Origin of the sequence: Spongiactinospora rosea, assembly GCF_003315795.1 — a bacterium.
GTDB classification, from domain to species: Bacteria; Actinomycetota; Actinomycetes; order Streptosporangiales; family Streptosporangiaceae; genus Spongiactinospora; species Spongiactinospora rosea.
Genome location: NZ_QMEY01000001.1, coordinates 394,882 through 448,938 on the forward strand (window position 1 = coordinate 394,882; position 54,057 = coordinate 448,938).

A 54,057-nucleotide genomic window follows, 5' to 3' on the forward strand; every position below is an offset into this window, starting at 1 on the left:
CCGTACGCCCGGCCGTGTAGTCCTCGCCCGGCCTGGCGCACTCGACCTGGACCCCCTGGTAACGGGCGACGAACGGGGTCGCCGGGCACGCCTGGTTGACGCTGACCACCCGGCCCGGGAAGACCTTGAGCACCGCGCCCACCCCGTCGCCGGTGCAGTACGGCCGCCCGCCGGAGACGCCCTCCAGCTCGCCCGCCGCCTTGGACCGCGCGCAGACCTGCGTGAGCAGCGACTGACGTCCCTCATCGCCCGGCGTGGGCAGGGTGTCCACGACGTCTTCGGGACCGAGGTTGCTCGCCGACGTGGACAGCATGTCGTAGCCGTCGCCCGCCGCCGACGGACGGCTCTGGAAGTACTTCCCGGCCGGGTCGCCCCCGGCGTCGGTGAAGCGCTGCCCGGCGAGCGCGCTGCCCACCGTCTTGCCGTCCTTGTCGACCAGCGAGCCGTTGGCCTTGTGGCCGAACACCGCCTGTGCCACCCCCGTCACGACCAGCGGATAGGCCGCGCCGAGCAGCAGCGTGAGCACGAGCAGCGCGCGCAGCGCCGCGAGGTGCCCGCGGATCCATGCCGGTAGTCGTTGCATGATTCACATCCCCGGAAGAAACCGAATGATCAGGTCGATCAGCTTGATGCCGATGAACGGCGCGACGACCCCGCCCAGGCCGTACAGGCAGAGGTTGCGCGACAGCAGCTTGGCGGCGCCGGCCGGGCGGTAGCGCACGCCGCGCAGGGCGAGCGGGATCAGCGCGATGATGATCAGCGCGTTGAAGATCACCGCGGACAGGATCGCCGACTGCGGGCTGGACAGCCGCATGATGTTGAGCGCGTCGAGGCCCGGGTAGACCGCGGCGAACATCGCCGGGATGATCGCGAAGTACTTCGCGACGTCGTTGGCGATGGAGAACGTGGTCAGCGCGCCCCTGGTGATCAGGAGCTGCTTGCCGATCTCGACGATCTCGATGAGCTTGGTCGGGTTGGAGTCCAGATCGACCATGTTCCCGGCCTCCTTGGCGGCCGAGGTGCCGGTGTTCATGGCCACCCCGACGTCGGACTGCGCCAGGGCGGGGGCGTCGTTGGTGCCGTCCCCGGTCATGGCGACCAGCCGGCCGCCCTCCTGCTCCTTCTTGATCAGCGCGAGCTTGTCCTCGGGGGTGGCCTCGGCCAGGAAGTCATCGACCCCGGCCTCGTCGGCGATGGCCTTGGCGGTCAGCGGGTTGTCCCCGGTGATCATCACGGTCCTGATGCCCATCCGGCGCATCTCGGCGAACCGCTCGGCCATGCCCGCCTTGACCACGTCCTTGAGGTGGATCACCCCCAGCACCCGGGCCCGCTCGCCGTTGATCTCGCCGACCACCAGCGGGGTGCCGCCGGAGGCGGAGATGCCGTCCACCAGGTGGCCGATCTGGTCGGTGGGGTGGCCGCCGTGGTCGCGCACCCACTTCATCACGGCGGTGGCCGCGCCCTTGCGCACCTGCCGGCCGTCCATGTTCACCCCCGACATCCGGGTCTGGGCGGTGAACGGCACCCACTCGGCGGTGGCCAGTTCGCCGGGTTCGCGTTCGCGCAGGCCGTACGCGCGCTTGGCGAACACCACGATGGACCGCCCCTCGGGCGTCTCGTCGGCCAGGCTGGACAGTTGCGCCGCCAGCGCCAGTTCCTCCTCGCCGACCTCCGCCACCGGGACGAACTCCGCCGCCTGCCGGTCGCCCAGCGTGATCGTGCCGGTCTTGTCCAGCAGCAGCGTGTTGACGTCGCCCGCGGCCTCCACCGCACGGCCGGACATCGCCAGCACGTTGCGCTGCACCAGCCGGTCCATGCCCGCGATGCCGATGGCCGACAGCAGCGCCCCGATGGTGGTCGGGATCAGGCAGACCAGCAGCGCGGCCAGCACGATCCCGGTCACGCCGTCGCCGGTCAGCGCCAGGGAGTCCGGGATGCCGGGGTTGACGGCCTTGGCGTGGATCGCCATCGGCTGCATGGTCACCGTCGCGGCCAGGAAGATGATCGTGAGCGCGGCCAGCAGGATGTTCAGCGCGATCTCGTTGGGGGTCTTCTGCCGGTTCGCGCCCTCGACCAGGGAGATCATCCGGTCGATGAAGCTCTCGCCGGGCTTCTGGGTGATCTCGACGACGATCCGGTCCGACAGCACCTTGGTGCCGCCGGTCACCGCCGAACGGTCGCCGCCCGACTCCCGGATGACCGGGGCCGACTCGCCGGTGATGGCCGACTCGTCCACCGAGGCGATGCCCTCCACCACGTCGCCGTCGCCGGGGATGATCTCGCCCGCCTCGACCACCACGCGGTCACCGGGACGCAACTCCGGCGCGCCGACCGTCTGGACGGAGCCGCCCACCAGCTTGCGGGCGGTGGTGTCGCGTTTGGCGGCGCGCAGCGTGGCCGCCTGGGCCTTGCCGCGCCCCTCCGCGACCGCCTCGGCCAGGTTGGCGAACAGCACGGTCAGCCACAGCCAGACCGTGATCGCCCAGCCGAAGAACGTCGGGTCGAGTATCGCCAGGACGGTGGTGAACACCGCGCCGATCTCCACGATCAGCATCACCGGGTTGCGCCACAGCGTGCGGGGGTTCAGCTTGGCAAGCGCGTCGGGCAGCGAGCGGACCAACTGCCCGGGGTCCAGCAGCCCGCCCCCGATCCTGCGCTCTGACGTGCTCATTCACGAAAGCCCTTCTGCGAGCGGCCCGAGCGCGAGCGCGGGGAGGAAGGTCAGCGCGATCAGGATGATCGTGACGCCGACGACCATGCCGACGAACTGCGGCCGGTGGGTGGGCAGCGTGCCCGCCGACTCCGGCACCGGCGCCTGCCCGGCCAGCGACCCGGCCAGGGCCAGCACGAAGATGATCGGCAGGAACCGGCCGAGCGCCATGCACAGGCCGAGCGCCGTGTCGTACCACGGCGTGTTCACGGTCAGGCCGCCGAAGGCCGACCCGTTGTTGTTGGAGGCGCTGGTGAACGCGTACAGGACCTCAGAAAACCCGTGCGGGCCCGAGTTCAGTATCCCGGCCAGGCCGTCCGCGTTGCCCATCGCCAGAGCCGTGCCGGTCAGCACCAGGACCGGGGTGACCAGGAAGTACAGCGAGGCCAGCTTGATCTCGCGGGCCCCGATCCGCTTGCCCAGGTACTCCGGCGTGCGGCCGACCATCAGCCCCGCCACGAAGACGGTGATCACCGCCAGCACCAGCATGCCGTACAGGCCCGCGCCGACCCCGCCGGGCGCGACCTCGCCCAGCATCATGTTGAACATCGTCATCATGCCGCCGAACGGGGTGTATGAGTCGTGGAAGGAGTCCACCGCGCCGGTCGAGGTGAGCGTGGTCGCCGCGCCGAAGGTGGCGGAGTTCGCCACCCCGAACCGCACCTCCTTGCCCTCCATCGCCGCGCCCACGGCCTGCGGCACGGTCGCGCCGCCGGCCAGCTCGAAGACGTTGGTGAGGGCGACGCTGACCAGGGCGAGCACGGCCATCACGGCGAGGATGGCGTTGCCCTGGCGCCGCTGGCCGACCATCCGGCCGAACGTGCGCGGCAGCGAGAACGGGATGACCAGGATCAGGAAGATCTCGAACCAGTTGGTCCAGCCCGTGGCGTTCTCGAAGGGGTGGGCGGAGTTGACGTTGTAGAAGCCGCCGCCGTTGGTGCCCAGCTCCTTGATGACCTCCTGGGAGGCCACCGGGCCGCCGGTCACGCTCTGGGTGCCGCCGGTCAGCGTGGCGATCTCCTGCGGGGCCGCGAAGTTCTGTACCAGCCCGCCCGCGACCAGCACCAGCGCGCCCACGAACGCGATCGGCAGCAGGATCCGCACCGTGCCGCGGACCAGGTCCACCCAGAAGTTGCCGAGGGTGTCGGTGCGGTTCCTGGCGAAGCCGCGCACCAGCGCCATCGCCACCGCCATGCCGACCGCGGCCGACACGAAGTTCTGTACGGCCAGGCCCGCCATCTGGGTCAGGTGGCCCATGGTGGACTCGCCGGAGTACGCCTGCCAGTTGGTGTTGGTCACGAAGCTGATGGCGGTGTTCCAGGCGACGTGGTCGGGCACCGGGTCCATGCCGAGGCTCAGGAAGAGCCGGTCCTGGAGGCGTTGCAGGCCGTACAGGAACAGGATGGAGACGACGGAGAACGCGAGCACGCCGCGCGCGTACGCGCTCCAGCGCTGCTCGGCGTCGGCGTTGACGCCGAGCAGCCGGTAGATCAGGCGCTCGGCGGCGAGGTGCCGGGTCGTGGTGTAGACGCGGTACATGTGGTCGCCGAGCGGCCGGTGCACCAGGGCCAGGGCGAGGATCAGGGACGCGACGAACAGCGCGCCCGCGGTCGCGGTGCCCATCAGAAACGCTCCGGGAACAGCAGGGCGGCGACCATGAAGGCCACCAGCAGCGCCACCACGGCGAGGCCGATGGCGTTGACGAGGCTCACAGCCGTTCCACCGCCCGTACGACAAGGCCCAGGACCGCGAACACCGCGACCGTCAGGGCCACGAAGATGACGTCGGCCATCCCCACTCCTCGAAATCAGCGTTTGCCGGAGAACTTCACCGGCACTCAATGAATGAAAGAGCGGATTGAGTGGGTTTTGTGGGTTCTTGATGGGTCGTATACGGCTATGCGGTGAATATTGACGCTGTTCATACGGGGTCTGTGCGGGGCGTCAGGATGGCGTCAATATCGGCGGCGGTGGCGTAGTGAACGCGTCAAGAGCCCTCCAGGCTCCGTTTTATAAGCGTTTTCTGAGATATGTGCGAGTCCATCGGGAACCCATGATCAACGTGCCGGGTGGCCGGCTCCGGGTGTATCTCGGGGCGGCCCCCGGGGTCGGCAAGACCTACGCGATGTTGTGCGAGGGGCGGCGGGCGCTGGGCCGGGGCCGGGACGTGGTCGTCGGGCTGGTGGAGACCCACGGCCGCGCGCCGATCGCCGCGCTGCTGGAGGGGCTGGAGGTCCTGCCCCGCCGTGAGGTGATCCATCGTGGGGCGTCGTTCACCGAGCTGGACGTGGCGGCGGTGCTGGCCCGGCGTCCGCGGGTGGTGCTGGTGGATGAGCTGGCCCACACCAACGTGCCGGGCTCGGGCAACGCCAAGCGGTGGCAGGACGTGCTGGAGATCATCGCGGCCGGGATCGATGTGATCACCACGGTGAACGTGCAGCATCTGGAGTCGGTCAACGACGTGGTGGAGCGGATCACCGGGGTGGTGCAGCGCGAGACGGTGCCGGATGAGGTGGTGCGGCGGGCCGATCAGGTGGAGCTGGTGGACATGTCGCCGGAGGCGTTGCGGCGGCGGCTGGCGCACGGGAACGTTTATGCGCCGGAGAAGGTGGACGCGGCGCTGGCGAACTATTTCCGGGTGGGGAATCTGACGGCGTTGCGGGAGCTGGCGCTGTTGTGGGTGGCGGGGAAGGTGGATGAGCAGCTCGACCGGTATCGGGCCGAGCATGGGATCGCGGTGACGTGGGAGGCGCGGGAGCGGGTGGTGGTGGCGTTGACGGGGGGTCCGGAGGGGGACACGCTGGTTCGGCGGGCGGCGCGGATCGCGGCGCGGACCAAGGGGGCGGATCTGCTGGCCGTCCACGTCACCCGCCCGGACGGGCTGGGCGGCGCGGACCCCACGGGCCTGACCCGGCAGCGGACCCTGGTGGAGGATCTGGGCGGGAGCTATCACCAGGTGGTCGGGGACGACATCCCGGGCGCGCTGCTTGACTTCGCCCGTGGGGTGAACGCCACGCAGCTCGTGCTGGGGGCGTCCCGGCGTGGCCGGTTCGCCCAGTTGTGGGCGCGTGGGGTGGGGGTGGAGACCACCGCGCGGTCCGGCTCGATCGACGTCCACATGGTCACCCACGCGGAGGCCCGGCGCGGACGGCGGATGCCGCCCCGCACGGACGCCGGACTGCCCAAGGCCAGAAGGCTCACCGGCTGGGCCGCCGCGGTCGCCGGAGTGCCCGCGCTGACCGTCGCCCTGCTGCCCTTCCGCGACGTGCTCGCGCTGCCCAGCGAGATCCTGATCTTCCTGCTGCTGGTCGTGGCGGTCGCGCTGGCCGGTGGGATGTGGCCCGCGATCACCGCGGCGGTGGGCGGGTCGCTGCTGCTGAACTACTTCTTCACCGCGCCGGTGGGGGAGTTCACCATCGCGGAGGCGGAAAACCTTTTCGCGCTGGTGGTGTTCGTGGTCGTCGCGATGGCCGTCAGCGCGATCGTGGACCTCGCCGCCCGGCGTACCCGCGAAGCCGCCCGCGCCGGAGCCGACGCCGAAGTCCTCTCCACCCTCGCCGGACACGTCCTGCGCGGCGACGCCGCCCTCCCCTCCCTCCTCGCCCGCCTCCGCGAGACCTTCGCCCTGGAATCGGTCACCCTCCTCGAACGCACCGACCCCACCACCCCCTGGCACATCGCCGCCACCGCGGGCGGACCCCCCGCCACCACCCCCGGCGACGCCGGCACCGACGTCCGCATCGACGACCACCTCATCCTCGCCGCCCGCGGCCGCCTCCTGCACGCCGCCGACCGCCGCGTCCTGGAAGCCTTCGCCGCCGAAGCCGCCGTCGCCCTCCGCCAGGAACGCCTCCGCGCCGAAGCCGAAAAAGCCCGCCCCCTCGCCGAAGCCGACCGCATGCGCACCGCCCTGCTCGCCGCCGTCAGCCACGACCTGCGCACCCCCCTCGCCTCCGCCACCGCCGCCGTCGACGGCCTGCGCGCCACCGACGTCCACTGGACCCCCGCCGACCGCGCCGAACTCCTCGACACCGCCCACCAATCCCTCACCCGCCTGGACCGCCTCGTCGCCAACCTCCTGGACATGAGCCGGCTCCAGGCGGGCGTGCTGGGCGCGTCACCGCAGCGGCTCGCCCTGGACGAGGTGGTGCCCCGCGCGATCGACGACCTCGGGACCGTACGCGGCCGGGTGGTCTGCGACATCCCGGCCGACCTGCCGGAGATCACCGCCGACCCGGTGCTGCTGGAACGGGTGCTGGTGAACGTGATCGCCAACGCCGTCCGCTACAGCCCCGACGGACGGCCGGTGCTGGTCCGCGCGAGCGGGCACGGCTCCGGAGTGGAGATCCGGATCATCGACCGCGGCCCCGGCATCCCGCAGGAGGACCACGAGCGGGTGTTCATGCCGTTCCAGCGGCTCGGCGACCGCGACAACCACACCGGCGTCGGGCTCGGCCTGGCCCTGTCCCGTGGCCTGGCCGAGGCGATGGGCGGCACACTGACCCCGGAGGACACACCTGGAGGCGGGCTGACGATGATCCTCACGCTGCCGGTCACCGGCCGTACCGGGGCGGCGGCGTGACCCGCGTCCTCGTCGTGGACGACGAGCCCCAGATCCTGCGGGCGCTGCGGATCAACCTGGCCGCCCGCCACTACGAGGTCGCGGTGGCCGCCGACGGCGGCTCGGCGCTGCGCCAGGCCGCGTCCTTCCACCCCGACCTGGTGCTGCTCGACCTCGGGCTGCCCGACCTCGACGGCATCGACGTGATCCACGGCCTGCGCGGCTGGACCAGCGTGCCGATCATCGTGCTGTCCGGCCGGGCCGCCAACCGGGACAAGGTCGAGGCCCTGGACGCGGGCGCCGACGACTACGTGACCAAGCCGTTCGGGATCGACGAACTGCTCGCCCGCGTCCGGGCGGTCTCCCGGCGCTCGGCGGTGACCGAGTCGGAGACCGCGCTGATCCGCGTCGGCGACCACGTCGTGGACCTGGTCGGCAAGTCGGTCTCCGGCGACGTGCGGCTGACCCCCACCGAGTGGCACATCCTGGAGATCCTGCTGCGCAACCCCGGCAAGCTGATCTCTCACCGGCACCTGCTGACCGAGGTGTGGGGCGCGAAGTTCGTCAAGGAGTCGCACTACCTGCGGCAGTACATGGCGCAGCTGCGCCGCAAGCTGGAGGCCGACCCGGGCCACCCCGCCCACCTGATCACCGAGCCGGGGATGGGCTACCGGTTCGTACCGTGAAGCGGCCTTTGTCAGTGGTCCAGTGGCCGGTACGCGCGACCGGCCGCCTGGATGTGGGCCAGCGCGGCCTCCCCGGCGGCCTGCGGGTCGCCCGCGCGGATGCCCGCGATGATCGCGCGGTGCTGCTCGGTGATCGCGTCGGCCCAGTGCGGGTCGTCGAGGTTGGCCACCGTGGTGACCGCGATGCGGTCCCACACCCGGTGCAGGGCGTCTTCGAGGAACGGGTTGCCCGCCGCCGCGCCGATGGCGCGGTGCAGCGCCAGGTTGGCCTGCGCGGAGGCGCGCGCGTCGTGCGCGCGCACCGCGGCCTCCACCCGATCGACCGCCTCGTCCAGCGCGTCGATCTCGGCGGGGGCCAGCCGCCCTTCCTTCTGCCGGGTGGCGGCCAGCTCGGCCGCCAGGGCTTCGAGCCGGCCGCGCAGCACGAACAGGTGCCCGGCCTCGGCGCCGGTGAGCGCCGCGACGGCGACGCCCCTGGCGGCCGGGACCACCAGGCCGTCGGTCAGCAGCCTGCCCAGCGCCTGACGGACCGGGGTGCGGCTGACGCTCAGCTCGGCGGCCAGCACGGCCTCGGTGAGCCGCTGACCGGGCGCGTATTCACCGGCCGCGAATCGGCGGCGCAGCTCCGCGTACACCGCCTGGGCACTGCCCGGACGGGGGTCGGGAGAGCTGGGCACGCGGTCAGTATACGCCGTCTGCAAAAAGCTTGATCCTTACGGGAGGTCCGGCGAGGGACGGGTTTCAGGGGTCAGTTCCCAGGTGAGGCGGCACGATACCAGTCGAGGATCTGCTCGCCGGTCCAGAACTCCACGTCCCGGCGCGCCCGGATGTGGTGCAGGGCCTGCTCGAAGTACCTCAGCCGGTGCGGGGCGCCCATGATGTACGGGTGCACGACCAGTGCCATGACCCTCGCGGAGTCCGCCGAATCCGCGTACAACTGGTCGAACTGGTCGATCGCCCGCTGGTAGTACTCGCGGGCCGGGTGATGCTGGATCAGCATCATCGCGACGTCGTTGCACTCCTGCGTGTACGGGACGTTCACGATGGGCGTGGTACGCGTGGCCAGCTCCATCGGCTGGTCGTCCAGCACCCAGTCGCAGACGTACTCGTAACCCTCCTCGGCGAGGATGTCCGGGGTCTCCCAGGTCTCGGTGAGCCCCGGGCCCAGCCAGCCGCGCGGCCGTGCCCCGGTGGCGGACTCGATCGCCTCGGTGGTGGCCCGGATGTCGGCCCGCTCGTCGGCGACCTTCTGCATGTTCTTCTGGGTGAACCCGTGGCCGACGAACTCCCAGCCGCGTTCCAGCGCGGCCTTGGTGATCTGCGGGTAGTGCTCCACCGCCTGGCCGTTGACCGCCAGCGCGGCACGCACCCCCTGACGGTCCAGCGCGTGCAGCATGCGCCAGAAGCCGACCCGGTTGCCGTACTCGTGCCAGGCCCAGTTCGGCACGTCGGGGGCCGGGATGCCGCCCGCGGGCGGGGTGAGCACGGTACGCGGCATCGGGTCGGTGTCGGACCAGGTCTCCACGTTGACGATGACCCACACCACCATCCGGCCGCCGCCGGGCAGCGTGAGCGCCGGGCGGCCTTCGATGGGGTCGTACGCGAGCCGTTCGCTGGGACGCATGGGGTGTCTCCTATCGGATGGTCACGGTGAGGACGGGCAGGCCGGTGATCTCGACGCGGATCACGTCGCCTGGATGCACCGCGGCGACTCCCGCCGGGGTGCCGGTGTAGATGAGGTCGCCCGGCATCAGCCGGTACGAGCGGGACAGGTGGCCGATGATCTCGGGGACCTTCCACACCATCAGGTCCAGGCCGGTGTGCTGGCGGAGTTCGCCGTTGACGGTCAGCCGCAGCTCGCCGTCCAGTGTTCCCGCGGCCTCGGCGGCGGGCAGGATGGGCCCGCACGGCGCGGAGTGGTCGAAGGACTTGCCCGCCTCCCACGGGTGGGCCATGGCCCGGCAGTCGCGCTGCCGGTCGCGCCGGGTCAGGTCGATCCCGGCGGCGTACCCGAAGACGTGGCCGAGCGCGCCGGAGACGGGGACGTCCGTGCCCTCGGTGCCGATCGCGACCACGAGTTCGCCCTCGAACTGCAGGTCGCCGGTGTGCGGCGGATACGGTACGGCCGAGCCGTCCGTCACCACGGCGTCGGTGGGCTTCTGGAAGAAGAACGGGTCGTCGCGCTCGTCGCCCTCGCCCATCTCCCTGATGTGATCGACGTAGTTGCGCCCGACGCAGTAGACGCGCCGGACCGGGAACGCCTCCGGGCGGCCGGTGACGGGCACGGCGGCCTGGGGGAGCCGCCAGAGCAGGGAAGTGGTCATGAGTGAACCCCTCCGGTGTCGGTCGTGCTGAACAGACGCGGGCGCAGGGCGAGCGCGAGGGCCGCGCCCACCACCGAGAAGCCGACGATCTGGATCATGGCCGCGGCGGTCCATCCGGCCGCGGAGGTGAGGCTGCTGAACAGCAGCCCGGCGACGCTGGCCGCCACGTAGACGCAGGTCACGAACACGCCGGCGGCCCGGCTGACGCCCTTGGCGTCCACCGCCTTGACCAGGTAGCCGGCCGCCGCGACGTACACGCCGCTGCTGGCGAACAGCCCGAACAGGAACGAGAAGACCGACTGCCAGGCCATGCCCGGCGACCCGAGGAACAGCGCGCAGCCGCACGCCGCGACGGCCAGGTTGAGCAGTGTGAGCACGATCCGCGGGCTCCACCGGTCGACCAGGTGACCGCCGAGCGGCGAGGCGAAGGCCGCCAGCCCGGACAGCCCGACCACGAAACCGGCCGCGCCGGAACCGAAGCCCAGCTCCTCGCGCAGGTAGCTGGCGTACATGCCGATGAAGCCGAAGTCGGCCAGCCCGAACAGCACGATGATCGCGGCCAGCACCAGCGGGTTGCGGGCCAGCAGCGTGGCCGCGCCGCCGATGTGGCGGACCACCCCGGCCGCCGCCCTGGCCTCGGTGAGCCGCGGCGACACCAGCAGGAGGGTGGCCAGCGCGAGCGCGACGCCGATCGCCGCGTACGCGACCATCGGGGCCCGCCAGGTCCCGTAGCTCTCCATCAGACCGGTACCGAAGGACGGGCCGATCACCGAGCCCGCGGCGAAGGCCATGTTGATGCTGCCGATCGCCACCCCGCGCCGGGCCGGGAACGCGCTGGAGGCCACCGTGATGATCGCGGCGAGTTGCAGCGCCTCGCCGACGCCGGACAGGACGCGCCACAGCAGCATGTCCACGAAGCCGGTGGAGGCGGCGGTCAGGGCGGTCGCCACGGAGAACAGCAGGGTGCCCGCGACGATCGTCCGCCGCCGGCCGAACGTCCGCTCCAGCCGTCCGGCGGGCAGCCCCGCCAGGCCCATGCCGAGGGCGAAGACGGTGGCCTGGAGTCCGGCCGCCTCCAGGCTGAAGCCGTACTCGCTGCGGACCTCGACCAGCAGCACGGGGAAGACCATGCGGTCCATGGCGTTGACCGCGTAGGCGAGCAGCAGCAGGCCGAACATCGCGACCGCGACACGCGGGGTGAGGGTTTCGTGCCGGGACGACGCCCGGGCGATGGGGGTGGCGCTCATGGCAGGCTTCTTTCGGGCGTGGAGCCGCTTTCTGGGGTGGAGCCGTTTTCTGGGGTGGAGAGCCGGTCGCCCGCCGCCGTGGCCCTTTGGAGCAGGGCGTCCCTGCGGGCCTCGGCCATGGCGACGGGGTCGGGACCGCCCTCGGCGAGCACCGGCCTGCCGTGCCGCTTGAGCACGCGGCCGTCGGCGATGACGGTGTCGATGTTGTCGATCTGACCGGTGTAGACGAGCCCCTCGGCCGGGTCGCCCGAGGGGAGCAGGTTGACGTCGGACAGGCGCAGGATCACGATGTCCGCGCGCTTGCCGTTCGTGATGGAGCCGGTGATGTCGCCGATGCCGAGGTCTTCGGCGCCGTCGAGCGTCGCCAGCCTGAGTAGCCGGCGCGGCGTCACCGCGGGCGAGCCGGTGCGGGCCGCCTCGATGGAGACGATGGCGCGCAGGTGCCCGAGGATGTCGGCGCTGGTCGGCATGGCGAGGGTGTCCAGGGACAGCGAGAGCCGCACGCCGGCCTCGATGAATTCGCTGATCAGCGGGAAGCCCATGGTGCGCAGCTCGGTCATCGGGCTCACCGACACCCGCGTACGGGTGCGGGCCAGCGCCCCGATGTCGTCCTCGCTCGCGTGCACGGCGTGGATGATCTGCACGTCCTCGCCGAGCAGGCCGAGGTCGGCGAGGCGGGTCAGGCCGCAGGAGCGGCAGCCCTCCTCGCGCAGGCAGCGGTCGCAGTGCATGGTGATCGGCAGGCCGAGCGAGCGGGCCGCCGCCCACTCCCGCTCGTAGACGGCGGGCGGGGTCCGGTACGGCCCGCGCAGCGCGACGCCGAAGTCCAGCCTGCCGTCCAGCAGCGCGGCGGGCCAGCGGGTACGCAGCGCGGCCAGGTCGTCGAGGTCGTTGGTGGCGTCCGCTTCGGCCGAGTCGGGCGGGCCGTAGGAGAACCGCCCGCGCAGCCCGGAGTCCAGGTGGGCCCGGATGTTGGCGTCGGCGTCCTGCGGGCCGCGTACGTTGTGGTCGAAGTTGTGCACGGTGGTGATGCCGCCGCCGATCGCCTCGGCCAGCCCGAACCTGGCGGCCCAGTAGAAGTCGTCCACCTCGAAGTGCGGCGCGAGCGCCCGCTTGACGGTGAAGTAGTCCCGGCCCGGCCGGTCGCCGACCGTGCCGCGCAGCAGCGAGTTCCACAGGTGCCAGTGGGTGTCCACGAACCCGGGGAGGGTCACCGTCCGGCTCGCGTCGATGACCTGGGCGTCACCGGCCGCGCGGCCGGGGTCGTGCGGGGCGACCTCGGCGATCCGCCCGTCCTGGACCAGGACGTCGGCGCGCGGAAGGTCGCCGATGTCCGGGTCCATCGAGATCAGGTACGTGCCCGAGATGAGCAGGTCGGTGCGGTCGGGAAGCATGGTCACCTCAGGAAGAGCGCGACGGACAGGACGAGCCCGGCGGACACGACGAGCCAGCGGAGGATCTCCGGGGACACCCGCCGGGCGAGGACGACGCCGCCCCGCCCGCCGGCCAGCCCGGCCACCGACATCACCGCGACGGGCAGCCACTGCACCGGCCCGAACACCGTGAAGGCGAGCGCCGAGACCGACCCGACGATCAGCGACAGCGCGCCCTTGAGGGCGTTGAGCCGGTGCAGGTTCTCGGCCACGAAGGCGCCGAGCACGGCGAGCATCATCACGCCGAGCCCGGCGGCGAAGTAACCCCCGTAGACCGAGACCACGAACTGCGCGGCGAGCAGCCCCCGCCCGCCGTCCGCCGCCCTGGCCTTGGCGAGCCGCCGCGCCACCACCCCCTGCAGGGCCAGCGCCGCCACGGACGCGAGCACCAGCACCGGCACCACGGACGTGAACTGCTCCTGCGGCGCCACCAGCAGGATCGCCGACCCGCAGGCCGCCCCCGCGACGGTCACCGCGGTCAGCCGCAGCACCCGCCCGCCGATCGCGGGCAGCTCGTCCCGGTATCCGGCGAGCCCGCCCAGGTAGCCGGGCAGCGTGGTGAGCGCGCTGGTGACGTTGGCCGCCACCGGCGAGTACCCCATGGCCAGGAGCGCCGGGAACGAGATCAGCGAACCGCCTCCGGCCACCCCGTTCACGGCCCCGGCCAGGAATCCCGCCACGGCGAGGAGTGTGATCTGCAGCGGTTCCAGCACGGCTCTCTTCTCTCGTCACCAGCTTTGGATCCCAAGTATCCACTGGATGCATTCGATGTCAAGAGCCGTGCTTCGGTGTGGGGCTCAGAGCCGGAGGCGGGGCCAGCCTGCGGTGTCGCGCAGCAGCCGGCGGTCATGGGTGGCGATGACCACGGCGGCTCCGGTGGTGGCGAGCGCGTCGGTGAGTTCTTCGACCAGGGTCGTGGACAGGTGGTTGGTGGGCTCGTCGAGCAGGATCACCTGCGGGCGGGCGGCCAGCAGCAGGGCCAGATCCAGGCGGCGCCGCTGTCCGATGGACAGCTCGGTGACCGGGCGGTGGGCGGTGTCGGCGGGCAGCAGGCCGAGGCGGGCGAGGCCGACGCCCTCGGTACCGGCGTGGGCCTCGTACACCTCGAACGCCCGTCGCCGGGTGGGCGGCGGGGACTCCTGGGCGAGCAGGCCGACGCGCGCGCCGCGTCCGCGCTGCACGGTGCCCGCGTCCGGGGCGAGCGTACCGGCGAGTACGGCGAGCAGGCTGGACTTGCCCGAACCGTTCGGGCCGGTGACCACCAGGCGCTCGCCGCCGCGCAGGAGTACCGAGCAGGGCGTCTCGAACCGGCCGCGCACCACCACGTCGTCGGCCCGGAGCAGGGTGGCCCCGGTGGGCGCCTCCAGCGGCGGCATCTGGAACCGCAGCGGCGGCTCGGGCACGTCGATGACGTGCGCATCCAGGGCCTCCTGCCGCCGGTGTACCGCCCGGACCAGGGCGGGCGCGCGGGTGGCGCGGGTGTGCTTGCCGGTGCCCTTGACCGGCCGCCATCCGGTGGACAGCCGGTTCTGGGCCGCGGAGAGGTCCTGCGCGAGGCGCTGCCGTTCGAGCGACTGGTCGCGGTGGGCGGTCTCCCAGCGCTCGCGTTCGGCGCGCTGCGCCTCCCGGAAGCCGTCGTAGCCGCCCCCGTACAGCCGGGCGCGTCCGTCGATGGTCGGATCGAGGTCCAGGATCGCGGTGGCCACGTCCGACAGCAGCGCCCGGTCATGGCTGACCAGGACCACGCCGCCCGGGTGCTCGCGCAGCTTGACGGTGAGGTGGTCCAGGCCGTCCGCGTCGAGGTGGTTGGTGGGCTCGTCGAGCAGCAGCAGATCGTGCCCGGCCCCCAGCAGGCAGGCCAGCCTGATCCGGTAGCGCTGGCCCACGGAGAGCGTGGCCAGCGGCCGGGCGCGGTCGGTGACGGCGCTCAGCGCGGCCAGCGAGACATCGACGCGCCGGTCGGCGTTCCAGGCGTCGACGGCCTCGGCGGCGGTGAGCGCGTCCGTGTACGCCTGGGCGGCTTCCGGGTGGTCTGCGGCGAGCGCGATCGTTGCCTCGTCGAAGGCCCGTAGTACTGCGCGTACCTGGGCGAGTTCGACGTCGATCAGGTCGCCGACGGTGCGGTCGGCGGCGATCGGCATCTCCTGGCCGGCGACGCCCAGCGTGCCGGACCGGTGTACCGTGCCCGCGTCCGGGACCAGCGTCCCGGCGAGCACCTGGAGCAGGGTGGTCTTCCCGCGCCCGTTCTCGCCGGCCACTCCGAGCCGGACTCCGGGCGAGACGGTCAGATCGACCCCGGTGAGCACCGGGCGGCCGCCGCGGGCCAGGTGCAGATCGGTTGCGTTGAGATGGGCACGCGCGCGGGCATGCGAAAGGGGACCGGTGAACATGCTTCCTCCGAGGGAGCAGGCTCACGCGCGCCTCAGGAGAGGCCGGGAGCCCGCAGGGTGAGAGACGACCGCGTGTCCGCCCGGCGTCGCCGGACGGGGGGCCGCCCTCAGAGGAAGTAAAGATGCACGTCACAACTGTACCTGACGTCCTACGACCCAGGGCCATACCATGAGGTATGGTATGGCTCATGAGCGAATTCGCGATCGGGTCCGGGTGACCGGCCGTGGCGTCCAAACGCGACTGGCTGGACACCGGCCTTGAGATCCTCGCCCGCGACGGCGCGCGGGCGCTGACCATCGAACGGCTGTGCGGCGAGCTGGATCTCACCAAAGGCTCGTTCTACCACCACTTCAAGGGCATCACGGGCTACCAGAAGGACCTGCTCGGCCACTTCGAGACCGAGCACACCGACCGGTTCATCACCGCCGTCGAGGGCTCGGGCGAGCCCGCCCCGGCGCGGCTGCGGCGGCTGCTCGACATCGTCCTGGACGTCGAGGACCACAATGCGGGCCTGGAGTCGGCCGTCCGGGCCTGGGCCCTGGTGGACGCCGACGTACGGGCCGTCCAGGAGCGCGTGGACCGCACGCGCATCGACTACCTGAGCGCCCTGTGGCGCGACCTCGGCGGCCCGGAGTCCGACGTCACGCCCATGGGCAGGCTGCTCTACCTGATCCTGATCGGCGGCCAGCAGGTCATCCCCCCGATCTCCGCGCCCGAACTGCGCGACATCTACCAGCGCGCCCTGCGCCTGGCCCCACCCGAGGAGGCGGACACCGAATGACCACCACGACCACCCCGCGCACGGACACCCCTCCCGTGAGCGGCCTGACCCGCTGGATCCCGCGCCTGCTCATCGCCGTCGCGGTGATGCACTTCGCCTGGGCCTTCATCCAACCCAACGACTGGGCCGGCATCGCCGCCGACGGCTTCTTCCGCAGCATCGTCGACCCCGAGGCCCCCAACTACGCCGCCCGCGAGGCGGACGCCTGGTTCATCATCGGCGGCGTCGCGATGCTCGCCCTGGCCACCCTCGCCCAGCACATCATCCGCGCCACCGGCCGCCTCCCCGCCCAGCTCGGCTGGTACCTGCTGGCGATCGGCCTGATCCTCTGCGTCCTCTACTTCCCCACCACCGGCGGCTGGGCCCCCCTCATCCTCGGCATACTCACCCTCGTTGCCGCCCGCCGCTGACCCCTCACCCGACCCGACACCGGAGGCGGTCGGCGAACGCCCACGGCCAGCCGCCCAGGCCCCCGGCGGTGGACACCTCCTGGACGGCCTGTACCGCTGTGGCACGGTGGTGAGCGCGATGCGCAGCACGCCGTGGTGCTCGCCGAGGTGATGGCGAGGACGCCGAAGGCGGCCAGCACCAAGTGGGTCACCTGGGGCGCGGTCTCGCCCGCCGCTGACGGAGGGGACCCGGGACCAGAACGGCCCCGCTCGGGCAGCCGCTCCTAGGACTGGCGCCGCTCAGGGCCAACCTGCCGCCGAGCACGATCGGCAGCGGGTGGTACGTTGAGCGCAGTGAGCGGATCTTGAGCCACTTCGCCGCGACCAGGTCCCGGATCAGCCGGGTGCGCGAGGGTTCCAGCGTGCTGCTGCCCGGCTCGACGAGGCGTCGCTCGCGATATGGGTGTCACCGGGCTTCATGCCTGCCGCTGTCCCGCCCGGTGGTGGGTGCTGTCGGCCGTGCCTTCGATGAACGGCTCTTCCAGCGGCGCGCTGCGCGATCTCATGCAGCGGGATGCCGCACGCGGTGGCCGGCGTGAATGCCACACCCGGTCCGGCTCGGGAGTTCGGGTGGTGCCGCGCCGGCCGCAGCTGATGGCCGGCGCGACTCCCGGCTCAAGGCGTACCACGACGCCGTGTGCGAGCAGCTGTCGCTTCAGCTCATCCTCCCGTGGGCTGCGTGCCGGCACGCCCGGGTGGACACGCGCGTCCAGCTCGTCGACGGTCGCCTCAATGGTGAGTCGGCCGCGCCCGATGATGACGCCCTGGTCCGCGGTCAGCGCCGTGGCGCTCATCGTCTGGCTTGAGATTCGGCCTTCGTCCGCCGGCGTGCGCAGCAGCCCGCGGGTCCATCTGATGCTCTCGGGGTCGTGCCCGTTGATCGGCTTGTCGAGGATGAGCCCGCCGGGGTCACTGAGCAAGGCCGCGGCGATACCCAGCCGCCGTCGCATGCCGAGCGAGAAGCCGACCCCCTTCGGTACGCCACACCTGCCAGGTTGAGCTGGTCCAGCACTGCGGGCCACCCGGTAGGCGGATGCTCATTGACGCCGAGTCAAGGAACTATGATCGATTCGACGAGTGGCTCGAACTCCTTGTCCAGCTCGATCTCGATCCACCCGCGCAAGGCGAGAACCAGCAACGCTTGAATGATCGCTTGCCGGTCCAATGGAGGGTTCCGTCCAGCCTTCCATTCCTCGACAGTCTCCAGTACCTCCGAGGCCAACGGCGGACGCCCGTGGCACTCATGCAGCTCGGTGGTGGCGAAGTGAACCGATGCGGCCACTTCGGAGGTCTGGGTGTCCATACGGGCCATGAGATCGACGGTGCGATCTACGGCTGGCCGCCACGCCTCCATGCGATCGCGGAACTGCTCGACCGCGTCACGATAAGTCGCGCCTACACGAACCTCGAGCATGCGGCCACGCTGCTCCTCGACTACCAAGCCGTTGTTCTGCAGCCGGGCGAGCATGCGCTTGAGGTCGCTCGCGTAGGGACCATAGCTGCCCGCCTCGTAGTCGAGTCCGGTAGGAATGCCGGCCTGAGTGGCGAAGTAGGTGAGCTTCTGGAACATCACTCGCCCTACTGGCCAGTGGTGTGGCTGACGCTGGAGTTTGTCGAGGATGGCAACGATCGCGATCCACTCTGGTTCGACGAAACGCGCACGGTCCGCAGGTGACTGGTCGTGGTCGAGCGCCAGGGCGAGCTGGTCGGGATTAAGTTGCTCGCCTGCTGCTTGTGAGGGTGCGTACAGTTCGACCGGGATGTCGAGCCGTGCCAGATGGCGATAGAGGGTGGGACCTACCACTTCCCATTCCAACTGGCCATTGCCGCACCCAAGTGGCGGTACGGCGAGCGAGGTGATCCCCCACTCCCTGTAGTGCTGTTCGAGATACTTCAGGCCGGCCACGATGGCATCGAGCCGGCTCACCGCCCGCCAGTGCTGCTTGGTCGGGAAGTTAACGATCAGGTGGTCGTCGGCACGGTACACATACGGAACGCCGAGCTGGACCTCACCCCGGCGGCATCGCTCCACGTAGTCGTCGAACATGTCCGGGTAGCGGCGCTTGAAGGCCAGAGCGATGCCCTTGCCCATGACTCCTACACAGTTGACGGTGTTCACCAGAGCCTGAGCCCCGGACGTTAGTAGATCACCCGAGGTCACCGTCACATGTCGTGAGTCAGTCAAAGAAGACACGCTTATTCACCGCCGCTTTCAGTCCCGCTGCACGGCAGGCAGGCAGGGCCTCACTGTTGAAGACGTAGCATCCCCTGATGTACTCCGGGGCGATACGGTCAGGGACGAGAACTTCTGCACATCTTTGCCGCTTCCTCTCCCACTTCTCCATGCCGTCCCCATCTGTCCACCATTCAGCGTATACGCGCTGTTCGTCCAGCATCGTGAGACCCTCTGGCGATGCGCTGAAGAGCGTGCCGTCCGATGCGGCGTTGCCATCGCTGATCACTGTTCCTGGTAGGTCCAGGATGCCGGGCATGATGCTGATGACGGCCAGCTCCCTTCTCTGATCTAGGCGCTTGTACATCATGGGGTTGCGGGCATCGAAGTAGGCGTTGGCGTACTCATGAATCAGCAGGCCGTTCGGCACGCGCTTGTTCCGTCGTCGGTCCTGTACCTCCTCATCTGCGATCGACCGGTGTGGAAGCGAGGTCACCCGTCGGTGGCTCAGGATGCCGAGTCGCACGATCGACGCCAGGTTGGCGCGGTGTGTGATGTAGTGCAGCTCGGTCACACGACTTCGATCCAATCCGACCCCTCGCCCGCCGTCGATGACCTGCTATTCAGTTTGAGATCTTGTGAGTCTTTGCGTGTGCTACGGGAGTGCTTTACCCGGAACGGTACGCCGCAGACGTGATCGTTAACAGGCGGAGAGGATATGTGAGACCCACTCTCAATACACCGCCTTCTTGGCGCAGGGCTCGCTCGGCGACGGGCGTCTGGGGTACGCCAGGTCCCGGGCTTGACGTCGAGGTTCAGGGCATCCCGGAGATCCTTCGGGCGCTGGAGAAGCCGAATCTGTCGCTCACCGTCCTTTCGTGTGCGTTGTTGGAGTTCTCGGACAGGCGGTCGCCAAAGGGGGGATTGACATGGTTGACGAGGGCCATCAGGGTGAGCGGACTGGTGTTGGAAAGTTCCAACAGTCTAAAGTATGCCCCTGGCCATGTCCAGCCTGGCAGGCAGATGGTTTTGCGCGTCTGGTTAGATGGCAGCCTGTTGTCTGATCGCTCAGCCATGCACATGGCTGTTGTCAGAATGTTCGCACAGAGGGCAAATGGCTGCATTTGGCGGCGATGGCCACCAGGGAGGCGACACCATGGCGCCGAACGGATCGGCTGTAGAGGGACTGCTCAGCCAGTACGTTCAGGAGTACATGGTCAGCAGCGGGTGCAGTGCGCGCGAGCTGGCGAAGCGGGCGACCGACCCGAAGACGGGCCTCAAGCTTGCGCACACGTACATCAGTGCGATCGTCGGCGGCGAGGTGGCGCGGGTGCCGGATTTGTGGAGGCTGCGCGCGCTGGCCAATGCCTTGAGCGTGGATGATCCCGGTGGGTACACCGCGCGACTCGACCAGATCAAGGCCGCTTCCGCGCGACAGTGGCTGGACCTGCAGGTGACGAGCGCCCCGGACGATGCTGCTGGCGCGATCACGGTGCCGGTGGACCCGCGTCTGTCGGACGCGGCGCGCCGGCGAATCCTGCGTGGGGCCATGGCGCTGGCCGAAGCCGAAGTGCTGGACCTCGAACACGACATCTGAGTTCACGCGGATGTCGCCATCGCCCCACTGGCGACATCGTACGCCGGGTCGGCGGCGCGGGGTGGACCTGCTGCCGGCGCCAGTGGCCGCCGACATGTCGCAGGCGATTTTGTCCAGGCGCCGACAGGGCGCAGTTCATGTCCCCTGCTGTGGTGTTCCGGTGCTGGAGGCGCCACGGCCATTCGGCGGACGGTCCCCACAGAACCGACCATCATGTGGCACGCGGTGACGAGCAAGCTGGTCCGAGACGGCGATCTCGACGCGTCCATGACGCATAGAGATCAAAAAACCCTTCCTCGGTTCCCCGAGAAAGGGCCTCTGACCTGCTGGGTCGGGGTGGCGGGATTTGAACCCACGGCCTCTTCGTCCCGAACGAAGCGCGCTGCCAAGCTGCGCTACACCCCGGTGGCCCGGGCTTGGTGGCCCGTGCGTTGAGAAGTCTAGCGGACTTCGGGGGCGGTTGTGTCATTCATGGTGATCAACGTCGGGGGACCAGGGTGAGGAGGGACGCCTCGGGGAAGCAGGCGAAGCGGACCGGGGCGTAGGGGGAGGTGCCGAGGCCGGCGGAGACGTGCAGGTAGGCGGAGTCGTGGCGGTGGAGGCCCTTGACGCGGGCGCGGTCGATGCCGCAGTTGGTGACCAGGGCGCCGTAGAAGGGGATGCAGAGCTGGCCGCCGTGGGTGTGGCCGGCCAGGAGGAGCTGGTAGCCGTCGGCGGCGAAGCGGGTGAGGTTGCGCGGCTCGGGGGAGTGCATGACGCCGAGGCGGAGGTCGGCGTCGGCGGGGGCCGGGCCCTCGATGAGGTCGTAGCGGTCGCGGTTGATGTGGGAGTCGTGGATGCCGCCGACCGCGATGTCCAGCTCGCCGACCTTGAGGCGGGCGGTGGTGTTGTTCATGTCGAGCCAGCCCTCGGCGGCCATCGCGGCGCCCAGCTCCTCCCAGGGGAGGGACGGTATGTGCTGGCGGTGGTCGTTCTTGGAGGTGCGCCAGAGGTAGCGGGCCGGGTTCTTCGGCACGGGGGCGTACATGTCGTTGGAGCCGTACACGAACAGGCCCGGGCGGGCGAGCAGCGGCTCCAGCGCGTGCAGCAGCGGCGGGATGGCGTCCGGGTGGGAGATGGAGTCGCCGGTGTTGACCACCAGGTCGGGGCGCAGGTCGCCCAGCGAGCGCACCCACTCGATCAGCCGTCGCCGGCCCGGCGTGAGGTGCAGGTCGGAGATGTGCAGGATGCGAAGCGGGCGCTGCCCCGGGGGCAGCACCGGGACGTCGAAGCGGCGCAGCCGGAACCAGTTGCGCTCGACGACGGCGGCGTAACCGACGCCCGCCACACCCAGCCCCAGCACGGACAGGGGGATCGCTGCTGCTTTTCTCACGTGTTCATCATGCCAGTGTCGTCTGCGGCACGCGCGGTGGCGACGGGCCCGGTGCGGCAAGATAAGGCGCATGAGCGCGCTGAAGGACAAGTTGAAGGCCGATCTGTCGGTCTCCATGAAGAGCCGTGACGAGGTCCGTACCCGCACGATCAGGATGGCCCTCGCGGCGATCAGCACCGAGGAGGTCTCCGGTAAGGCGGCCAGGGAGCTGTCCGACGACGAGGTCGTCAAGGTGCTGATCAAGGAGGCGAAGAAGCGGCGGGAGGCGGCGGAGGCGTTCGCCGGGGCGGGCCGGGCCGCGCAGTCGCAGGCCGAGATGGACGAGCACGCGGTGCTCGAAGGCTACCTGCCCGCGCAGCTCTCCGACGAGGAACTGGGGCGGCTGGCCGACGAGGCCATCGCCGAGACGGGCGCGAGCGGGCCGCAGGCGATGGGCCAGGTGATGAAGGTCCTCACGCCGAAGGTCGCGGGCCGTGCCGAGGGCGGGCGGGTCGCCCAGGCCGTACGCACGCGCCTCGCCAAGTGACGCGCCCCGCCCGGTGACGCGCCTGCCTCGGTGCCGGTGATCGGGGTACGGCGAGCCGTACCCCGATCCGCGAGGGTCACTGGAACGGCGTGACGGGCGTGTCCTGCGGGATGGCGAGGCCGTCGTTCCAGTAGTCGTCCGGCTGCACCTCGCCCCGGCCGCCCGGGTCGGGGCCGCCGTCCTCCTCCTCGTTCTCCGGGAAGCCGTCGTCGTCGCCGTCAGGGAAGGGGAAGGGGAAGCCGTCGCGCTCGTCGCCCTCCTCCTTCTTCTCCTTGGGCGGCTTGGGCGCGCAGCCCGTGCTGCACCCGCCGAAGCGGTCGGCGTTGAGCGCCGTGAACGAGGTCGGCTCGATGTCCTCCAGCGCCTTCAGCATGGACTCTTTCCAGATGGGCCCGGAGATCGACGCGCCGTAGACGTAGCTCCAGTAGCGCCCGCCGATGGTCACCCCCACCAGGTCGTGCTGGAAGGCCCCGCGCGGGTCGCCGATGCTGACGGCCGACGAAAGGTCCGGGGTGTAGCCCGCGAACCACGCGGCCGTGTAGTCGTCGGTCGTGCCGGTCTTGCCGGCCGCGTCCCTGCCGATGCCGCCGACGTCCTGCATGGTGCCCTTTGTGAAGACGCCGGACAGAATGTGGCTGGCCGCATCGGCGACCTCCTCGTCGAGCACCTGCTTGCACCGGGGCTTGTGCTGCTTGGCCTTGCCGTACCGGTCGCGTACCTCGGTGACCGCGATGGGCTGGCAGTACTCGCCTCTGGCGGCGATGGTGGCGTAGGCGTTGGCCAGGGTGACCGGGTCCATCTCGTTGACGCCCAGGGTGAAGGTCTGGACCTCGCGCAGGGCCGTGCCGTCGGCGGCGCGCTTGACGCCGAGCTTCTTGGCCATGGTGACGACCTCGCAGAGGCCGACCTTCTGTTCAAGGGCCAGGAAGAAGGTGTTGACCGACCCCCAGGTGCCGGTGGACAGGCTCTTGAAGCCGCCGGAGCCCTCGCTGGAGTTGTGGGCGGGCGGGCCGCTCACCGCGCCGACGGAGTTGCCCTTGCAGTCCTTGAAGGCGGAGGTGCTGGGCGCGAGGTAGGCGTTGGGGGCCTTCAGGCCGTCGTCCACCTTCATGCCCTGGTCGAGGGCGGTGAGCAGGGTGAACACCTTGAAGGTCGAACCGGCCTGGAACCCCGCGCCGCCGCCGTGCGCCCGGTCGGCGGGGAGGTTGTAGCTGATCTGGTTCTTCTTCCTGCTCGTACCGAACTTCCTGCTCGCCGCCATGGCCCTGATCTCGCCGGTGCCGGGGACGACCATCGCCTGCGAGGCGGCGGGCTTGTCGCCGGGATCGACGTACCGGCCGATGGCCTCCTCCGACGCCTTCTGCATCTTGGTGTCGAGCGTGGTCTTGATGGTCAGGCCGCCGTTGCGGAGCAGTCTGCGGCGCTGTGAGTCGGTCTTGCCGAAGGCGGCGTTGGTCAGCATCTCGCGCTGGACGTACAGGCAGAAATAGGGGTATCTGCTCTCGTGGCACCCGCCCGGGATGTCCACGTCCTTCCAGCCGAGCGACTTGGCCTTGGCGGCCTCCGCCTCCTGGTGGGTGATCTTCTCCAGCTCCGCCATCCGGTCGAGCACGACGTCGCGGCGGTCCAGGAGGCGCTTGCGGCTGGCCTTGCCGACGTTGGGGTCGGTGACCGAGGGGTTCTGTACGGCTCCGGCCAGCGTCGCCGCCTCCGCGAGGGTCAGCTTGGCGGCCGGCTTGTCGAAGAACCGCTTGGCGGCGGCCTGGATGCCGTACGCGCCCGCGCCGAAGTACGAAATGTTGAGATAGCGCTCAAGAATCTCGTCTTTGCTGTACTTTTTCTCTAGCGCCATCGCATAGCGCAGCTCGGCGAGCTTGCGCGGGTAGGTGGTCGCGGTCGCGGCCCTGCGCTCGGCATCGGTCTCGGCCTTGTTGAGGAGCACGAGCTTGACGTACTGCTGCGTGATCGACGAGCCGCCCTGGCTCACCCCTCCGCTGGAGAGGTTCGTCAGCAGCGCGCGGAAGGTGCCCTCCAGGTCGATCGGCCCGTGTTCGTAGAAGCGGAAGTCCTCGATGGCCACGATCGCCTCCCGCATGACGGGGGCGACCTGGTCCAGCGTGATGGACTCGCGGTTCTCGAAGTAGAACTGGGCGAACGGATCACCGTCTCTGTCGAGCAGGACGGATTTCTCCGGGAGCGGAGGCTCGTCCAGCTCCTCCGGTTTCAGTTGTAGCCCTTCGGTGGCGGACTTGATGGTGATGCCCGCCCCGCCGACGGCAGGAAGTGCCACGGCCGCAGCGAGCACGCCTGTGATCGCGGCTGCGGCTGTGAGCCGTAACACGTTCAAGAGCAGCGGCGACCGATCTGTGGTCTGAGCTTGCACAAGCTCAAGAGTACGACGGCCTCGTGCGTTAAACGGCATGCAAAGTCCAATTTGCCGAACCGTGTCATGAGCCGGACCCCTTCCCCGGAAGCGGGGTGACTAGTCATTCCCGGCCACATGGTCCGGGATGACCATGCAAGAAATTGGCCCAGCCGGGGGCTGTCGGCCCGAACGCCTGGTTGCGTACGTTCTCCTCTGCGGCAACTGAATAAGGAGGCTCGACGCCCGCGCCCGTCGGCCGACAAGACGACTGACCACCTAAGGGGAGTGGGGTCGAAATGTGGATCACGGATTGGACCTCCCGTGCCGCCTGTCGAGGTGCGGATCCGGACGCTCTGTTCGTCCAGGGTGCCGCCCAGAACCGGGCGAAGCTGATCTGTCGAGGATGCCCTGTCCGTACGGAGTGCCTGGCCGATGCGCTGGACAACCGGATCGAGTTCGGGGTCTGGGGCGGCATGACCGAGCGGGAGCGGCGCGCCCTGCTGCGGCGCCGGCCTGACGTGTCCTCCTGGCGCGATCTGCTCGAAACGGCCAAGGAACAGTACGAGCGCACGAATGAGCTGGTCGCCGGGTAAGCCGCGACCAGGCCGCGGCCCCCGGGAGCGCGCACGCGCGTACCGGCCCGCCGGCGGCCACCCATCTGCCCGCCATGCTGCCAAGCCGCCATGGCCGCCACGCGGTCCCAGGCGGTCCGCTGAGCTCCACCGACCGCGAACGGTACCGGTCGGAAGGCCGCGCAGAGCCCGGCCGGGAGCTCGCGGTCAGGAGGCCAGCAGGGCGCCAATCTCCCGCAGTCCGGTGAGGTCGTGGACGTCCACCGGCAGGGCGGGCACCTGAGCCAGCGGCACCGTGGGATGTGCCGAGACGAAGTGGTCGCGCTCGCGGTGTTCGCGGGCCCCGAGTTGCATCCGCCCGGCGTGCAGCCGCAGCACGGCGGCGGTCAGCTCGTGTTCCCCGCGCGCTTCCAGGTCTTCGGCCGCGGCGGCGCTGCGGGTGGCCGACAGCGCGCCCGCCGGAGAGACGTGGGCGCGGTTGACCACCAGTCCGGCGAGCGGCATGCGCTCCTCGGCCAGCCGTTCGACGAAGTAGGACGCCTCTCGCATGGCGTCCCGCTCCGGCGCGGCCACGACGAGGAACGCGGTGCCGGGCGCCTGCAGCAGCCGGTACGTCTGGTCGGCCCGCTGCCGGAAGCCGCCGAAGACGGCGTCCAGCGCGGAGACGAACGTCTGCAGGTCCTTCAGCACCTGTGCGCCGAGCACCTTGGTGAGCATCCCGGCGACCAGTCCGAACCCGGCGTTGAGCAGCTTGAAGGCGCTGCGCCCGCCCGCCTTGGCGGGCGCGGACAGCACCCGGATGAGCTTGCCGTCCAGGAAGCGCCCGAGCCGTTCCGGCGCGTCGAGGAAGTCGAGCGCCGAACGCGAGGGCGGGGTGTCCACGATGATCAGGTCCCATTCGCCGGACCTGCGGAGCTGGCCCAGCTTCTCCATCGCCATGTACTCCTGCGTGCCGGAGAAGCTGGAGGACAGCGACTGGTAGAAGGGGTTGGTCAAGATCATGCGGGCCCGCTCCGGATCGGCGTGCGCCTCGATGATCTCGTCGAAGGTCCGCTTCATGTCGAGCATCATCGCGTGCAGGGTGCCCTCGCCCGTGATGCCCGCGACCGGCCGCGGGGTGTTGTCCAGTTCGGTGAGGCCCAGCGACTGGGCCAGCCGGCGGGCCGGGTCGACGGTCAGGACCACGACCGAGCGGCCCCGCTCGGCGGCGCGCAGGCCGAGGGCCGCCGCCGTGGTGGTCTTGCCGACGCCGCCGGAGCCACAGCACACGATGATGCGGGTGGCGGGGTCGTCGAGGATCGCGTCGATCCGGAGGGACGGGGGCTTCCTCGCGCTCACGCGGCTCCCTGAGTCGTGATGGATTCGGACAGTTCGTACAGTCCGGTCAGGTCAACGCCGTCGGCCAGCAGCGGCAGCTCATAGCTCGGCAGGCCGACCTCGGCGAGGGTCCGGCGCTCCGCGCCCTCCAGCCGCGTACGCCGGGCGTGCTCGGCCACCTCCGCCACCAGCGCCTCGGCGGTCGCCGAGGCGTCGCCCGGCCCGTCGGCGAGCCCGGCCGCCTTCAGCCCGAGGGCGAGTTCGGCCACGTCGAAGCGGCCCTCCAGGGCGGCGTCCAGGTAGGAGTCGGGCAGTCCGGCCGGACGCACCATGTTGATGAAGACCCCGCCCGGCGGCAGCCCGGCCGCGCGCAGCTCGGCGACCCCGTCGATGGTCTCCTGGACCGGCATCTCCTCCAGCAGCGTGACGAAGTGGATCGCCGTCTCGGGGGAGGCCACGACGCCGCGCACGAGGTCGGCGTGGTGCTTGATCGGGCCGACCCTGGCCAGCCCGGCGACCTCGTGGGTGACGTTGAGGAAGCGCACGATCCGCCCGGTGGGCGGCGCGTCGAGCACCACGGCGTCGTAGACCCGCTTGCCGTTCTTGGCCCGGCGGCGGACCGCCTCGCTGGTCTTGCCGGTGACCAGTACGTCGCGCAGGCCCGGGGCGATGGTCGTGGCGAAGTCGATGACGCCCATCTTCGTCAGCGCCCGGCCCGCGCGGCGCAGGCCGTAGAACATCTCCAGGTATTCGAGCATCGCCGCTTCGGGATCGACGGCGAGCGCGTACACGTCACCGCCGCCGGGGGCCACGGCGATCCTGCGTTCTTCGTAGGGCAGCGGCGGCAGGGCGAAGACCTGGGCGATGCCCTGGCGTCCCTCGACCTCGACGAGCAGCACCTTGCGCCCGCCCGCGGCCAGCGAGAGGGCCAGCGAGGCGGCCACCGTGGTCTTGCCCGTACCGCCTTTGCCGGTGACTATATGGAGGCGGACGCCGTCCCAGTCCGAGTCGCGAGCGCTCACGCTTCGAGGCTACCGAACGGTTACTTGACCGGGCGGCCGGGAGCCCCGGTCGCGGGTGCAGATCGCTAATGTGACCCCATGAAGAAATGGGAGTACGTCACGGTGCCGCTGCTCACGCACGCCACCAAGCAGATCCTCGACAACTGGGGCGAAGAGGGCTACGAGCTGGTTCAGGTCATTCCCGGTCCCAACCCGGAGCAGCTGGTCGCCTACATGAAGCGGGAGAAGGCATGACCCCGGAGGAGCGGCTGGCCGAGCTGGGACTGACGCTTCCGCAGGTGGTGCCGCCGGTGGCGGCCTACGTACCGGCCCTGCGCAGCGGCGACCACGTCTACGTCTCCGGCCAGGTGCCGGTCGCGGACGGCAAGGTGCTGGCCGAGGGCAAGGTGGGCGCGGAGATCGACCCCGACCGGGCCAAGGAGCTGGCCAGGGTGTGCGCGCTGAACGGGGTGGCCGCGCTGAAGTCGGTGGTCGGCGACCTGTCGAACGTCGTGCGCATCGTGAAGGTCGTCGGGTTCGTCGCCAGCGATCCCTCCTTCACCGGCCAGCCGCAGGTGATCAACGGGGCGAGCGAGCTGTTCGGCGAGGTCTTCGGCGAGGCGGGCAAGCACGCGCGCAGCGCGGTCGGGGTGGCGGCGCTGCCGCTGAACGTCCCGGTCGAGGTCGAGTTGATCGCAGAGGTGCGCTAGCCCGGCGGGCACGGCTCATGAACGGATTCCCCCTCTCCGGCGCGCTCGACGACCGGGCGCGCGACATCATGGCCGGGCGGCTCGCCCCGGTACGCCCGCGCGACGCGGCGACCGTGGCCGTCGTCCGCCCGGCCGTACCCTCCGGCGTGGAGGTCTACCTGATCCGCCGCAAGGTCAGTATGGCCTTCGCGGCGGGCGCCTACGTCTTCCCCGGCGGCTCTGTGGACCGGCGTGACGTGGAGCAGCCGGTGACCTTCCACGGGCCCTCTCCCGAGGAGTGGGCGGGGCTGCTCGGCACGGACGCCAGCACGGCGCGCGGGCTGGTGTGCGCCGCCGTGCGTGAGACGTTCGAGGAGTCCGGCGTGCTGCTCGCCGGCCCCGGCGGCGACGGCGTGGTGGCCGACACCACGGGGGAGGACTGGGAGGCCGACCGGCTGGCGCTGGTCGGCAAGACGCTGTCCTTCGCCGCCTTCCTGGCCCGCCGCGGCCTGGTGCTGCGCTCGGACCTGCTGCGGCCCTGGGCGCACTGGATCACCCCGGAGGTGGAGGCGCTGCGCTTCGACACCCGGTTCTTCGTGGCCGCGCTGCCGCCCGGCCAGCGCGCCCGCGACGTGGGCGGCGAGGCGGACCTGGTCACCTGGGTGCGCCCGGCCGAGGCGCTGGCCCGCGGCGCGGCCGGTGAGATGCGCCTGATGACGCCCACCCACCGCACGCTCTCGGAGCTGGCCGGGCACGACGACGTCGCCGCGGTGCTGGCGGCCCCGCGCGAGATCGCGCCCATCCTGCCCGCCGCCGTCGAGGTGGACGGCGAGATCCGGATCGTGGAGCGTCCGTGAGCGGCCTGCGCATCCCCCTGGACGGCGGGCCCGACGGGTCCGGTACGCCGCGCGCGGTCAACGTGCTCGCCCCCAACCCCTCGCCGATGACGCTGGAGGGCACCAACACCTGGGTGCTCGCCGAGCCCGGGGCCGAGTCCGTGCTGGTGGTGGACCCGGGCCCGGACGACGAGGCCCACCTGCGGCGTGTACTCGGCCACCTGGGCGGGCGCAGGGTCGCGGCGGTGCTGCTCACCCACGGGCACGCCGACCACAGCGCGGGCGCGCGGCGCTTCGCGGAGCTGGCCCGCGCCCCCGTGCGCGCGCTGGACCGGGCCCACCGGCTCGGCGATGAGGGGCTGGCCGACGGCGACGTACTCGCCGTGGCGGGCCTGGAGGTGCGCGTCGTGGGCGCCCCCGGGCACTCCTTCGACTCGCTGTGCTTCTGGCTGCCGCAGGACCGGGCGATGCTCACCGGCGACACGGTGCTCGGGCGGGGCACCACCATGATCGCGGACGACGGCGACCTCGCCGACTACCTGACCACTCTGGACAAGCTGCGCGCCACCGCGGAGGAGGTCGGCGCGCGGGCGCTGCTGCCCGGCCACGGGCCGGTGCTCGGCGACCCGATCGCCGCCCTCGACGGCTACGTCGCGCACCGCAGGCGGCGGCTCGACGCGGTCAGGCGGGCGCTGGCGTCCGGGGCCGGGACCCCGGGGGAGATCGTCGAGATCGTGTACGCGGACGTGGACCGGTCGCTGTGGCCGGCCGCGGAGGTCTCGGTACGCGCCCAGCTTCGCTACCTGGAGCGGTTGTAGAGCCGTTCCATGTCGAGGATCACCACGGCCTTGGCCTCGATGCGCAGCCAACCGCGCTGGGCGAAGTCGGCCAGGGCCTTGTTGACCGTCTCGCGGGAGGCCCCGACGAGCTGGGCCAGCTCCTCCTGGGTGAGGTCGTGGTGGACGCGCAGGCCGTCGTCCACCCGCTTGCCGAACCGCTCGGCGAGGTCCAGGAGCTGCTTGGCGACCCGGCCGGGGACGTCGGTGAACACCAGGTCGGCGAGCACGTCGTTGGTGCGGCGGAGCCGCTGGGCGAGCGCGCGCAGCAGGTGCAGCGCGACCTCGGGACGGCCGGTGAGCCAGGGGCGGAGGTCGTCGTGGCCGAGCCCGGCCAGCCGCACCTCGGTGAGGGCGCTGGCGCTCGCCGTACGCGGGCGCGGGTCGAACAGCGACAGCTCGCCGAACATCTCGCTCGGCCCGAGCACGCTCAGCAGGTTCTCCCGGCCGTCGGGCGACGTCCGGGACAGTTTGATCTTACCTTCCAGCACCACGTAGAGCCGGTCGCCGGTCTCGCCCTCGTTGAAGAGGGTGCGCCCCTTGGGCAGCGTGACCTCGGTGATGCTCGTGCGCAGGGCCGCGGCGCCCTCGCGGTCGAGCGCGGCGAAGAGCGGGGCCTTGCCCAGCACGTCGTCGGTGTTCACGGTTCCTCCATGAAATATGCTCACGCTCGCGCGGTCGGCCGGGCCGGCAACCCCGTCCATCCTGATACCACCCGATCCACGCAGCCCATTGTGACGCACCCCACCTGGCGAGTCGCGACGGCCTTCCTGTGAAGGCTGTCAGCGTAGGCTGTCCGGGTGCCCCGAAAAGCTGCCGACCCCGCCGGGGAAAGCCGTCTCGCACTGGTACGCCGGGCCAGGCGGATCGACCGGATCCTGGCGGAGACCTACCCCGACGCCCACTGCGAGCTGGACTTCCACAACCCCCTTGAGCTGCTGGTCGCCACGATTCTCTCAGCGCAGTGTACGGACAAACGGGTCAATATGGTCACTCCACTACTTTTCGCGAAATATCGGACAGCCGCGGACTATGCCGCCGCGGACCGCTCCGAGCTGGAGCAGATGATCCGTTCCACCGGGTTCTTCCGGGCCAAGACCAACAGCATCATGGGCATGGCCCAGGTCCTGTGCGACCGGCACGGCGGCGAAGTGCCCGGCAAGCTGGCCGACCTGGTCAAGCTGCCCGGCGTCGGCCGCAAGACCGCCAACGTCGTGCTGGGCAACGCCTTCGGCGTGCCAGGGCTCACCGTGGACACCCACTTCCAGCGGCTCACCCGCCGCATGCGCTGGAGCGCCGAGACCGACCCCGTCAAGATCGAGCACGCGGTCGGCGAGCTGATCCCCAAGCGCGACTGGACCCTGCTGTCCCACCGGCTGATCTGGCACGGCCGCCGGATCTGCCACGCCCGCACCCCGGCCTGCGGGGTCTGCCCGGTCGCCGCCCTGTGCCCGTCGTACGGCACCGGCCCCACCGACGAGGCGAAGGCGGCCAAACTGGTCCGCACCGGGCCGTTCTCGTGACGGCCGGGAATGCCGTGGGCGACGGCGGGGCTGGTGATGGCATGACCGAACCGCAATGGTTGCACGGGCTGGTGGCGTCGTCCGTCCGCCGGCCCGTGCCCGCCGCCCTGCGTCCACCCGTCGGCCGGGGCCGGAAGGCGGCGGTGCTGCTGCTGTTCGGCACGGAGGCGGCGCACGGCCCCGACGTCCTGCTCATCCAGCGCAGCACCCGGGGGCGCAGGCACCCGGGCCAGCCCGCCTTCCCCGGCGGCGGCCTCGAACCCGGCGACGGCGGCCCGGTCGGGGCGGCGCTGCGCGAGGCCGCGGAGGAGACCGGGCTCGACCCCGCCGGGGTGACGGTCGCGGGCACGCTCCCCGAGCTGTACCTCTCCCACAGTGACAATCGCGTGACCCCCGTGGTCGGCTGGTGGCACACGCCCTGCGCGGTCCACCCGGCCGACCCCGCCGAGGTGGCCGCGGTCGAGCGCGTCCCCGTCGCCGAGCTGGTCGATCCGGCCAACCGGTTCACGCTGCGCCACCCGCGCGGCGGCCACGCCGGGCCCGCCTTCCGGGTCAGGGGGCTGCTGGTCTGGGGGTTCACGGCGGGCGTCCTGGACGGGGCGCTGGCCGGCACCGGGTTCGAGCGGCCCTGGGACCGCACCCGCGTAGAGGACCTTCCGCCCGACGTTCTCGGCCTGGCCGCGCGGAGCTGACGGCGGGCCGCACGCGCGTCCGTTCTGCGCAACGGGCGCACGTACGCCGTCGCCGCTGGATACGGTTGAGGCGTGCTCGGTGATCTCCTCGACCTCGTTCTGATCGCGCTCATGATCGCCTTCGGTATCTCCGGATACCGCCAGGGCTTCATCATCGGCGTGCTGAGCCTGGTGGGCTTCGTGGGCGGGGCCTTCCTCGGGGTGGCCGTCGCGCCGTCGATCGCCGGCTGGCTGGTGGACGGCTCGATCGAGTCGGCGCTGCTCGCCATCGTGATCGTGTTCCTGGCCGCGATGGTCGGCCACTTCGCCGCCTCGACGCTGGGCGCGGTCGTGCGCAGCCACGTCACCTGGGAGCCCGCCAAGGTCGCCGACGCCGTCGGCGGCACCTTCACCGGCGCCATCTCGGTCCTCGTGTTCGTCTGGCTGGTCGGCGGGCTGCTGGCCAACGGGCCGTTCCAGCCGCTGAGCCAGCAGGTCAACAACTCGCTGGTGCTGGCCACGGTGGACCAGACGCTGCCCGACATGGCCAAGCAGTGGCGGCGCACGTTCAAGAACTTCATCGACACCTCCGAGTTCCCCGAGGTGTTCGAGGCCATCGGCGGCGGCCAGTTCGTGGACGTGCCGCCGCCCGACCAGGGCGTGCTGAAGGGGGCCGCGCTGCAGCGCGCCCGCCAGGGCGTCGTCAAGGTCCAGGGCACCGCGCCGAGCTGCGAGAAGAGCATCGAGGGCACCGGCTTCGTCTACGCCAACGACCGCATCATGACCAACGCCCACGTCGTCGCGGGCGTCACCCAGCAGCTCCGGGTCACCGACTACACCGGCACCACGCGGGCCGCCCGCGTGGTGCTCTACAACTCCGACCGCGACATCGCGATCCTCTACGTCCCCGGCCTGGACCTGCCGGTGCTCCGCTTCGACGGCAAGGTGGACAAGGGCGACCAGGCGATCATCGCGGGCTATCCGCGGGGCGAGGGGTTCCGGCCCAGAGCCGCGCGCATCCGGGTCAAACAGAACGCCGAGGGCTATGAGATCTACCACCGCAAGCAGGTGGTCAGGGAGGTCTACTCGATCCGCGGCACGGTCCAGCCGGGCAACTCCGGCGGGCCGCTGCTGAGCCCGGACGGCCGCGTCTACGGCGTGATCTTCGCGGCGGCCACCGACCGGGAGGAGACCGGCTACGTGCTGACCGCGCGCGAGGTCACCCCGGACGCCGAAGAGGGCTCCAAGCGCGTCCTGCGGGTCAGCACCCAGGAGTGCGACTAGCCCGGCTCGCCCTCAAGGCGCGTGCGCAGCGCGTCGATGGCCGGGTCCACCTCCTGACCGGGGTCGGCCACCAGGGCGCGGGCCAGGCGTACGACTCCCGGCACGTCCATCCGGTAGGGCTCGCGCCCGGCGTACGTCTGGACGCGGTCGGCCCCCCGGGTGAGCAGCGCCGCCGCCCCCCGCGCGTTGCCGCGCTGCAGGTGGGTCAGGCCCACGCAGACCTGGGCGAGGCCCTGCCACAGCTCGCGTTCGTCGTCGGGGGCGTTCTTCCAGCGGGCCTCCAGTACCTCGTGCGCGTGGAACGGCCGCCGCTCGCCCAGCAACCGCGCCGCCTCGGCCACGGCATCCTCGCCAGAAGGCGCGTAGTCGTCGGGGACGCGTTCGACCCCCGCCGCGCCTCTGGGCAAGGGCCTGCCGTACTCATCGCGCGGACGGGCGTTCCTGGGCCGTCCAGAGGGGTCTCTGTCGCGGCTCACCGGGCGACCTCCTCGTTGTCCAGCCATGCGATCAGCTCGGCGTCGAACCGCTCGGGGTTCTCCTCGTGCGGGAAGTGCCCGACGCCCTCCAGTAGCCGCCAGCGGTAGGACCCCGTGACGTACCGGCCGGACCCGTGCGCGGTGCGCGGCAGCACGCAGGTGTCGAGCGCGCCGTGGACGTGCAGGGTCGGAGCCTCGATCTCGGTCCGCATGGACCGGGCGTAGCGCAGGCCGTCCGGGCGGAACTGGGAGCGGCCCAGCCAGCGGTGGTACTCCAGCGCGCAGTGCGCCACCCCCGGGATGCGGAACACCTCCTGGTACTTCGCGGCGACGTCCTCTTCCGGCTTGCGCGGCCCCGACCAGCGGTCGAGCAGCCTGCCCACCCGCGCCCCGCCCCGCGCGGTCAGCCGCCACTCCGGCAGGAACGGAAGCTGGAAGCCCACCCGGCCCACGCTGGCCCGCAACTGCCCGAACGGATCGGTCACCAGCGACCTGCGCAGCCGCAGCGGATGCGGCGCGGAGACCGGCACCAGCCGGTGCACCGACTTGGGGTCGAGCACGGCCATGGTCCAGGCGAGCATGCCGCCCCAGTCGTGGCCGACCACGATCGCGCCCGTCTCACCGAGCGCGCGTACCAGGCCCGCGGCGTCCTGCGCCAGGGTGGGCAGGTCGTAGCCGCGCGGCGGCTTGTCGCTCGCGCCGTACCCCCGCAGGTCCACCGCGACCGCGCGGTATCCGGCGGCGGGCAGCGAGACCAACTGGTGCCGCCAGGTCCACCAGAACTGCGGAAAGCCGTGCAACAGCAGCACGAGCGGGCCCTTGCCGGACTCCACGACATGGAATCGGGTGCCCCCGGCGTGCACCCCGCGGTGGGTCCAGGGCCCCTCGATCCTGGACAGCGACTCGTCAGCGGCCATCGGTCACCGACTCACGCCGGGCGCCGATCTCACCGGCCCCCTCCGGCAGCTTCGCCGCGTTCACGGAGTCGAGTTCGTCGGGCCCGCCCTTCAGGTGCTTGAGGGTCCGGGCCGTACGCTGCATCTTGGTCAGGCCCTTCAGCCTGCGCCAGCCGAACAGGACCAGCAGCGCCGCGGTCACGATGTAGAACACGGTGACGATGGTGAAGGCCAGCGCCTGCGAGAGCCCGGCCGCCACCAGCCAGTACGCGATCGTGAACGACGCCAGGATGAGCACCAGGTGCCCGATGAACGCCGCGGCGGCGAACAGCCCGGTCGCGGTGCCCACCCGCTTGGCGTCGAACCTCAGCTCGGCCTTCGCCAGCTCGATCTCCGCCCGGATCAGCGTGGAGATCTGGTCGCTCGCCTGAGCTACCAGTTCGCCCAGGGATTCGTCCTGGGGTGGCCCAGCGGCCGGATTGTGCGGCATGAACGATCTCCTATCGGTAGCCAGGCCTGCTGTCAATCATCCTGCTCGCTCATCGGGCCCGGCACGCGCCCAGGGCCCGATGTCCCGGCCGCCGCCGCGTGCGAGCGGACCCGGAAGTGCAGCAGCGCGGCGGCCAGGAGCGAGGAGACCAGGCTCGCGGCGAGCACGCCGGTGGTCACCGCGTCCGCGCGGGCCGGGTCGTCACCGTACGCGAGGTCGCCGATCAGGAGCGAGACCGTGAACCCTATCCCGCCGAGCAGGGACACCGCGGCCATGTCCCGCCAGTGCAGGTCGGCCGACAGACGCGCCAGGCCCAGCCGTACCGCGATCCAGGCTCCTCCGAACACGCCGAGGAACTTGCCCACGACGAGGCCCGCCATCACTCCGAGGACCACCCGGTCGGAGAAGATGGCGCCGACGGCGGAGGCGGTCAGCGGCACCCCGGCCGACAGGAACGCGAACACCGGCACGGCCAGACCGGCGGATATCGGGCGGATGCGGTGATCGGCGGCTTCCGCGGGGGTCCTGGACTCTCCCGGCCTGGTCCGGCAGCGGGTGAGCAGGCCGAGCGCGACTCCGGCCACGGTCGCGTGCAGGCCGCTGACCTCGACGAAGTACCAGGCGGCGAGGGCGATCGGCACATAGAGCCACGGGCTGGTGACCCCGCGGGCCTGGAGCACGCCGTACAGGGCGATCAGGGCCGCCCCGGCGAGCAGCATGGGGACGTTCAGGCCCTCGGTATAGAACAGCGCGATGACGGTGATCGCGCCGAGGTCGTCCACGACGGCGCAGGTGAGCAGGAACGCGCGCAACGCGGCGGGCATGGCGGATGCGGTGACGGCGAGTACGGCGAGCGCGAAGGCGATGTCGGTGGCGGTCGGGATCGCCCAGCCGCGCCCGGCGTCCGGGGCGCCGATCGTGACCAGCAGATAGACCGCGGCGGGGACGGCCATGCCGGACAGCGCCGCGATGATCGGCAGCGCGGCCTTGCGCAGCACGGCCAGCTCGCCGTGCGTGAACTCCTCCTTGACCTCCAGGCCCGCGATGAAGAAGAAGATGGCGAGCAGGCCGTTCTGGGCCCATTTGTAGAGTTCGAGGTCGAGGTGGAGGGCCGCCGGGCCGAGCGTCAGCGTACGGATGGAGTCGTAGCTCTCGTAGGAGACGTTGGCCCAGATCAGCGCGGCGACCGTGGCCAGCAGCATGATCACGCCACCGAGGGTCTCCGCGCGCAGGGCTTCGGCGATCTGGGCGGCATAGCGGGCGGTGGGACGAAGCGGCCATACCTGGGCGGCTCGGCGCATGCTCTCTCCGGTGCGTCAGGGTCGTTGAGATCGCTCGCCGACCAGACTTCCCGGCACACCTTTCCTAGAGAGTACTAAACCGGACAGGCGCGACCCCCCGGGTAGGGGATCGCGCCTGTGATTCTTCGGAGCTTCGGGTCAGTCCTCCGACTTGGCGGTGGGCAGCTTCTCGGAGATGAGGTTCATCACCGAGCTGTCGGTCAGCGTGGTGACGTCGCCCAGCGAACGGTTCTCCGCCACGTCGCGCAGGAGTCGTCGCATGATCTTGCCCGACCGGGTCTTGGGCAGCTCGGGCACCACCAGGATCTGCCGCGGCTTGGCGATCGGCCCCAGCGTCTTGGCCACGTGCCCGCGCAGCTCGGCGGCGATGTCCTCGCTCTCGGCCACGTTGCCGCGCAGGATCACGAACGACACGATCGCCTGCCCGGTGACCGGGTCGGTCGCGCCCACGACGGCCGCCTCGGCGACCTTCGGGTGCGACACCAGGGCGCTTTCCACCTCGGTGGTGGAGATGTTGTGGCCGGAGACGAGCATCACGTCATCGACGCGGCCGAGCAGCCACAGGTCGCCGTCCTCGTCCCGCTTGGCGCCGTCGCCGGGGAAGTACATCCCCGGGAAGCGCGACCAGTAGGTGTCGATGTACCGCTGGTCGTCGCCCCAGATCGTGCGGAGCATGGCCGGCCACGGGTCGCGTACGACCAGGAAGCCGCCACCGCCGTCGGGCACGCTGTTGCCCTGGTCGTCCACCACGTCGGCGGTGATGCCCGGCAGCGGGCGCATCGCCGCGCCCGGCTTGGCCGCCGTCACGCCCGGCAGCGGGCTGATCATGATCGCGCCGGTCTCGGTCTGCCACCAGGTGTCGACCACCGGGCAGCGGCTGCCGCCGATGTGCTCGCGGTACCAGACGTACGCCTCGGGGTTGATCGGCTCGCCGACGCTGCCCAGCACCCGCAGGCTGGACATGTCGAACTTCGCCGGGATGTCGTCGCCCCACTTCATGAAGGTGCGGATGGCGGTGGGCGCGGTGTACAGGATCGAGATCTTGTACTTCTGCACGATCTCCCAGAACCGGCCGCGGTGCGGGGTGTCCGGGGTGCCCTCGTAGATCACGCTCGTCGCGCCGTTGGCGAGCGGGCCGTACACGATGTAGGAGTGACCGGTCACCCAGCCGATGTCGGCCGTGCACCAGTAGATGTCGCTCTCGGTCTTCAGGTCGAACACCGCGTGGTGCGTCCAGGCGGTCTGGGTGAGGTAGCCGCCGCCGGTGTGCAGGATGCCCTTGGGCTTACCGGTGGTGCCGCTCGTGTAGAGGATGTAGAGCGGGTCCTCGGCGTCGTGCGGCTCGGGCTTGTGCTGGTCGCTCTGCCGTTCGACGAGGTCGTGCCACCAGACGTCCTTGTCGGTCCAGGCGACGTCCTGTGCGGTACGGCGTACGACCACGACGCGCTCCACGCCCGGACACTCCGCCACGGCCTCGTCGACCGTCGGCTTGAGCGCCGAAGGCGCGTTGCGCCGGAAACCGCCGTCGGCGGTGATGACCACCTTGGCGTCGGCGTCGTCGATGCGGCTCTTCAGCGCCGAGGCGGAGAACCCGCCGAACACCACCGAATGGACCGCCCCGATGCGGGCGCAGGCCAGCATGGACACCGGCAGCTCGGGGATCATGGGCAGGTAGATCGCCACCCGGTCGCCCTTGCGGACCCCCAGCTCGATCAGCGCGTTCGCCGCCTTGCTCACCTCGCGCTGCAGGTCGGCATAGGTGATCGTACGGCTGTCGCCCTCGGGCTCGCCCTCCCAGTGGTAGGCGACCTTGTCACCGTTGCCCGCCTCGACGTGGCGGTCCACACAGTTGTAGGCGACGTTGAGCTGACCACCGACGAACCACTTGGCGAAGGGCGGGTTCCACGACAGCGTGGTGTCCCACCGCTTGGACCAGCTCAATCGCTCAGCGGCCCGATCCCAGAACGCGAGCTGGTCGCGCTTGGCCTCGTCGTAGGCACTCTCGGTCACGTTGGCCGCGGCGGCCAGGTCGGCGGGAGGGTCGAAGCGCCTCGTCTCCTGAAGCAGGTTGGACAGGGTCTCCTGTGCCCGCTTGCCGCCGTTGGGGCCGTGACCAGGGGTTTCCAGGGCCACTACATACTCCTTCACGAGGGCCTGATCTGTTGCTTGCGATCCCACTTCACCAGCCCACAGGCGTCCACCACAAGAGGTCTAGACAGGTCTGTACCGTGCGGCGAAGTCTTCTGGGGATCCTGACAAATGGCGTGCGGTAGTTGTAATAACGAAATCTTATGAATGCCCATACCCTTGGGGTTCGGCAATGCACCCACCGCTGCGCCCGACGGTCCCAACGCCTCGCCGAACGGTCCAACGGCCGCGACGGCCCGCGGACCCCGACAATGAGAAAGTCCGCCGGTCAGCCCGCGCCCAATCACCCCTCACCTGATCTCTGTCCGGCCACCCTCCGCACTCGCCGTGACGTACCCCCTCCCCACCTGGGCGGCTGTGCGCAGTGCCTCGGTAGGGTCGGGCGGTGTGAGTGACCCATTGGCGGTGATCGCCGAGCTGCCCGGCGTACCCGAGGCCGTCACCGAGGCCAGGGAAGCGGTGGACCGGCTCTACCGCCACCGTGTACTGCGACGTCGCAGTCCTGAGGTGTCGGCCGAATCCGCGCTGCGCGGCGCCCGCGCCTCCGCCGCGCTGGAGGGCGTGGACGCCCCGCTCGGCCCGCTGCGGGCGGGCGAGGTGACGGACCCCCTGGTCCAGGGCGCGCTGCGCGTCTCCGCCGAACTGGGCCGGCTCAGCAAGACCTGGCGTACGGCCCCGCGTCAGGTACTGGCCCGCCTCCACACCCTCGCCGCCACCGGCCTGGTGGAGGAGGCCCGCCTGGGCCGCCCGCGGGTCGCGGACGCGCCCGGCGTCCCGCCGAACGACCCTCTCGGCCTCGGCCCGGCCCCGTCCCCTGAGGAGACCGCGGCGCGCATGGACGCGCTCGTCGCCTTGGTCACGGGTGAGACCAAGGCCCCGGCGGTGGTCCTGGCGGCGGTCGTACACGCCGAGATAGCCGTGCTCAGGCCCTTCGGAGTGGCCGACGGCCTCGTGGCCCGGGCCGCCGAACGCCTGACGCTGACCGAGTTCGGACTCGACCCGAAGTCGCTCGCCACCGTCGAGGTCGGCCACGTCGAGTCCTCGTACGGGGAGAACCTCCAGGCTTATCTGACAGGTAGTCGCGACGGGGTCGGCCAATGGTTACGGCACTGTGCCCTGGCGGTGACACTCGGCGTCCGAGAGGCCACCGCGGTGTGCGAAGCACTGCAGCGCGGCTGACGCACAGTGATCGATCTACCTGGGGTCTTGCGAGAAGTGCCAGCGTAGCGGGGGTCCTTCGCGGGCCCGTCGCCCTGCCGCCGTCCACCGGCGGGCCGTAAACACAGCGGACGGCGTCCCTGGACTGGGACGCCGTCGCCGGCACGTCGCACCGGGTTACCAAGCGTGCACCTCGTATCCGTCGGAGCGGGTCAAGCCCGCCTCGACGCGCCTCCCGCGGCTGGTCGCGCGTGGGTGCCCGGCGGCCGTGCCCGGACAATCAGTCCGTGACACCTTTCTACGTCGGATCTGCCCTGATGGGAACCCCCTGAAGCAAGACCTTTACCAATCATCTTCACCAAATTGTGACACAATCGGATGAATCCCCCGTATCTCCTCATATACCTCTTTGGTGTGAGATCGCGATGGGCGGCGGGGGGATGGGTGGCCGGGTGTGCTCACGCTGAGTGAGCGATATGGGGCTTCGGTCGGATGTCCGGATTCGGCAACGGAGAGTAGTTGTACGGTTACGTCGAAAAAACTTGGCGGAAATTGCAGATTGCTCCTCGACGAAACTCAAGTGGATCGGGCAGCATACGTGGGTATCTCCCTAAACTGGAGTGAGTGTGCACGGGGACGCATTGCATGTCCCTTGCCATGCCCTGGTGAAGTGTTGAAAGCTTTCTTCTGAAACGGGACCGGCTCTACCCCCCCGGAGCCGGACCGGTTGGCGACCCCCGCTCTCCCCCCCGGCGGGGGTCGCCCCTTTGCCCCCCAAAGCACACCCCGCCTCGCCGCCCCGGTCCGCACCACCCCAGCCCCCCTCGCCGAGGACGCGTAACCCCCCGGCTCGCACCAAGATCGCAGGCATCACTTCCCGGGCCCCCGCGCGCGCCTAGCAGTCACCCACCGAACTCCTCGACCCCAGTACCTCCCTTCCCGCTACTCCCCACCGCCCGTATACGCGGTGCCCGCCATCGCCCCGCCCGCCATCCACCGCCGGGCCCGGAGCCATCGCCGGCCCCCTCCCACCGCGAGGCGTCGCCATCCCCCGTCCACGCCCGCGCCCCTCACACCCCTTCCGGCCGCCCCACGCCCGGCCACCCACCGACGCCGTACGGTCCTCGTGGACGCCACCCGCCGCCCACCGCTGGCACATGCTCGGCTTCTACGGCCGTCCACCGCCCATCACCGCCGCACACGCCTCGTCGATCATCGCGTCTTTCCGCCGGACGCTGCCCGCTCCCGACCGGTGCCACGGTGCCCCACTTGTCGACGTCGCCCGCTGACGCTGAACGGTCCTCATGGACGTCGCCCACTGCTCGTGCACTCTTCTCACCGAAGCCCACGTCCAAGCCAGGATGGCGTCCCACCTAGTGGTGTAAAAGTCCAGTGATCACGGTCATACCTGGTGGACCGGCAAGAACGGCCGTGGTCCGCCGGATCGTGATCGCCCGGCCGCACCACCACGGGCGCCGCAACGGCGAGACGCACGACGGCGGTGCCCGGCGCCCGCCAGCGGCGGTCCGCCGGAACGTGGAGCCAGGCGGCATTTCCACCACTCGTGGGGACGCCATCCCAGCCAGCGCTGTGCACCCATGCCGATCGCATGCCTGCCGCAGAGGCCGCCCACTCTACTGGTGCCGCGGTCCCTCACCTGTCGACGCCGCCCCCGTCCGCTGACGCTGTACGGTCCTCGTGGACGCTGCTCGCCGCCCACCGCTGGCGCATGCTCGGCTCCTACCGCCCCATCGTCAATCGTGCGCTTTCCATTGGATTCCCCCCGTTTGCGACCGGTGCCGCGGTGCCCCGCGCCTCGGCGCCGCCCGCCGTCCGCCGACGCTGTACGGTCCTCGTGGACGCTGCTCGCCGTCCACCGCTGGCGCATGCTCGGCTTCTACGGCTGTCCAGCGCCCATCACCGCTGCACACGCCTCGGCGATCATTGCTTCTTTCCGCCGGACGCTGTCCGCTCCCGACGGGTGCCACGGTGCCTCACTTGTCGGCGCCGCCCGCCGACGCATACGGTCCCCGTGGACGTTGCCCACTGCTTGTGCGCTCTTCTCGCCGAAGCCCACGTCCAGCCAGCGCTGTGCACCCATGTCGATCGCATGCCTGCCGCAGAGGCCGCCCACTCCGCTGGTGTCGCGGTGCCTCACCTATCGACGCTGCCAGCCGTCCGCCGCCGGCGTATAGCCCGTCGCGGCCCTGCCGGTGGACCGCGCCTTCTGGCGAAACCCACCTCCCGGCAGTGCTGTGCGCGTGTGTCGATGAAGCATCTCCCCGCTGACGCTACCCACTCCCCACCGGCGCCACAGTGGCTCTCTCGCCGGACGCTGCCGTCGTACGCAATGCTGTGCCATGGCGGTCCCTATCGACGCCGTTGCGCGCCGTCCGATGCTGCCCGCCGCTGACGCCCGCTCCCCACCGAAGCCGCCTACCATCCGGACCGCATTCCCGCCGACGATGTCCCTTCCCGCCGATGCTCCTCACTGGCGTCCCAATACCTCGCCCGCCAGTGCTCCTGCGTCTTCCCGCGCCGGCCAGCCCTAGAGTCCCACCTCCAGCGGTGTCTCATTCCTGCTGGTCACCCCTCGTTCCCGCTGGCTCTGCCCACTCCCAGCCCGGCGCCACAGTGCCTTGATCGATACCCCCCGCCCCGCTGACGATGCGAGTTATCCACAGCCTCACCACCCCAGCCCACCCCCCTTTATCCACAGAATGCCGTTCGGTGCCGAACCGCTTGGCGCCGATAGCCCATTGTGGGGCTTCCGCTCTTGAAGGAGGCCACCATGATCCGCCCGTTGGTCATCACAGAAGACCGTGATCTGCTCGACGACCTGCTCCGTATCTCAGCCGCCGCAGGCACCGAGCTCGATGTCGCCCACTCGCCCGCGCACGCCCGGCCCTACTGGACCCGCGCTCCCGTGGTGGTCGTGGGCGCCGACGCGGCCGATGCCCTCGCATCATGCGGGCCGCCCCCGCGTTCGCGGGTCCTCCTCGTCACCCGCGAAGGCGGGGACCCCGATACGTTCCGCCGATGCGTGGCCGTGGGCGCGCAGGCCGTCCTGGAGCTGCCCGCCGCCGAGCGCCGTCTGGTCGACGAGTTCGCCGACGTCACCGAGCCCGGCGCGCAGGTGGGACTGGTCATCTGCGTCGTCGGCGGCAGCGGCGGTGTGGGGGCAAGTGTGTTCTCGGCCGCGCTTGCCCGCGTCGCCGCCCGGCGACGTCTGCGCACTTTGCTCCTCGACGCCGATCCCCTCGGCGGCGGCATCGACGTCGTCGTGGCCGGCGAGGACACCACCGGTGCCCGCTGGTCCGAGCTGGTGGCCAGAGAAGGAAGGGTCAACCCAGGCGCGCTACAGGCAGTCCTACCGGCATTCGGCGAGCTCTTCGTGCTGGCCTTCGACCGCGGGGTGACCGATCCCGTGCCGCCCGAGGCCATGCGATCCGTCCTGGAGTCGGCGAAACGCGGATTCGACCTCATCGTGGTCGACCTGCCACGCCATCTCGACGCCGCGGCCACCGAGGCCCTGATACGGGCGACCACGACCGTGATCCTCGTCCGCCCCGACGTCCGCGGTGCCCTCGCCGCCGACCAAGTCCTCGGCGTCCTCAGATCCCACGCCGGAGACATCCGCGCGATCATGCGCCCCGGCCTCGTCGGAGACGCCGTTATCGCATCCTCACTGGACCTGCCCTCCGTCGGCACCCTTCCCGACCAACCCCGCCTCAGCGAACACATCAACGACGGCCACGGTCCACCGATCGGCCCCAAGACGCCGCTTGGACAGTTCTGCACATCATTCCTCGACGCGTTCCTGGTCGAGAACGGCACCGACCCTGCGACCGAACGGGGGCACGTGTGATGAAGGCCGAATCCGTCTCTCCCGAACTCGTCGAGGCCGTGCGTGTACGCCTCGCCCGCGCGGGGGCCGAGCCGACCGCGTCCCACGTGGCGGTGGCCCTCAGAGCGGAGAACGCCATCCTCGGCGACGCCGAGGTCCTCAGCGTCGCGAGAGCCCTGTGCGCCGACCTGATCGGAGCAGGCCCGCTCGAACCGCTGCTGGCTCGCCCCGACGTCACCGACGTGCTGGTCAACGGGCCAGACGCGGTCTGGATCGACGACGGCCACGGGCTACGCCGTACCCAGGTGGGCTTCCCCGACGACGAGGCGCTGCGGCGACTGGCCCAGCGCCTGGCCGCGGGGGCCGGGCGACGGCTCGACGACGCCTCGCCGTTCGTCGATGCCCGTCTGGCGGGCGGCGTGCGATTGCACGCGATCCTGCCGCCCCTCGTGCCCGGCGGCACCTGCCTGTCACTCAGGCTGCCGCCACGGCGTGCCTTCACCCTCTCCGACCTCGTCGCGGCCGGCACCGTCCCGCCTGAGGCGGTCGGCACGCTCACCGGCCTGATCGCCAATCGCCTGGCGTTCCTCGTCACCGGGGGCACGGGCAGTGGCAAGACCACACTGCTCAGCGCGCTGCTGTCCCAGGTGGATCCGGGCGAACGACTTCTGCTGGTCGAAGACTCTGCCGAACTACGCCCGACACATCAGCACGTCGTCCGGCTGGAGTCCCGCCCGCCCAACGTCGAGGGCCTTGGCGGCGTCACCCTTCGCGACCTCGTACGACAGGCCCTGCGCATGCGACCGGACCGGCTCGTCGTGGGCGAGGTGCGCGGCCAGGAGGTCACGGAGATGAATGTCAAGCAGACACCTATACTCGGCCCATGCAGACTCCCCACCGCGTCGCCATCTACTGCCGCCTGTCTTACGCCCCCGACGGGTCTGTGGAAAAAGTCGAACGCCAGGAGGCCGACTGCCGGGCCCTGGCCGACCGGCTCGTCTGGCCGATCGCTGAAGATCACATCTACAGCGACAACAGCCGCTCTGCGTGGCAGCGTAACCGGAAGAGACCCCGCTGGGACGCCCTATTGGAGGCTCTGCGCACGGAGCTCATCGATGGAGTGATCGTGTACCACGGCGATCGTCTCATTCGGCAGCCGTGGGATCTGGAGCTTCTCCTGCAAATCGCCGACGACCGTAAGATTCAGCTCGCCTCACCATCCGGCGTGCGGGACCTGGCGAGCGAGGACGACCGCTTCATCCTGCGGATCGAGGCCGCCCAGGCGTGCAGGTCGTCCGCCGACACATCGCGGCGGGTCAAGCGGGGATGGAAGGCGCGTGCCGAGCGCGGTCTACCCGCCAGCGGCGGCAAGCGCGCCTTCGGATTCGAGGACGACGGCGTCACCCAGCGGGAGCACGAGGTGCGGATCCTGCGGGAGGCGATCCAGCGGATCATCGCGGGCCAGTCGATCGGCGGAGCCGCTCGCTGGATGAACACGCTGTGCAGAACCAGCATGGGCAATCGGTGGGATTCCACCGCCCTGCGCCACCATCTGCAAGCGCCGAGGACCGCCGGGCTGATCGTGCGGGGGCAAGAGATATATGAGGCCGCGTGGGAGCCCATCATCTCCCCAGAGGAGTGGGAAAACCTCAAGGCGATCCTGGAGTCCAACAAGTACGCGCAACCGTTCGCCGGCCGTGAGCGGCGCCACTTGCTGACCGGGATCGCCCAATGCCACGCCTGCGGATCCAAGGCGCGAGCTAAGCCCGTAGGTGGCAGGAACCGGAAGTCGGCTCGCCTCTACTACTGCTGGAATGAGGAGTGCCCGAACCGGGTCGCCCGCAACGTTGAGCATCTGGACCGGTACGTTGCCGGCCGCGTGCTGCGACGGCTCCAAGATCCGAAGCTGATGGATCAGGTCCTCGGATCCGAGCCCGGTGTCGCACAGGAGATTGTGGCGCTGGAACGGCGCCGCGCCGAGACGAAGGCCGCCTTCAAGCGACTCGCCGACCACCCCGACCTCGACCCGGAGGATCTCGCCGATTCGCTCGCCGGATTCACGCGACGAATCACCGAGTTGCGGTCGCAGCAGGCTGCGACGAGCAGGCAGCGGCTAATCTCCCGGATGGCGGGCATCACCCAGGAGCAGTGGGACGCGACGCCGGTGGACATCCAAGCGGCCACGGTCCGCGCTCTGTACCGAGTGGTCATTCTTCCGGCTACATGGCGCGGACCGGGCTTTGATCCGAAGAGCGTCCGCCTTGACCCGATCAAGGGCTAGTTCAGCGTGCCGTCGCCTTTGACTGCGCGCCCGGAGGCGACCCTGCCCTGCCTGGCGGTTCGTCTCAGGTGGCGGTGACTCCCGACCTGGCGGTGGCCGGGGTCACCGGCGGCCGAGCGAGGGGAGATGGCAGTGTGCCGCCAATCGCGGTGACCTTGGCCGGAATGGTCGCGAGGATAGCGACGCCGCGCCGGGCAGTTATGGCAGTGGGGTACCGCATCACGGTCCGCCTCACGGCATCCGCCGCAAGGAAGATCGGTAAGGGGAGCGTCACGCCGCCGTTACCTTCATCGCCGCGGTGGTGGCGATCGCCGAGCTGGCCGACGAGGGTTCGGACGGCGGTGAGCCGTTGACGTGCGGGGATCGCTGCGTTGACCATGACGTGGAGCTGGCCGTCCGGCCCTCTCCAGGCCAGGGCCGGAGTGTCGGACGGCAGATACGCGAAGTGGAGTTTCGGAATGCAAATCATGCTTCGCTCTGCGCCTTCCGAATCGCCTCCCTTTCGAATCGCTTCCTCGATCATTTGCCAGTCCCGCACATCACGGGTGGGATCGATTGGCCGTGGTGGGCCGTCCCGGATAATCGTGACGGCCTGCCCGGAAGCATCTACCTCGACGGGTTGCATGGACGCCTGTGAGTGCCATGCGAGGAGGAGGGGCGCGGGCGGGGGAGCCCCGAGTGACCGTTCGAGTTCGCGTTGTTGGTAGACGGCCACGAGCTTCCTCATGACGGCTACGTCTCGCCGTAGTCGCGCGTTCTCGTCCGTGTCGCCGCCGTCGCCGTTGACGCCGGGCTTGATGGGTGGGGGTGATGTCACGGGTGCGCCTTTGTGTCTCTAGAGGGTCGTATGCGCTGTCCCAGGCAAAGACCCACCCCACGCCACATTTGTGCTCAAGTCCAGCCCAAGCAGAGGATCTGTAATTGGACCGTGACAATTATGCGGATTCTTCGCTATCCCCCTTCGCCTGGGGCTGGGTTGACCGCCAGGACGTAATGGCATTTATGGCCAGCCATTTTTCGGTGTCGGACAGATCGGGCAGCGCGTCGATCACCTCGTTCCATGGCCGGGAGCGGTCGGCCGCGGCAAGATCCGCGCCTTGGGCGGACTCACGTAGCTCTTCGCGAACGATCTTCCGGAGGACCTCCAGGGGAAGCTGTCGCGCGATCCGCCTGGCTTCGTCCGCGGTGATCGCGGCACGCTGGCCGGCGTCCGGGAGGTTCACAGGATCCTTGCCTTTGGAGACAAGCCCGACGCTGCCCGCCGTCCAGCCGAACACGCGCTCGACTCCGGCGTAGGAGAGTTCGCGGACGGCCTTGCCTTGTTCGACACGGCTCCATGTCACGGGGCTCATCCCGCCGGCCTCGGCGGCCTGGTCGATGGATAGGCCGACCGCGGTCCGCGTGCGGCGCACGGCCTCGCCCAGCCTCTTCCGTGCTTCCTGGTCCATGGTGGCCATCATGCCAGACACAGTCAGGCACAGTAAGGCACATCTTCACATAACTTCAGGACTACATACTCCCTGCTCCTCGCTATCTACCCACAGTTCTGGGGTATCTCGGACATGATTTCGAAAGTACCTGGCGCTAGCTGTTGAAAGCTGTGCCAAGCTATGCCTAGACTCATGGACATGTCCAAAGGCACCACGCCGACAACGATCGGGGTCAATGGGTTCGCTCTCCGAGAGCTGCGCGTCCGGAGCGGCTGGGACACCAAGCCGTTCGCCGCCACCATCGGCATCAGTCGCCCCTACCTCGTACGGATCGAACTCGGCGAACGCCAGAGGGTCAGCCCGAGCGTCTTCGCCGCCATGCTGCGAGCCCTCCAGCTCAAAGACCGGCGCGCGATCCTCGCCGATCCGCACGGCGTCGCCACCGACGGCGATATCGCGACCGACGATGAGGCGCTCTCAGCGTGAACGCGAACCCACAGACCTGCGGGACGGGGTCAACGGACCGCGGGGAAACCGCAAGGCCCGGCCATGACGCCCGCACCGCCGAGCCGGTGCCTGCCCCGTCCCGCATCTGCCGCACTCCAGCCGAGGCGTACGCCGCCGGATGGGAGGACGGCGCGCACGACCCACCGCTCACCGACGAGCAGCGCACTCGCGTGGCCGCGCTTCTCGCGCCGTACATCCGACCGGCCGCCAACGCGGCCTGACATGCAGATGCCCCGAGCTGAGCCAACAGCTCGGGGCGGGTGTCGGAGACCCCGACACCCCGACTGTACCGAAGGAGACCCCCATGGCCATCCCTCCGACCGCGAGACCACCGGTTCCACAGGCGTCCTGCTCCGTCTGCCTGGCCCCGCACCGGCTGATGTACAGAACCTCCGTCGCCCCGCACGACGTCGCGGTCGGCGGCGAGATGCTGCCCTGCCCCGGCGGGTGCGCAGCACCGCTGATGGCGTACGAAATCCGCGAGGGCGACGTGCTCGGCGTGGGCCAGGTCCGCAACGTCCTCGACGTCCCCGGACGGGACCTGCACGAGAACGACGTGCAGATCGGCCACGACTGGATCACCCTCGCGGCCGATCTGCCCGTCATCATCCGCTCGCGCACGTCGGCGGTGGCCTGATGCGGTACGTCGAAATCGAGAGCCAGGCCGAGTACGCGGTGGCACCGGAAGACGCCGACCTGCACGCGTTCGAGGGCTACATCAAGATCGCCCCGGGCGATCGGCGTCCGCTGACCGTTTCCGGGTCCGCCCACGTCGCGGCCGGCAACACCCCGGTCATCGCCCGCGGCCACGCGACCATCGAGACACGTCGCGGTCAGGTCACCGCCTACGACCAGGTCGCCGTCATCGCCTACAGCTCGCGGGTCACCGCGTACGGCGACACGGTGGTCCGCGCCTACGGCAGCAGCGAGGTGACCGCCGGGGCGCACGTCACCGTCTACCGGTGCGACCGCGAGACCACGGTGACAGGCGGGAAGGTCATCGAGGCCCCGCTGGTACGCCACGGCGACATCCGGCGGTGGTGCGAACACTACGGCGTCAAGGTCGCCGACGACGACACGATCGTCCTCTACAAGGGCGTTCGCGCGAGTTTCTACTCCGGCTGGGGCATGCACTACCCGCTCGGCGGGACCGTCACCGCGCCGGACTGGAGCACCTACCCGGACTGCGGCGGCGGCCTGCACCTGTCGCCGTCGCCCGCACACGTGCGCGAATACGTCGAGCTGTGGCAGCCCGGAATGCGCATCCTCGCCTGCCGCGTCGAGCTCGCCGACAGCATCGTCCACCTCGGCGACAAGGTCAAGGTGCGCCGCTGCACGGTCCTGCATGAGGTCGATTCCCTCGGTCGCACGCGGGTGGTGGCGTGATGTCTCGCCTCGACAACCTCGCCGACGTGTGGCCCGAGCGGACCGCCGTCGTCCACCGCGCCACCGGCGCGACCGGCACCATCACCCCGTGCCCCGCCGGTGACCCAATCGCCACACAGTACGACTGGGGCCGCCGCACGGCGCACATCCTGCTCAACGGGTCCGACCCCGGCGTGGTCTGGGTGACCTGGCGCGACCGGCCCGGCTGCTGGATCCGCCCCGGCGTCCTCCGCAAGGTCAGGAGGGGGGCATGATCACCCTGCCCGACTGCCGCATGGTCCTCGGCACCTACGAGGCGTACCACATCGAGTATGTCGGCCACCGCATCGGCGGCGACCTGGACGTGGTCGTGTCGGCGATCCCGTACGACCATCACGCCCGGCAGAGCTACATCGCCTTCCGCTGTAGCGCGGGGGAGTGGCGGGCGCTGGCCGGCCGGACGCACGACCTGGAGACCGCCATCCACCGCGCCGAACGCGAGACGCGCTGGGCCGGATGGGGGTCGCCTGAACTGGCCGCGCTTCTCGATCTTGTGGAGGTGTCCCAGTGACCGGCCCAGAGCACTACCGCCAGGCCGAACAGCTCGCCGACCGCGCTCACCACTGGACCTACGGCGACGGCGGCGACCCGGTCGTCGGTGCTGCCCTGGCCGCTGAGGCTCAGGTTCACGCGACGCTCGCCCTGGCCGCCGCGACCGCCCTCAGCGTCTCTGCGTCAGACGATTGGATCGCCGTCGCGGGGGTGAGGTCGTGAGCCTCCCCGCTATCCCCAAGCTCGTCAAGCATCCGGGCCAATACGTCAAGCACACGGGCCGCCGCGTCCGCGACCCGCACCCCTGGCGTACGCGCGCCGCGCGGTTCCGCCCGACCGCCCATAGCGGCAATTGGGTGCTTCTCGTGGTCGGCCTCACAGAGGCCGGTGTGGCGATCGGCTGGACGGTCGAGTACGGCCCGACTCTGCCCGGCGCGATCCTCGCGGCCAACGCTTTTCTGCTCCTGTTGCTCCGCTGGAGGGTCCGATGGACGCCGTGAACGAGCCCATGACGCCGCTGATCATGCTCGCCGTGGACGGCGTGATTGCACCGTTCGGACGGCCGGGCTCGCAGTGGCAGGAGCACAGGGTCGTGGCCGACGGCTTGACCCTCACTTTGTGGCTCAACCCGGCGACAGGCCCCAAGCTGCTGAAGCTGGCCGAGATCACCGGGGCGGAACTCGTCTGGGCGACCGCCTGGGATCACGATGCCAACGTCGAGATCGGGCCTCTGATCGGTCTGCCGACGCAGTCCGTCTGCGTGGTGGGCCAGGATGCGCCGCCGGACCTGGCGGCGAAGATCTGGTGCTTCAAGACCCCCCGAATCGCCCAGTACACCGCGGGGCGGCCGTTCGTGTGGTTCGACGACTCCCTCACCCTGCGCGACGCCGCGTACTTGCGCGGGGTCGAGGGTGTCGGCGACCACCTCCTGATCCACGTCGAGCCGTACCGCGGGCTGACCGACGACCACATGGAGCGGGCCCGCGCATGGCTCGCCAAGAACCGACGACCACGAGGTGGGTCATGAAGGTTCTGCGCTTCGGCGTTGGCGTCGCTATCGGCATCACCCTCGGCCTGGCCGTCCTGTGGCTCGCCCTCCACCTCGGGCCGCGATGGGCGCCGGTCTTCTTGGCCAGCCTGTTCGTCCTGACAGCGCTCGGCTGGCTGGCTCTCTACTTCATCGCTCGCGCGTCCAGTCAGGAGGCTGAGATGAACTATGCCGCGATCATGGACGGGTGCCGCAGACGCAGCACCGAGTACCTGATCCGGACCCACGATGAGGGCGTCCGGTACGCCAACAGCGGCTCGCTGGCAACGCTTGGCGGCACGACGCTGGAGGCCGTCCGCGAAGTGCTCACCGAGCGCGGTGTGGCCCTGTGCCACTGTGGGGCACCCCCGGGCGGCGTCCACTCCAGGGCGTGCGGGGAGTCGTGATGGCCGGGCTCCCGACATACGACTACGGCCGGATCTCGCCCCACGAAATCCGGCATGAGCTCGATGACCGGTGGTCGAAGTTCTACTTCGGCGACCGCCACATCGCGATTGCGCGTGACGACCTGGAGCGGATCCGGGACGCGCGCCGCCTGGCGCAGGTCCTCGCCGCCCAGGCCGGGATGTGGGACGCCGACCTCGCCGCCCTGGAGGAGCGCGCGGCACACGTCGTGAAAGCGGGCCCGCCCGCGACCGGCGTTCCGGCCGATGAGCCGTACGGCGGCGATGACCCCGCCCTCGACGCGCGGGTGACCGCCGTCATGCAGATCCCAGAGACCCACCGTAGGGAGGCCAGCGAATGATCGGCCGACACCGCGCCGACGACGACTCGACCGACCCGTCCGCGCTCGCCGCGACCGCGCCGATCGCCGACCTGGCCGACTGGGAGCGCATCTGGCGCGAGACCGACCCGGATGCGTGGCTCGCCCCGCTGCTGTCGGGCGGGACCCGGGTCGAGCGGGCGATGACCCGGACCATGCGCGAGCGCGGCCAGCTCCTCGCCAAGCGCGTCGGCCGCCGCGCCGCGCGGATGCGCGCCGCGATCTGGAGGGGGGAGGGGGAGCAGTGAAACTCCGCACGCAGGACGAGATCGCCGTCCGGATCCGCGCGGTGGCTGACGCCGACATCTTCGGCTTCCGCAGCGAGGTCCTGCTTGGTGCTCTCGACCTCGAACACGTCAGGCGTTTCAACCCCGAGATCACGGCGGCTGACTGGAGGGACGCACCTGACGCGGCCGGCCTGCTGGCCGAGGCCGAGTCGTATCACACCTTCGCTATCGGCAAGATCCGCGACCACCGCGGTATCTCCGCACTGCGCAGTGTGGCGAAGCTCGGCGAGTACGCGTGGCTGCTGTGCCGGGATGACGTGGTGGTCGCGATGGACGCCGCGCCTTACGAGCAGTACGGCGCGCCGAAGGTCAAGTCGTTCGGCGTGGGCTTTGACCTGGGGTGGCCGGACGAGCCTGAGCTGAACCGGATGGCCGCCGGAGACGGGTGCTGCCCGGACTGCGAGGAGGGATGCGGCCGATGAGCCAGCGATACGAGCCCGGCGAGATTATCGACATCACCATCACGGGCGCGCGCGTACTGACCCATACGGACGGCTCGCTGGTCTACGAGTACGAGTACGGCGAGGCAGGGGCCACCGACCGGGAAGAGGTCCGGCACGAGGCGAGCGCCGTCACGATCACCCGCCGTGTTCCCGCCGCTGGGATGCCCAGGCCGAACGAGGTGTGGGTGGACGACTTGGGCATCCGTTACCTGGTTGTTGAGAGCGAGGGGCAGATCCGCCTGCATGATGGCGCTCCGTCCGGCTCCCGGTCCGTGGAGCACATCCACGGGGTGTACGGCCCCATCACGCCCCTGATCCGCGATGAGCTGGCGCGGGAGGACATCACCCCGGACATCGCCCGCCAGGTCTTGTGGTGGTTCGGGCAGGGCTCGGAGGGGGGCGCAGAAGGCTCGACGTTCGAGAACGGGTTGATCGGCACCATCGCTCATGCGCCCAAGGAAGAACGGCGGCGCCTGGCCCGCGAGTATCCCGGCTATGTCCAGGCCGTGTACTGGGCCGAGGCCGACGGCGGGATCGACGACCTGCGGCAGATCGCGGAGCGTGACGTATGAACCTCGTGCTCGAAACTCGCGACCAGCCCAATAGGACCGTGCACGTTGGCGCGGTTGCCCTGACGCCTGCGATCGACGAGGACTACTGGGCGTACCGTGTCCGGCTCGGTGAGCGCCAGGCGATCGTGGGGTTCCCGAAGTTCGGGACCATCGGCATCGGCTTCGCCGTCGAGGAGGACTGGAACGCCAATCTCCCCTACACCTGCGACGCCGAGAGGATCTACAACCACATCGCACACAACAAGGGCGATGACGACATCAGCGGTGAGGACTGCCTGACAGCGATCCGGATGATCCAGGATGCGGTCAAGGCGGAGCGAGCGTGATGAGCGACCTCATCACCCCGACCGCGCGCCTCCTGGCGCCGTCCGGCCTGCCGCGTGACGAATGGCTCGACGTCCGCCGCCAAGGCATCGGCGGCTCGGACGTCGCCGCGATCCTCGGCATGGACAAGCGGCGTGGGCCGCTGCACGTCTACCTCGACAAGCGTGGTGAACTGCGCGAAGAGCGCGATGCCAAGCTCGATCGGGCTGCGCGGCGCGGTCACCGCCTCGAAGGGCTCGTGGCCGAGTTCTTCGCCGAGGAGACCGGCCGGATCGTGCTCAACACTCCCGGAACGCTCCAGCACGCCGAGCACCCGTGGATGCTCGCCAACCCTGACCGGATCAGCTTCGCCGACAGCAACTTCGCGGATCCGGCCGTACTGGAGTGCAAGAGCCGAACCTGGCGGAGCGCGCGCGCCGAGGACTGGGGTGGTGACGAGCCGCCCGATGGTCCCGCCCTCCAGGCGTATTGGTACCGCGCCGTCACCGGCTACGGCAAGGCGCACGTCGCGGGCCTGGTCGATGACGACTTCGTGCACTTCGAGCTCGCCGACGACACCGAGCTCATCGGCCACCTCGTGACGCTGGTCGCCGACTTCTGGCGCGACCATGTGGAGGCCGGCATCCCACCGGAGCCCGGCGATCTGGAGAGCACTGACGAACTGCTGGGGCGGCTGTGGGACGCCACTGCGGACTCGTTCCGCCTCTTCAATCCAGAGGAGAGCAAGGCGGCCGACGCGCTTCTCGCCCGGCGCGCCGAGGTCGTCGCTGAGCGGAGGGCGCTGGAGCGCGAACTCGGCGCGATTGAGAACAAGCTCAAGGCCCGG

At 70.4% G+C, this 54,057-nt stretch carries 60 protein-coding genes, 1 tRNA gene and 1 pseudogene (2 of these 62 cut by a window edge); 34 read left to right on the plus strand and 28 right to left on the minus strand.

Annotation, left to right across the window (positions count from 1 at the left end; all coding sequences use genetic code 11):
• The 4 genes in view from DP939_RS01895 to DP939_RS01910 are tightly spaced (at most 3 nt apart) and all read right to left on the minus strand, a layout consistent with a single transcriptional unit that may run on beyond the window.
• Positions 1 to 583, minus strand: the 5' portion of a protein-coding gene (locus DP939_RS01895; RefSeq protein WP_113978107.1) for a potassium-transporting ATPase subunit C. 257 nt of this gene lie to the left of the window's left edge; only the first 583 of its 840 coding nucleotides appear in the window; its start codon is at positions 581 to 583; the stop codon falls past the left edge of the window.
• A 3-nt stretch (positions 584 to 586) separates the two neighbouring features.
• Complete coding sequence (kdpB, locus tag DP939_RS01900; protein WP_113978109.1) at positions 587 to 2,671, minus strand: potassium-transporting ATPase subunit KdpB; 2,085 nt, start codon at positions 2,669 to 2,671, stop codon at positions 587 to 589.
• On the minus strand, positions 2,672 to 4,333 hold the full coding sequence (kdpA, locus tag DP939_RS01905; protein ID WP_113978112.1) for a potassium-transporting ATPase subunit KdpA: 1,662 nt from the start codon (positions 4,331 to 4,333) through the stop codon (positions 2,672 to 2,674).
• Positions 4,333 to 4,422 (minus strand): potassium-transporting ATPase subunit F, encoded by a 90-nt coding sequence (locus DP939_RS01910; RefSeq protein WP_113978115.1) that lies wholly within the window; start codon positions 4,420 to 4,422, stop codon positions 4,333 to 4,335. The genes kdpA and DP939_RS01910 overlap by 1 nt, the downstream gene beginning before the upstream one ends.
• A gap of 340 nt (positions 4,423 to 4,762) precedes the next feature.
• Here DP939_RS01910 and DP939_RS01920 point away from each other — a divergent pair, with 340 nt between their 5' ends.
• Both DP939_RS01920 and DP939_RS01925 read left to right on the plus strand, forming a co-directional pair.
• Positions 4,763 to 7,291 (plus strand): sensor histidine kinase, encoded by a 2,529-nt coding sequence (locus DP939_RS01920; protein ID WP_225877998.1) that lies wholly within the window; start codon positions 4,763 to 4,765, stop codon positions 7,289 to 7,291.
• Positions 7,288 to 7,956, plus strand: coding sequence for a response regulator (locus DP939_RS01925; RefSeq protein ID WP_113978117.1), 669 nt, complete (start codon positions 7,288 to 7,290; stop codon positions 7,954 to 7,956). The genes DP939_RS01920 and DP939_RS01925 overlap by 4 nt, the downstream gene beginning before the upstream one ends.
• An 11-nt stretch (positions 7,957 to 7,967) precedes the next feature.
• On the opposite strand, the gene DP939_RS01930 is transcribed toward DP939_RS01925, so the two are convergent.
• The 7 genes from DP939_RS01930 to DP939_RS01960 all read right to left on the minus strand — a co-directional run bounded on the left by DP939_RS01930 (position 7,968) and on the right by DP939_RS01960 (position 15,350).
• Positions 7,968 to 8,633: a GntR family transcriptional regulator gene (locus DP939_RS01930; protein WP_158578430.1), complete on the minus strand. Its 666-nt coding sequence runs from the start codon at positions 8,631 to 8,633 to the stop codon at positions 7,968 to 7,970.
• Positions 8,634 to 8,704: 71 nt separating this feature from the next.
• On the minus strand, positions 8,705 to 9,580 hold the full coding sequence (locus tag DP939_RS01935) for a polysaccharide deacetylase family protein (RefSeq protein ID WP_113978121.1): 876 nt from the start codon (positions 9,578 to 9,580) through the stop codon (positions 8,705 to 8,707).
• Positions 9,581 to 9,590: 10 nt separating this feature from the next.
• A complete protein-coding gene (locus DP939_RS01940) occupies positions 9,591 to 10,280 on the minus strand; it encodes a fumarylacetoacetate hydrolase family protein (RefSeq protein ID WP_113978124.1) in 690 nt (229 codons plus the stop codon).
• Positions 10,277 to 11,527 (minus strand): MFS transporter, encoded by a 1,251-nt coding sequence (locus DP939_RS01945; RefSeq protein ID WP_113978127.1) that lies wholly within the window; start codon positions 11,525 to 11,527, stop codon positions 10,277 to 10,279. The genes DP939_RS01940 and DP939_RS01945 overlap by 4 nt, the downstream gene beginning before the upstream one ends.
• Complete coding sequence (locus DP939_RS01950) at positions 11,524 to 12,921, minus strand: amidohydrolase family protein (RefSeq protein WP_113978129.1); 1,398 nt, start codon at positions 12,919 to 12,921, stop codon at positions 11,524 to 11,526. Before DP939_RS01950 ends, DP939_RS01945 begins: the two co-directional genes overlap by 4 nt.
• A gap of 2 nt (positions 12,922 to 12,923) precedes the next feature.
• Entirely contained in the window at positions 12,924 to 13,673 is a 750-nt protein-coding gene (locus DP939_RS01955; RefSeq protein WP_113978132.1) for a sulfite exporter TauE/SafE family protein, read from the minus strand.
• An 84-nt stretch (positions 13,674 to 13,757) separates the two neighbouring features.
• Positions 13,758 to 15,350 (minus strand): ABC-F family ATP-binding cassette domain-containing protein, encoded by a 1,593-nt coding sequence (locus DP939_RS01960; RefSeq protein WP_113978135.1) that lies wholly within the window; start codon positions 15,348 to 15,350, stop codon positions 13,758 to 13,760.
• 224 nt (positions 15,351 to 15,574) lie between these two features.
• Between DP939_RS01960 and DP939_RS01965 the strand changes: the two genes are divergently transcribed.
• Both DP939_RS01965 and DP939_RS01970 read left to right on the plus strand, forming a co-directional pair.
• Positions 15,575 to 16,132 carry a TetR/AcrR family transcriptional regulator gene (locus DP939_RS01965; protein ID WP_113978138.1) on the plus strand — a complete coding sequence of 186 codons (558 nt, stop codon included), beginning with the start codon at positions 15,575 to 15,577 and terminating at the stop codon, positions 16,130 to 16,132.
• Positions 16,129 to 16,542, plus strand: a complete 414-nt coding sequence (locus DP939_RS01970; protein ID WP_113978140.1) for a DUF6463 family protein — start codon at positions 16,129 to 16,131, stop codon at positions 16,540 to 16,542. Before DP939_RS01965 ends, DP939_RS01970 begins: the two co-directional genes overlap by 4 nt.
• A 455-nt stretch (positions 16,543 to 16,997) precedes the next feature.
• Here the strand turns inward: DP939_RS01970 and DP939_RS49055 are convergent, their stop codons facing one another.
• The 4 genes from DP939_RS49055 to DP939_RS45945 all read right to left on the minus strand — a co-directional run bounded on the left by DP939_RS49055 (position 16,998) and on the right by DP939_RS45945 (position 19,734).
• Entirely contained in the window at positions 16,998 to 17,531 is a 534-nt protein-coding gene (locus tag DP939_RS49055; protein WP_113978143.1) for a P-loop NTPase family protein, read from the minus strand.
• Between the two features lie 101 nt (positions 17,532 to 17,632).
• Entirely contained in the window at positions 17,633 to 18,775 is a 1,143-nt protein-coding gene (gene darG / locus DP939_RS01980; RefSeq protein ID WP_318656258.1) for a type II toxin-antitoxin system antitoxin DNA ADP-ribosyl glycohydrolase DarG, read from the minus strand.
• Positions 18,759 to 19,328 (minus strand): DUF4433 domain-containing protein, encoded by a 570-nt coding sequence (locus DP939_RS01985; RefSeq protein ID WP_158578431.1) that lies wholly within the window; start codon positions 19,326 to 19,328, stop codon positions 18,759 to 18,761. Before DP939_RS01985 ends, darG begins: the two co-directional genes overlap by 17 nt.
• A gap of 241 nt (positions 19,329 to 19,569) precedes the next feature.
• Complete coding sequence (locus tag DP939_RS45945; RefSeq protein ID WP_158578432.1) at positions 19,570 to 19,734, minus strand: hypothetical protein; 165 nt, start codon at positions 19,732 to 19,734, stop codon at positions 19,570 to 19,572.
• A gap of 176 nt (positions 19,735 to 19,910) precedes the next feature.
• Between DP939_RS45945 and DP939_RS01990 the strand changes: the two genes are divergently transcribed.
• Complete coding sequence (locus DP939_RS01990) at positions 19,911 to 20,351, plus strand: hypothetical protein (RefSeq protein WP_147267825.1); 441 nt, start codon at positions 19,911 to 19,913, stop codon at positions 20,349 to 20,351.
• Between the two features lie 331 nt (positions 20,352 to 20,682).
• On the opposite strand, the gene DP939_RS01995 is transcribed toward DP939_RS01990, so the two are convergent.
• Positions 20,683 to 20,756: transfer RNA gene (locus tag DP939_RS01995), tRNA-Pro, on the minus strand.
• Between the two features lie 73 nt (positions 20,757 to 20,829).
• Positions 20,830 to 21,723 (minus strand): metallophosphoesterase, encoded by an 894-nt coding sequence (locus tag DP939_RS02000; RefSeq protein WP_225878000.1) that lies wholly within the window; start codon positions 21,721 to 21,723, stop codon positions 20,830 to 20,832.
• Positions 21,724 to 21,793: 70 nt separating this feature from the next.
• Here DP939_RS02000 and DP939_RS02005 point away from each other — a divergent pair, with 70 nt between their 5' ends.
• Positions 21,794 to 22,249 (plus strand): GatB/YqeY domain-containing protein, encoded by a 456-nt coding sequence (locus tag DP939_RS02005; protein ID WP_113978157.1) that lies wholly within the window; start codon positions 21,794 to 21,796, stop codon positions 22,247 to 22,249.
• 76 nt (positions 22,250 to 22,325) lie between these two features.
• Here DP939_RS02005 and DP939_RS02010 read toward each other — a convergent pair whose 3' ends face one another.
• Positions 22,326 to 24,539, minus strand: coding sequence for a transglycosylase domain-containing protein (locus tag DP939_RS02010; protein WP_225878001.1), 2,214 nt, complete (start codon positions 24,537 to 24,539; stop codon positions 22,326 to 22,328).
• A gap of 371 nt (positions 24,540 to 24,910) precedes the next feature.
• Between DP939_RS02010 and DP939_RS02015 the strand changes: the two genes are divergently transcribed.
• Positions 24,911 to 25,207: a WhiB family transcriptional regulator gene (locus DP939_RS02015; RefSeq protein WP_111168836.1), complete on the plus strand. Its 297-nt coding sequence runs from the start codon at positions 24,911 to 24,913 to the stop codon at positions 25,205 to 25,207.
• Between the two features lie 186 nt (positions 25,208 to 25,393).
• On the opposite strand, the gene DP939_RS02020 is transcribed toward DP939_RS02015, so the two are convergent.
• Together DP939_RS02020 and DP939_RS02025 are read right to left on the minus strand one after the other, a co-directional pair.
• Positions 25,394 to 26,524 carry an ArsA family ATPase gene (locus DP939_RS02020; RefSeq protein ID WP_113978162.1) on the minus strand — a complete coding sequence of 377 codons (1,131 nt, stop codon included), beginning with the start codon at positions 26,522 to 26,524 and terminating at the stop codon, positions 25,394 to 25,396.
• Positions 26,521 to 27,525: an ArsA-related P-loop ATPase gene (locus DP939_RS02025; protein ID WP_113978165.1), complete on the minus strand. Its 1,005-nt coding sequence runs from the start codon at positions 27,523 to 27,525 to the stop codon at positions 26,521 to 26,523. The genes DP939_RS02020 and DP939_RS02025 overlap by 4 nt, the downstream gene beginning before the upstream one ends.
• Before the next feature lie 78 nt (positions 27,526 to 27,603).
• On the opposite strand from DP939_RS02025, the gene DP939_RS46695 reads away from it, so the two are divergent.
• From DP939_RS46695 to DP939_RS02045, 4 genes are read left to right on the plus strand one after another with little or no spacing between them, the layout of a single operon-like run.
• On the plus strand, positions 27,604 to 27,759 hold the full coding sequence (locus DP939_RS46695) for a hypothetical protein (RefSeq protein WP_199537050.1): 156 nt from the start codon (positions 27,604 to 27,606) through the stop codon (positions 27,757 to 27,759).
• Entirely contained in the window at positions 27,756 to 28,214 is a 459-nt protein-coding gene (locus DP939_RS02030) for a RidA family protein (protein ID WP_113978167.1), read from the plus strand. Before DP939_RS46695 ends, DP939_RS02030 begins: the two co-directional genes overlap by 4 nt.
• Before the next feature lie 17 nt (positions 28,215 to 28,231).
• Complete coding sequence (locus DP939_RS02040) at positions 28,232 to 29,050, plus strand: NUDIX hydrolase (protein WP_225878002.1); 819 nt, start codon at positions 28,232 to 28,234, stop codon at positions 29,048 to 29,050.
• Positions 29,047 to 29,847: an MBL fold metallo-hydrolase gene (locus DP939_RS02045; protein ID WP_225878003.1), complete on the plus strand. Its 801-nt coding sequence runs from the start codon at positions 29,047 to 29,049 to the stop codon at positions 29,845 to 29,847. The genes DP939_RS02040 and DP939_RS02045 overlap by 4 nt, the downstream gene beginning before the upstream one ends.
• On the opposite strand, the gene DP939_RS02050 is transcribed toward DP939_RS02045, so the two are convergent.
• Complete coding sequence (locus DP939_RS02050; protein WP_111168841.1) at positions 29,829 to 30,509, minus strand: Crp/Fnr family transcriptional regulator; 681 nt, start codon at positions 30,507 to 30,509, stop codon at positions 29,829 to 29,831. The two genes, DP939_RS02045 and DP939_RS02050, sit on opposite strands and share 19 nt — an antisense overlap.
• A gap of 156 nt (positions 30,510 to 30,665) precedes the next feature.
• On the opposite strand from DP939_RS02050, the gene nth reads away from it, so the two are divergent.
• The 3 genes from nth to DP939_RS02065 all read left to right on the plus strand — a co-directional run bounded on the left by nth (position 30,666) and on the right by DP939_RS02065 (position 33,343).
• Positions 30,666 to 31,388: an endonuclease III gene (gene nth / locus DP939_RS02055; RefSeq protein ID WP_113978172.1), complete on the plus strand. Its 723-nt coding sequence runs from the start codon at positions 30,666 to 30,668 to the stop codon at positions 31,386 to 31,388.
• Positions 31,389 to 31,429: 41 nt separating this feature from the next.
• Positions 31,430 to 32,080 carry an NUDIX hydrolase gene (locus tag DP939_RS02060; RefSeq protein ID WP_113978175.1) on the plus strand — a complete coding sequence of 217 codons (651 nt, stop codon included), beginning with the start codon at positions 31,430 to 31,432 and terminating at the stop codon, positions 32,078 to 32,080.
• Positions 32,081 to 32,152: 72 nt separating this feature from the next.
• Positions 32,153 to 33,343 carry a MarP family serine protease gene (locus DP939_RS02065; protein WP_113978178.1) on the plus strand — a complete coding sequence of 397 codons (1,191 nt, stop codon included), beginning with the start codon at positions 32,153 to 32,155 and terminating at the stop codon, positions 33,341 to 33,343.
• On the opposite strand, the gene DP939_RS02070 is transcribed toward DP939_RS02065, so the two are convergent.
• The 5 genes from DP939_RS02070 to acs all read right to left on the minus strand — a co-directional run bounded on the left by DP939_RS02070 (position 33,340) and on the right by acs (position 38,639).
• On the minus strand, positions 33,340 to 33,819 hold the full coding sequence (locus DP939_RS02070) for a DUF309 domain-containing protein (RefSeq protein WP_225878004.1): 480 nt from the start codon (positions 33,817 to 33,819) through the stop codon (positions 33,340 to 33,342). The two genes, DP939_RS02065 and DP939_RS02070, sit on opposite strands and share 4 nt — an antisense overlap.
• Positions 33,816 to 34,736: an alpha/beta fold hydrolase gene (locus DP939_RS02075; protein ID WP_113978183.1), complete on the minus strand. Its 921-nt coding sequence runs from the start codon at positions 34,734 to 34,736 to the stop codon at positions 33,816 to 33,818. Before DP939_RS02075 ends, DP939_RS02070 begins: the two co-directional genes overlap by 4 nt.
• The gene (locus DP939_RS02080) at positions 34,726 to 35,205 is read right to left on the minus strand and encodes a phage holin family protein (protein WP_113978186.1); all 480 of its coding nucleotides are present in this window, start codon (positions 35,203 to 35,205) and stop codon (positions 34,726 to 34,728) included. The genes DP939_RS02075 and DP939_RS02080 overlap by 11 nt, the downstream gene beginning before the upstream one ends.
• A 32-nt stretch (positions 35,206 to 35,237) precedes the next feature.
• A complete protein-coding gene (gene nhaA / locus DP939_RS02085; RefSeq protein WP_113978189.1) occupies positions 35,238 to 36,506 on the minus strand; it encodes a Na+/H+ antiporter NhaA in 1,269 nt (422 codons plus the stop codon).
• A gap of 138 nt (positions 36,507 to 36,644) precedes the next feature.
• Positions 36,645 to 38,639, minus strand: coding sequence for an acetate--CoA ligase (acs, locus tag DP939_RS02090; protein WP_113978193.1), 1,995 nt, complete (start codon positions 38,637 to 38,639; stop codon positions 36,645 to 36,647).
• A 402-nt stretch (positions 38,640 to 39,041) separates the two neighbouring features.
• Between acs and DP939_RS02095 the strand changes: the two genes are divergently transcribed.
• From DP939_RS02095 to DP939_RS02110, 4 genes and pseudogenes are all read left to right on the plus strand, one after another.
• The gene (locus DP939_RS02095) at positions 39,042 to 39,833 is read left to right on the plus strand and encodes a Fic family protein (RefSeq protein ID WP_113978196.1); all 792 of its coding nucleotides are present in this window, start codon (positions 39,042 to 39,044) and stop codon (positions 39,831 to 39,833) included.
• Between the two features lie 2,770 nt (positions 39,834 to 42,603).
• On the plus strand, positions 42,604 to 43,680 hold the full coding sequence (gene ssd, locus DP939_RS02100) for a septum site-determining protein Ssd (protein WP_113978199.1): 1,077 nt from the start codon (positions 42,604 to 42,606) through the stop codon (positions 43,678 to 43,680).
• Positions 43,680 to 44,513: pseudogene (locus DP939_RS02105) on the plus strand (TadA family conjugal transfer-associated ATPase); the annotation flags it as partial. The gene ssd and the pseudogene DP939_RS02105, both read left to right, overlap by 1 nt.
• Positions 44,514 to 44,542: 29 nt before the next feature.
• Positions 44,543 to 45,940, plus strand: a complete 1,398-nt coding sequence (locus DP939_RS02110; RefSeq protein ID WP_113978201.1) for a recombinase family protein — start codon at positions 44,543 to 44,545, stop codon at positions 45,938 to 45,940.
• A 64-nt stretch (positions 45,941 to 46,004) separates the two neighbouring features.
• On the opposite strand, the gene DP939_RS02115 is transcribed toward DP939_RS02110, so the two are convergent.
• The gene (locus DP939_RS02115; protein ID WP_147267826.1) at positions 46,005 to 46,565 is read right to left on the minus strand and encodes a hypothetical protein; all 561 of its coding nucleotides are present in this window, start codon (positions 46,563 to 46,565) and stop codon (positions 46,005 to 46,007) included.
• Positions 46,566 to 46,875: 310 nt separating this feature from the next.
• A complete protein-coding gene (locus DP939_RS02120) occupies positions 46,876 to 47,400 on the minus strand; it encodes a helix-turn-helix domain-containing protein (protein WP_113978205.1) in 525 nt (174 codons plus the stop codon).
• A gap of 168 nt (positions 47,401 to 47,568) precedes the next feature.
• Between DP939_RS02120 and DP939_RS02125 the strand changes: the two genes are divergently transcribed.
• From DP939_RS02125 to DP939_RS02195, 16 genes are all read left to right on the plus strand, one after another.
• On the plus strand, positions 47,569 to 47,856 hold the full coding sequence (locus DP939_RS02125; protein WP_158578433.1) for a helix-turn-helix domain-containing protein: 288 nt from the start codon (positions 47,569 to 47,571) through the stop codon (positions 47,854 to 47,856).
• 86 nt (positions 47,857 to 47,942) lie between these two features.
• Complete coding sequence (locus tag DP939_RS45950) at positions 47,943 to 48,098, plus strand: hypothetical protein (protein ID WP_158578434.1); 156 nt, start codon at positions 47,943 to 47,945, stop codon at positions 48,096 to 48,098.
• A gap of 83 nt (positions 48,099 to 48,181) precedes the next feature.
• Entirely contained in the window at positions 48,182 to 48,514 is a 333-nt protein-coding gene (locus DP939_RS02130; RefSeq protein WP_113978210.1) for a hypothetical protein, read from the plus strand.
• Positions 48,514 to 49,263, plus strand: a complete 750-nt coding sequence (locus DP939_RS02135; RefSeq protein WP_113978213.1) for a DUF7666 domain-containing protein — start codon at positions 48,514 to 48,516, stop codon at positions 49,261 to 49,263. Before DP939_RS02130 ends, DP939_RS02135 begins: the two co-directional genes overlap by 1 nt.
• Positions 49,263 to 49,517, plus strand: coding sequence for a hypothetical protein (locus DP939_RS02140; protein WP_113978215.1), 255 nt, complete (start codon positions 49,263 to 49,265; stop codon positions 49,515 to 49,517). The genes DP939_RS02135 and DP939_RS02140 overlap by 1 nt, the downstream gene beginning before the upstream one ends.
• On the plus strand, positions 49,514 to 49,813 hold the full coding sequence (locus tag DP939_RS02145) for a hypothetical protein (RefSeq protein WP_113978218.1): 300 nt from the start codon (positions 49,514 to 49,516) through the stop codon (positions 49,811 to 49,813). Before DP939_RS02140 ends, DP939_RS02145 begins: the two co-directional genes overlap by 4 nt.
• Positions 49,810 to 50,016 carry a hypothetical protein gene (locus tag DP939_RS02150; protein ID WP_113978220.1) on the plus strand — a complete coding sequence of 69 codons (207 nt, stop codon included), beginning with the start codon at positions 49,810 to 49,812 and terminating at the stop codon, positions 50,014 to 50,016. Before DP939_RS02145 ends, DP939_RS02150 begins: the two co-directional genes overlap by 4 nt.
• Positions 50,013 to 50,294: a hypothetical protein gene (locus tag DP939_RS02155; protein ID WP_113978223.1), complete on the plus strand. Its 282-nt coding sequence runs from the start codon at positions 50,013 to 50,015 to the stop codon at positions 50,292 to 50,294. The genes DP939_RS02150 and DP939_RS02155 overlap by 4 nt, the downstream gene beginning before the upstream one ends.
• A gap of 8 nt (positions 50,295 to 50,302) precedes the next feature.
• Positions 50,303 to 50,821, plus strand: a complete 519-nt coding sequence (locus tag DP939_RS02160) for an HAD domain-containing protein (protein WP_147267827.1) — start codon at positions 50,303 to 50,305, stop codon at positions 50,819 to 50,821.
• Entirely contained in the window at positions 50,818 to 51,228 is a 411-nt protein-coding gene (locus DP939_RS02165) for a hypothetical protein (protein WP_113978227.1), read from the plus strand. The genes DP939_RS02160 and DP939_RS02165 overlap by 4 nt, the downstream gene beginning before the upstream one ends.
• Positions 51,228 to 51,587 (plus strand): hypothetical protein, encoded by a 360-nt coding sequence (locus DP939_RS02170; RefSeq protein ID WP_113978230.1) that lies wholly within the window; start codon positions 51,228 to 51,230, stop codon positions 51,585 to 51,587. Before DP939_RS02165 ends, DP939_RS02170 begins: the two co-directional genes overlap by 1 nt.
• Positions 51,584 to 51,853 (plus strand): hypothetical protein, encoded by a 270-nt coding sequence (locus tag DP939_RS02175; protein WP_113978232.1) that lies wholly within the window; start codon positions 51,584 to 51,586, stop codon positions 51,851 to 51,853. Before DP939_RS02170 ends, DP939_RS02175 begins: the two co-directional genes overlap by 4 nt.
• On the plus strand, positions 51,850 to 52,314 hold the full coding sequence (locus tag DP939_RS02180; protein WP_113978234.1) for a hypothetical protein: 465 nt from the start codon (positions 51,850 to 51,852) through the stop codon (positions 52,312 to 52,314). The genes DP939_RS02175 and DP939_RS02180 overlap by 4 nt, the downstream gene beginning before the upstream one ends.
• The gene (locus tag DP939_RS02185) at positions 52,311 to 52,907 is read left to right on the plus strand and encodes a hypothetical protein (RefSeq protein ID WP_147267828.1); all 597 of its coding nucleotides are present in this window, start codon (positions 52,311 to 52,313) and stop codon (positions 52,905 to 52,907) included. Before DP939_RS02180 ends, DP939_RS02185 begins: the two co-directional genes overlap by 4 nt.
• Positions 52,904 to 53,233 carry a hypothetical protein gene (locus tag DP939_RS02190; protein WP_113978239.1) on the plus strand — a complete coding sequence of 110 codons (330 nt, stop codon included), beginning with the start codon at positions 52,904 to 52,906 and terminating at the stop codon, positions 53,231 to 53,233. Before DP939_RS02185 ends, DP939_RS02190 begins: the two co-directional genes overlap by 4 nt.
• Positions 53,233 to 54,057 carry the 5' portion of a YqaJ viral recombinase family nuclease gene (locus tag DP939_RS02195; protein WP_113978242.1) on the plus strand. Its footprint extends 225 nt past the window's final position, so the window shows 825 of its 1,050 coding nt (coding positions 1-825); the start codon lies at positions 53,233 to 53,235; its stop codon lies off the right edge, out of view. Before DP939_RS02190 ends, DP939_RS02195 begins: the two co-directional genes overlap by 1 nt.

What these genes read in the sequence shown, in the direction of transcription:
- DP939_RS02170 (WP_113978230.1), top strand. Translation starts at nt 51,228, where the DNA reads ATGGCCGGGCTCCCGACATACGACTACGGCCGGATCTCGCCCCACGAA.
- DP939_RS02005 (WP_113978157.1), top strand. Translation starts at nt 21,794, where the DNA reads ATGAGCGCGCTGAAGGACAAGTTGAAGGCCGATCTGTCGGTCTCCATG.
- DP939_RS02075 (WP_113978183.1), bottom strand. Translation starts at nt 34,736, where the DNA reads ATGGCCGCTGACGAGTCGCTGTCCAGGATCGAGGGGCCCTGGACCCAC.
- DP939_RS01945 (WP_113978127.1), bottom strand. Translation starts at nt 11,527, where the DNA reads ATGAGCGCCACCCCCATCGCCCGGGCGTCGTCCCGGCACGAAACCCTC.
- DP939_RS01950 (WP_113978129.1), bottom strand. Translation starts at nt 12,921, where the DNA reads ATGCTTCCCGACCGCACCGACCTGCTCATCTCGGGCACGTACCTGATC.
- ssd (WP_113978199.1), top strand. Translation starts at nt 42,604, where the DNA reads ATGATCCGCCCGTTGGTCATCACAGAAGACCGTGATCTGCTCGACGAC.
- DP939_RS02120 (WP_113978205.1), bottom strand. Translation starts at nt 47,400, where the DNA reads ATGATGGCCACCATGGACCAGGAAGCACGGAAGAGGCTGGGCGAGGCC.
- DP939_RS02060 (WP_113978175.1), top strand. Translation starts at nt 31,430, where the DNA reads ATGACCGAACCGCAATGGTTGCACGGGCTGGTGGCGTCGTCCGTCCGC.
- DP939_RS46695 (WP_199537050.1), top strand. Translation starts at nt 27,604, where the DNA reads ATGAAGAAATGGGAGTACGTCACGGTGCCGCTGCTCACGCACGCCACC.
- DP939_RS02040 (WP_225878002.1), top strand. Translation starts at nt 28,232, where the DNA reads ATGAACGGATTCCCCCTCTCCGGCGCGCTCGACGACCGGGCGCGCGAC.
- DP939_RS01940 (WP_113978124.1), bottom strand. Translation starts at nt 10,280, where the DNA reads ATGACCACTTCCCTGCTCTGGCGGCTCCCCCAGGCCGCCGTGCCCGTC.
- DP939_RS02130 (WP_113978210.1), top strand. Translation starts at nt 48,182, where the DNA reads ATGGCCATCCCTCCGACCGCGAGACCACCGGTTCCACAGGCGTCCTGC.
- DP939_RS02160 (WP_147267827.1), top strand. Translation starts at nt 50,303, where the DNA reads ATGACGCCGCTGATCATGCTCGCCGTGGACGGCGTGATTGCACCGTTC.
- DP939_RS02080 (WP_113978186.1), bottom strand. Translation starts at nt 35,205, where the DNA reads ATGCCGCACAATCCGGCCGCTGGGCCACCCCAGGACGAATCCCTGGGC.
- DP939_RS01990 (WP_147267825.1), top strand. Translation starts at nt 19,911, where the DNA reads ATGGCGCCGAACGGATCGGCTGTAGAGGGACTGCTCAGCCAGTACGTT.
- DP939_RS02115 (WP_147267826.1), bottom strand. Translation starts at nt 46,565, where the DNA reads ATGCAACCCGTCGAGGTAGATGCTTCCGGGCAGGCCGTCACGATTATC.
- kdpA (WP_113978112.1), bottom strand. Translation starts at nt 4,333, where the DNA reads ATGGGCACCGCGACCGCGGGCGCGCTGTTCGTCGCGTCCCTGATCCTC.
- DP939_RS02185 (WP_147267828.1), top strand. Translation starts at nt 52,311, where the DNA reads ATGAGCCAGCGATACGAGCCCGGCGAGATTATCGACATCACCATCACG.
- DP939_RS02175 (WP_113978232.1), top strand. Translation starts at nt 51,584, where the DNA reads ATGATCGGCCGACACCGCGCCGACGACGACTCGACCGACCCGTCCGCG.
- DP939_RS02165 (WP_113978227.1), top strand. Translation starts at nt 50,818, where the DNA reads ATGAAGGTTCTGCGCTTCGGCGTTGGCGTCGCTATCGGCATCACCCTC.
- nhaA (WP_113978189.1), bottom strand. Translation starts at nt 36,506, where the DNA reads ATGCGCCGAGCCGCCCAGGTATGGCCGCTTCGTCCCACCGCCCGCTAT.
- DP939_RS01920 (WP_225877998.1), top strand. Translation starts at nt 4,763, where the DNA reads ATGATCAACGTGCCGGGTGGCCGGCTCCGGGTGTATCTCGGGGCGGCC.
- DP939_RS02125 (WP_158578433.1), top strand. Translation starts at nt 47,569, where the DNA reads ATGTCCAAAGGCACCACGCCGACAACGATCGGGGTCAATGGGTTCGCT.
- DP939_RS02145 (WP_113978218.1), top strand. Translation starts at nt 49,514, where the DNA reads ATGATCACCCTGCCCGACTGCCGCATGGTCCTCGGCACCTACGAGGCG.
- DP939_RS01970 (WP_113978140.1), top strand. Translation starts at nt 16,129, where the DNA reads ATGACCACCACGACCACCCCGCGCACGGACACCCCTCCCGTGAGCGGC.
- DP939_RS01935 (WP_113978121.1), bottom strand. Translation starts at nt 9,580, where the DNA reads ATGCGTCCCAGCGAACGGCTCGCGTACGACCCCATCGAAGGCCGCCCG.
- DP939_RS02015 (WP_111168836.1), top strand. Translation starts at nt 24,911, where the DNA reads ATGTGGATCACGGATTGGACCTCCCGTGCCGCCTGTCGAGGTGCGGAT.
- DP939_RS02135 (WP_113978213.1), top strand. Translation starts at nt 48,514, where the DNA reads ATGCGGTACGTCGAAATCGAGAGCCAGGCCGAGTACGCGGTGGCACCG.
- DP939_RS02030 (WP_113978167.1), top strand. Translation starts at nt 27,756, where the DNA reads ATGACCCCGGAGGAGCGGCTGGCCGAGCTGGGACTGACGCTTCCGCAG.
- DP939_RS02140 (WP_113978215.1), top strand. Translation starts at nt 49,263, where the DNA reads ATGTCTCGCCTCGACAACCTCGCCGACGTGTGGCCCGAGCGGACCGCC.
- DP939_RS02110 (WP_113978201.1), top strand. Translation starts at nt 44,543, where the DNA reads ATGCAGACTCCCCACCGCGTCGCCATCTACTGCCGCCTGTCTTACGCC.
- DP939_RS01960 (WP_113978135.1), bottom strand. Translation starts at nt 15,350, where the DNA reads ATGTTCACCGGTCCCCTTTCGCATGCCCGCGCGCGTGCCCATCTCAAC.
- kdpB (WP_113978109.1), bottom strand. Translation starts at nt 2,671, where the DNA reads ATGAGCACGTCAGAGCGCAGGATCGGGGGCGGGCTGCTGGACCCCGGG.
- DP939_RS02190 (WP_113978239.1), top strand. Translation starts at nt 52,904, where the DNA reads ATGAACCTCGTGCTCGAAACTCGCGACCAGCCCAATAGGACCGTGCAC.
- DP939_RS49055 (WP_113978143.1), bottom strand. Translation starts at nt 17,531, where the DNA reads ATGCGACGGCGGCTGGGTATCGCCGCGGCCTTGCTCAGTGACCCCGGC.